Raw genomic sequence first — 57,671 nt, forward strand, 5'->3', positions numbered from 1 at the left:
CTGAATGCCGTGTGGGATGCCTGGTTTGATGAGGGCACAGCGCCAAGCCGCGCGTGCGTAAAAGTGGAGCTGGCCGACCCGGACTGGCTGCTGGAAATGGCCTTTACCGTGGCCGCGGGCGAAGCCTATTTATAAGCGCTCATGGAGCGGCCTCTGCCGCTCCTACAAGCACAATTAGCTTTCTTTTACCTGATTACGCAACACAAATTTCTGAATTTTACCGGTGGACGTTTTCGGCAGTTCACCAAATACGATTTTCTTCGGCACTTTAAAGCGCGCCATATTGTTACGGCAGAATTCAATTACCTCGTCGGCGCTTACCTGCATACCGTCTTTAAGCTTAATAAACGCGGCGGGCACTTCTCCCCACTTTTCATCCGGCTGGGCCACCACTGCAGCTTCAATAATGGCCTGATGGCGATAAAGCACGTCTTCTACCTCGATACTCGAGATATTTTCCCCACCGGAGATAATGATATCTTTGGAGCGGTCCTTAATTTCGGCATAACCGTCGGGATGCCACACCGCCAGGTCGCCCGAGTGGAACCAGCCGCCCTCAAAGGAATCCTCGGTGGTTGAGGGATTCTTTAAATAGCCTTTCATTACCACGTTACCGCGCATAAAGATTTCGCCCACGGTTTTACCGTCCTGTGGCACCGGCTCAAGGGTAGTGGGGTTAGCCACCATAATGTCTTCCTGCATGGGCACCTTAACGCCCTGCCGGGCTTTCTTTCTGGCCTTTTCTTCAATGGGCAGTTCGTCCCACTCGTCGTGCCAGGCGCACACCACACACGGGCCGTAGGTCTCAGTTAAACCGTAGACATGGGTTACCGCAAAGCCCATTTCTTCCATGCCCTGAATAACCGCTGCCGGTGGTGCTGCGCCCGCCGTCATGACACTCACCTGATGCTCTATGCCCTGCTTTAACTCATCCGGCGCATTGTTGAGCATGTTCAGCACAATGGGCGCACCGCAGAAGTAGTTCACGCCGTCTTCTTTGATGGCATGGTAAATCGCATCAGGCCGAACGTGACGTAAGCACACACTCACGCCGGCATTGGCGGCAATGGTCCAGGGAAAGCACCAGCCATTACAGTGGAACATGGGCAATGTCCACAAATAACGGGGATGCGGCGCCATATTCCACGACACAATATTGCTTACGGCGTTAAGGTAAGCGCCGCGGTGGTGATACACCACGCCTTTTGGGTCGCCGGTAGTGCCCGACGTATAGTTAAGCGTAATGGCATCCCATTCATCCTCAGGCAATGACCACTCGTAACCTGACGCATCGCCGCCGGCAATAAACGCTTCGTAGTCCATTTCGCCAATCAGTTCGCCGCCTTCGTAATAGGGATCATCAATATCAATCACTAACGGCTTTTTGCTGAGCATCTTGATGGCTTTGCCAACCACTTCGGAAAATTCGCGGTCAACCACGACTACCTTAGCCTCACCATGCTGCAGAATGAACGCGATGGCTTCGGCATCAAGGCGAATATTAACGGCATTTAATACTGCGCCGGTCATCGGCACGCCAAAGTGGGCTTCAAATAGTTCTGGTAAGTTGGGCGAGATAAACGCCACGGTGTCGCCCTTGCCGATGCCCCGCTGGGTAAGCGCACTGGCCAGCTGCTGGGTGCGTTGGTAAGTTTCAGCCCAGGTGCGGCGGGTTTGCTGATGAATAACCGCCAGATGATTAGGGTACACCGCCGCGGTTCGTTTGATAAAAGACAACGGGCTTAAGGCCGCAAAGTTGGCCGGATTCTGGTCGAGTCCTAACGCGTAGGGGTTATGATGATGTGTAGGGTTCATGGGTATCCTTATCGCATTCAAACAAGCGTTTAATTTATTCCTCCATACTAGACTTTTGTTTAAGCTAAGCACAGTAGCCGATGGTCTTAGATAGCTCGATTTATCGAGACTTTTTATGTTTCAAGTATGAAACTTCATGATAACCCGTAACAAAAATAAAACATTTCGGTTATCTTTAGCGGCGGGTTATGGTATTTGTATGACAAATAAAAATATCTATGGATAGTTATGCGGTTTGTTCTCTTCGCGACGTTATTGTTTTGTTATGCGTGTACCCCGGTAACGGATAATGCCCACCCACCAGCCGCCCGGCTAATCCCTCTTGCTCAGGATGCTTTCTCGGGCAGTTCGGTGAATGTTCTCTCCGGTGTGAAGCAAACACTTTATACTCGCAACGGTATGCAATACGCCGCATTTTATAACGCAGACGCCAAACTGGTGGTGGCTAAACGAGCCGTAAACAGTGAAAAGTGGCAAGTGATGGCAACGCCCTTTAGTGGCAATGTGAACGACGCCCATAACCACATCAGCCTGGTGGTGGACGACGAGGATTACCTGCATATCGCCTGGGACCACCACAATACGCCGCTCAAATACGCCAGATCGGTTGCACCGGGCAGTCTTGAACTCGCCAAAGCCCGCATGTTAAGCCAGCCCGGCGCGGAGGCCGCGGCGCTGGAGCACAGCGTTACCTATCCGCAGTTTTACGCTCTCGCCAACGGCGACCTGTTGTTTGCCTATCGGGATGGTGGCTCCGGGCGCGGCAATCTGGTGCTTAACCGATACAATGGCAAGAGCAAACAATGGCAGCGCCTGCATAACTCATTGATCGACGGCGAAGGCCAGCGCAGCGCCTACTGGGATATGGCCGTGGATGCAAACGGCGTGTTGCATCTGGCCTGGATTTGGCGCGAAACACCGGACGTAGCCACTAATCATGATTTGTCCTACGCCCAATCCACCGACAATGGCGCCACCTGGCAACGTCTTGGCGGCAAGCCTTACACGCTGCCGATTACGCTGGCCAGCGGTGAGGTCGTTAAAGCCGTACCGCAGCAGCACAAACTGATGAACCCGCCGGCAGTGACCGCCGATGCCCAAAGCCGGCCATTTATCGCCAGTTACTGGGCGGATACGCCAGCGGATATTCCCCGCTATCACGTGGTATTTAGTGATAACGCGCAGGGTAAAGAAAGCCCGGTGTGGCGGGAAATGAAAGCCCCCAAATTGGCTGAAAATTTTGCTCTGAGCGGCCATGGCACCAAACGTCCGCCGATTTCCCGCGCGGTATTGCTGGTAGAGTCATTCCGCAACGCCCGCCAGGTGCATTTGATTTACCGTGATGACTATCAGCACGGCAATGTAATTGCCCTTACCAGCCCCCTGGAGCAGCCCGCTTGGCATACGCAGGTACTGTTAGAACAGGCGGTGGGCGCCTGGGAGCCCAGCCTGGATATTGCCGCCTGGCATAACCAGCAACAAGCCCATTTACTGTTACAGGCGGTCGCCCAGAATGATGGCAACGACCACCAAAGCCTGGCCACCGCCCCCAGCCATATTGGCGTACTGGTTTGGCAACCGTGATTAAAGGAATAATGATGAAACTACGAACTGCACTGGTCGCGAGCCTGTTATTGTTAACCAGCCTGCCGGGGTTGGCTAAACTGCCTGAACAGGAGGACATCGTGAGTATTATGCAACAGGTTGCCGACTGGCAAATCGCCCACTTTCACGATGATATGGAGCGCGAAAACGAATGGGAAAACCGCTTTAATGCCTGGACTTACGGCGCGCTGTATATCGGCATGGAAAAATGGGCGCAGATGGCACCGTCTGACAAGTACTATCAATTCTTACTGGAGGCGGCCGCCAACAACAAGTGGGATTTAGGGCCGGGCAAATACCACGCTGACGATCAAACCGTGGGGCAACTTTATCTGGAGCTCTACCGTAAATTTCAGCAGCCTCATATGCTGGCCAAAGTACTTGAGCGCACTGAGTGGATCATGAACAATCCCAGTCAGCAGCCCATGCGCTTAAACCACTATCAATACACCGAGCGCTGGACCTGGTGCGATGCCCTGTTTATGGCGCCGCCAGTGTGGGCGAAGCTTGCCAGCATCACCGGCAATGACCGCTTCAGAAACGAAATGTTTGCCGAGTACGTGGCCACCGTAAATCACCTGTACGATAAAGAAGAAAAGCTGTTTTATCGCGACGAACACTTTATTGATAAACGCGATAAAGGCCATAAGATTTTCTGGGCACGAGGCAACGGCTGGGTATTCGGTGGCCTTACGCTTATTTTGCAGGAATTGCCCGAAGGCCCGCAAAAGGCGTATTTCAGTAAGCTGTACCGCGACATGGCGGCTAACCTCATTACCTTACAAACCGAGAAGGGTCACTGGGCCATGAGCTTAAAAGCGGCCGAGCTTTACCCTACCCCGGAAACCTCAGGCACCGCGTTTTTCACTTATGGGCTGGCCTGGGGAATAAATAATGGTTACCTCGATAAAGCCACATACCTACCCGCCATTGAGCGTGGCTGGCAGAGCCTGACCAGCCATGTAACCGATGAAGGCTTGTTGGGTTACGTGCAGCCTGTCGGCGCTGGCCCGGGTGAAGCCTGGCCAGATAAAACCGAAGTCTATGGGGTTGGTGCATTTCTGGCCGCGGGCAGTGAGGTGTATAAGCTGGCTGCAAATTGATAAAAAGTGGCAGCCAATCTTGCAGAAACTGACAATATTGATGAGAAGAGTCCGATGGCAGAATATATGCTAGCCAGTTTTTTTAGTAAGCATTACTATCCAGAGTAATTTTACACTTCATTAACATGCAAATTGGATATCTCACAACTATGCGTATTTTGTTAGTTTTGCTTTCCCTCATCACTGCTGTACCTGCCATGGCAGACGAACTGGCCAAGCCGGAGCTGGAGTTTATTTTTAAGGCCTTTGTTACCCTGGATGAACCCCATGAGCTGGGCAACACTAAATACGGCAAGCGCCGGATCATCGGCATTAATGGCGGCACTTTTAAAGGGCCTGAAATGCAGGGAGTAGTGCTCGATGGAGGTGCTGACTGGCAAACGGTACGGGCAGATGGTACCGCCGATCTGGTGGCCAAATACAGTTTAAAAACTGACGATGGCCATGTTATTTATATCCAGAATTCAGGAATTCGCACCGCATCGCCACAAGTGCTGGCCAGGCTGGCAAAAGGTGAGCCAGTTCCCTCATCGGAGTATTACATGCGCACCGCTGCCACGCTGGAAGTTAACGAAAACAGTCCTTATGCGTGGTTAAATAAGAGCGTGATCATTTCTACCGGCCGGCGTAATGCCGACAGCGTGGAGCTGGATTTTTATCGGGTTAAATAAGTCGCGGGGCGATGTGTCGCCCCGTAATATTTACTCTATTGTTAGCTAGCTTTCGGCCGCCTCTTCGCCTTCAAGTTGCTGTTCTTTCAGCTCAAGTTCTTTAACTTCGGCTTTAATTTGCTCGCGTAGCATATCGTGCTGCTCTCTGGTGAGCGGGTAGATTTTGTTGATATAGCATCTGAACGGCAGCGAGTCGGGTGTATAGATAAAGTCGGTCCCTTCGCTGAGTGAGTTGCCAAACCGGCGGTGCAGCAAAATACCCGGCGCGAAGGCAATTTCATTACAGCGGGGCACCAGTTTCACCAGGTAATGACGCATAGGAGAACTGCGTAATATCAGGTACTCATCACTGAGTTCGGCGTAGCTGTCCAGCCTAAAGGCACTAATCGTATGGTCACGCTCAAGGGATTCATCTGCCACAAACTGCTCCACCAGCGTTACCATTTCGCTGTTGGTTAGACGCGGTGTTGCACACCCGGCTAGCATCAGTACCGCCATCACTAAAAGCCCATATCGCTTCATAATTTACCCTTATAAAACACGTTAACTTTACAGGTTCGACAATCTGCCCGCCGAATAATTCCTTGTTTATCAGTTGTTACTTCATAGCCTAGCACGCTTTGATTAACCAAACCTGAACGTATATGAGTATTACTTAGAAACCAACAGCTTATACTGCTATTATTGATTACATTGCGGACCAGCGCACCACACACAAGAGACCGGATAAAGAGACAGCCATTGGACACCAGAGAGTTTATTCAGATACGCCGGTTTATCCTTAAGCTGGGCAAAATGCTGCACAAGTACGGTACGCCGTCCTTTCGGCTCGAGGCCTATTTAACCGAAGTCGCTCACTATCTGGGGGTCTATGCCTCGTTTATTTCTACGCCTACGTCCTTATCGGTAGTTATCTGGAGTGATCGTCACGAGGAAGAGTACAGTCATAATGCGCGCCTCAACCCTGGCGAACTGGATTTAAACTCGTTGTCACTCACCGATGAGCTGGCTAACCTGCTGTTATCCGGTCAGGTGACGCTTGAAGAAGCTGACCAGCGGTTAACCGAAATTGATGCCATGCCAAGCCCCTACGGTAAACTCATAACCGGCTGTTCTTTTGGTTTGTCGACCGGTGCTTTCGGTATGCTGATGGGCGCCAGCTGGTCGGAAATTTTTTGGTCTGGCCTGTTCGGTTTTGTGGTGTATTTCTGGGTACTGTGGTCGGAACGCTCCAAGCGCGTAGCCCTGATGCTCGAACCGGTAATCGCCTATGTAGTGGCTTTTCTGGCCTGCGTGGCGAGCCGTTTTTTTGATCCGGGCATCAATATTCCCATCATCATTTTGTCATCGGTCATTATCTTTGTGCCGGGTCTGGCGCTGACAATGGGACTTGCCGAGCTCTCATCGCGTAATATGGTGTCGGGCACAGCGCGGATTATGGACGCCATGATGCAACTGTTTAAACTGTATTTTGGTGCATTTCTGGGTGTAGCGACCGGCTTTAGTTTATTTGGCGAAAATACCTATGCACCGGCTGAATCCCTGCCCTACTGGTCGACCTGGCTGGCCGTGGTATTGCTGGGGTTTGGCCTGGTGGCTATCTTTCGCACCCGGGCAAAACATATTCCCTGGGCTCTGTCCGCCGCGCTAATTGGCTATAGCGCTACAGCGCTAAGCTCGGATTTCCTACCGCAGAATGTCGGTAGCTTTGTGGGAGCATTTACACTGGGAATTTTTGCCAATGCCTTTACCCGCATTGCCAATCAGCCTGCCACTATTGTGGCCATGCACGGCCTGATTGTGCTGGTACCGGGCTCTAAAACCTATATCGGGCTGAATTCTTTTGTCTCAGGTCAGGATTTCGTGAATGCCGATCATATCGGCCAGGACGTGTTTCTCATTTTCATGTCACTGGTAGCCGGGCTCATTTTTGCCAACGTGGTGTTTCCCACCAAAAAAGCACTCTGAGTGCTAGCCGATAATACCCAGCTCAACAGCGCGCAGCACCGCGCGGGTGCGGTCGCGGGCATCAAGCTTGGCCAGTATGGTCGACACCTGATTTTTTACCGTACCCTCCGATTTAAATAACGCCCCGGCGATTTCTTTATTGCTGCACCCGGATGCCATTAAACGCAGAATTTCCTTTTCCTTGGCCGACAGCGGTTCAACCGGTGCAGGGCCGTCGGGCGTGGTATTTAAGCCCTGCAGACTGTTGATCAGGGTATTGGTGATGGCCGGCTGGATCAGCGACTCGCCGTTATGCACTGCCTCAATACCGTCGACCAGGGTTTCCAGCGACACGTCTTTTAGCAGGTAGCCTTTGGCACCGGCACTGAGCGCTCCCATCAAACTCTCGTGGTCATCAAAGGTGGTAAGCATGATAGTAGGCAGTAAGGTGCCGTCCTGCTTTAAATGATTGAGGAGTTCTATGCCGGTCATGCGTGGCATGCGAATATCCAGCAGCATCACATCCACCATGCCGGCGTTGGCTTGCAGCCACTCGCGGGCCTCAACACCATCGTTGGCCTGCCCCACCACTTCCACTTTATCGGATAGCGAGAGCAGGCTACACAGACCTTGCCGCAATAGCTGCTGATCGTCTACAACTAATACGCGAATCATTCTGGCTCCGGTATCATCAACAGGGTATGAAAGCCCCGTGGGCTGGCGTTGAACTCTGTGCTGCCATTGAGTTCGGCAACACGCTCTTTAATACCGGTTAAACCATTACCGGGCTGAAACTCACCGGCGGTGCCGTTGTCGGTAATTTCGGTAACCAATTGATTGGCCTTACGGCTTATCTCAATGCGTAGCTCACTGGCTTTACCGTGACGGATGCTGTTGGTTAAGCTTTCCTGCACACATCGCAGTATCGTGGTGGCCTGCAACAAACTTAGTTCACTTAAATCCCCCTCACAATCAATGGTCACCGATATTTTATCCTGCAAAGGGGCGATCAGTTCGTTCAGCGCCTGCTGCAAATCCAACGAGCCGAACTCGCGCATATCCGACACAGCTTCCCGCACATCAGACAGTAGCAGTCTGGCAATGCTTAAGCACTGGTCAATGGGCGGTCGCTGCTCGGGGGCAACAGTCCGTGAGGCTACCTGCAGATGTAACGATAGCGCGGTAAGGTGATGGCCAACCAGATCGTGAATGTCACGGGCGATACGGGTACGCTCATCCTTACGACTGGCCTGCTGCATCAGATCCTGCAGAGCCCTTAGCTCACGGTTTGCCTGCTCGGCCTGCTCCTGGGCTACCTCAGCCTGCTTACGGCTTTCCATCATCATTAGTGAGAATAAATTGAAGGTCCAGAACAGGATGGCGGTTAGCCACAGTCCATTGGTTTGCTCCCACATCAGGGCAAACACCAGCCAGGGCACTGCCGACCATAAAGGTGATAACCACAGCGTGCGCCGGTAAGGGATAAAGTATGGTAATTGCCCGGACCAGATAACCAGTAAAATGGCATTGAACTCAAACGGGCTGGTCACGAATGTTCCCAGTACCAACAGGTACTCAATAGCCAGCAGAATAACCCTGACTGAAGTATCGTGGCGGTAGGGTTCATCGCGAGTGACAAACAGGAATGTCAGCGCAAACAACACAAATATCGCCAGCGTAGCAAACAGGTTCACCGGCCCGAGGCGACTGGACCCACTCATCAGCCAGGCATTTGCTACTGCCACTACGGCAATGGTGATAATTGCCACCAGTAGTTCGGAGTCAATTTTAGGGAAGTATTTTTTCATGTCTGCCAGTATTGGCGAATCGCCGTACAATTGGAATAGGCCAAAAGTCATCTTTTCGATTGTGACTTTTGCCACTACGGCCAACCAGGCTGTAACGGTAGTCTGCTTAACACAAGGTTAAGGAGATTTCGTTATGCACTATGTTCAACAAGGCTTACTGTACTTACATATATTTACCGGGGGTTTAGGGCTCCTGTTATTCTGGATCCCCATTTTTGGTCGCAAGGGCGGCTTTAACCATCGCCGGTTTGGTGTGTTCTTTCGTCGCACTATGCTGACCTCGGTGATAAGCGGGGTCATACTGGCGCTGTTCTGGATTGTCGTGCCCACCATGGGTCATCCTGAGTTGCTGGATAATCCCAGGGCGATCCCTTATTTTCAGCGTTTTGGGGCCTTTTTAGTGCACCTGGGCCTGGTGATGTATACCTCGGTAATGGGAGGGCAATGGGCTCTTGAAGCTAAGACTAACCGCGACTCGCTGCGCACTCCGGCTAGTGTTGCACCGGCTGTTTTACTGGTTTTCACCAGCATTGGTTCTGGCTACATGGGGATTAGGTACGAGCAAGTATTAATGATGGTGTTTGCGCCGCTCGGCCTGATGATTGCCTGGGGTCAGTTACGTTTTATTTTTGCTAAAGAAGTCGAGCCAAAAGCCTGGCTGGTAGAACATCTTTCCGGTTACATAGGTACCGGCATTGGCGCTTACACTGCCTTCTTTGCCTTTGGCGGGCGCACCCTGTTCAGTGACATTGGTGCCTGGCAGTATGCTTTTTGGATTTTGCCCGGTGTTATTGGCAATATCGCCGTGGTTTTTCTGGCCCGTAAATACCGCGGAAACCGCAAACCTCAGGTAAAAGCCCCGCCACTGCCAGCGCAATCAGGTACCGCGCAGTAAAAAGACGCCTTGCGCAGACTCATCAGTGAGCACATTATCCTCGGAGCGGTCTTTCAGGCCAACGCCCGTCAGCTGTTTAGCCCGGGCGTTTTCCATTAAATACAGGCAGCGTGAGGCGGCTTTTTCCGGGGCCAGTCCCTCTGGCCGCACGTTTGAAATACAATTACGTTTTGCATCTTCACAGCCGCGCTTTGGCTGCCAGGTAAGGTAAATTCCCAGGCTGTCCGGTGAACTTAAGCCCGGCCGCTCACCTATCAGCACCACCACCATTTGCGCATTGAGCGCCTGGGCAATATCGTCACCGATGGCGACCCTGCCCTGTTCAACCACCGTAACTGGTCCCAGGGTCCATGCTGGCTGACTGGTTTCCAGCTGAGTCAGTAAAGCCGTTAAAAACGGTACGCTTTGCTGCATTACCGCAGTGGCCGAGAGCCCATCGGCAATCACAATAGCCAGATCGAATGATTCTTTTTCACGCAGCTTTTGCAAAGAGTAAGTACTTGCTTCATTAAGTTTCCTCCCCAGATCAGGACGCTGCAAATACACCAGGCGGTCCTCTGCCTCGCTTTTCACGCTTTGGAGTGTTAACGGTTGTTGATGGTAGCTCAGCGCTGCCAGTTGCTCACATAACAGTTCACCGTTTAACGGGCTGTGTACCGCATCAATGGCCTGGGCATGCGCAAGCTGAAATTTAAGTAATTCACTGGTGGGCAGGCTGGTACCGGCCCGGCCAAGCCCGATCCGTGCTGCGGTTAGCTCGCGTAACTGTTGCCAGGTATCGGGATGCAGGTGTTGCTCCTGGTTACTCATGGCTTACCTCCATTGTGCGGCAGCGCCGCGGCAAACCGGCCCGGTAGTTTTTCGGCTAATAGCTGATTGCCACTATCGGTGAAGATTTTCTGTTGCTTCAGCCAGGTATCAAATTCAGGCGCCGGGCGAGCGCCGAACAGCTGACGGATATACAGCGCGTCATGAAACGAGGTGGTCTGGTAGTTCAGCATGATATCGTCGGAGCCCGGGATACCCATAATAAACTGGCAATGGGCGCTGGCAAGTAAGGTGAGCAGGTTATCCATATCATTCTGGTCGGCCTGGGCATGGTTGGTGTAGCAGATATCACAGCCCATGGGTAAACCTAACAGCTTGCCACAAAAGTGGTCCTCTAGACCTGCCCGGATAATTTGTTTGCCATCAAACAGGTATTCCGGCCCGATAAAACCCACCACGGTATTGATAAGCAGCGGGTCGAGTACTCTGGCCAGGCCGTAAGCCCGGGCCTCGCAGGTTTGCTGGTCGACCCCGTGATGGCCATTGGCCGATAACGCGCTGCCCTGGCCGGTTTCAAAATACATTACATTGTCGCCCACCGTCCCTCGTTTAAGCGATAACGCAGCCTCGCGAGCTTCCTGCAGAATAGCCAGAGAAACGCCAAAACTACTGTTAGTCACTTCGGTGCCGCCAATCGACTGAAACACTAAATCGACCGGCGCGCCGCGCTCGATGGCTTCAATGGTGTTGGTCACATGGGTCAGCACGCAGGACTGGGTGGGAATGTCGTACTGATTGATCAGTTCGTCGAGCATGTTGAGCAGTTTTATGGTCTGCGCCACATTGTCGGTTGCCGGGTTAATGCCAATCACCGCATCACCACTGCCGTACATCAGGCCATCAAAGATTGATGCCGCAATACCGTTTAAGTCATCAGTGGGGTGATTGGGTTGTAAGCGGGTAGAAAAGTGGCCGGGCACGCCAATGGTGTTGCGAAATGCGGTGATCACCTCACATTTTCTGGCCACCAGGATCAGATCCTGATTGCGCATAATTTTGCTCACCGCGGCTACCATCTCCGGGGTCAGCCCCAGACACACATCCTGCAACACAGTGGCATCGGTGGACTCAAGCAATAACCAGTTGCGTAACTCACCCACGGTTAAACTGGCCACCGGAGCAAACGCTTCGGCGTCATGGGTATCAATGATCAGTCGCGTTACTTCATCTTGCTCGTAGGGAATAACGGTTTCATTTAAAAAGGTGCTCAGGGGAAGTTCGGCCAGGACCATTTGCGCTACCACGCGTTCCTCCGCAGTGGCCGCAGCCACACCGGCCAGTTGGTCGCCCGAGCGCAGTGGTGAGGCTTTTGCCATCACCTCGGCTAAATCCTTAAACCGATACGTGAGCTGGCCGAGTGTGTAGCGATATTCCGCCATAGCAACTCTCCCTGTAAGTGAGCTTCAATTCATCATGCCCGCGCGGCGATACATTTGCAATCGCTACCAGACGGCAGATTTTCACTTACCGGTAGCGCATCGTACGCATTTACTGTTTAATTAATACTCAACACAAGGAATCGACGATCAGGAAGTCACAATGAAATATCTAATATCTCTATTAATGCTGGCAGCTTGCCTAAATTTTAACTTAACTGGACAGGCACTCGCGGGCAAGCTTAACTGGACAGGCACTCGCAGACGAGCACCAGGCTAAAAATCTGGATTCTGCCTTATTGGGCTACTGGTACGGTGAAAGTATTCCCATCCCCATTGGCGGTAGAATGGTAAACAGCCGGTTTACCTACCTCTTTTTAGACAGCGGCCAGATGTATATGGGCCCGGAAGCAGCATTAGAAAAGGCGCTAGAGGGTCAGCAAGGCTCTGCCTCAGATAGCGAGGTAAGGACAGGCACCTGGACCGTTGAAGACGATGTCTTGCTGGTGAAATGGGATAATGGCGCCAACACCAAACGCCGTTACCGGATAAACGCTAACGCCTTGGAAATGCTTAACAAAAAAGGAAAAGTGGTTACCGCTTACCAGCGATAAGGGCTTTTTTGACATGGACAGGCACTCTTTAAATACTCAGGGTTATGTAGATTCAGCTCTATGAATCAGGCAATTGTTTCTGCGCTTTTTTATGACTCAGAGGGGGAAACTACAGTATTTGCTCTTTCAAATGCGTGGGAAGCCTGTTGAATGTCCGCCAGTCGCTTTTCGCTAAATATCTGGTGATACGGAATGAAATGGTGTTGCTGTAATAATAAAGTTTGGCTTAAAAGAGCATGAAAGCTCTAAGCGCAGTCTGCATATTTCCTGCGTCGCCTGATTAATTTGTCAATGCTTACCGATGATTTAAAAGCTGTCTCGATACCGGTTACCATCTCATTCCAATCACTCTGCGCGAGTCCAACCCGGGTAAGAATGGGTGAAGCTGAATCATCAATTTTGCCTTTCTTGTTGGGTTGTATATGACGACCTGACAGTTCCACCAATTCAATATAGTCCTGTAGCTGAAAAGGCAAACCGTCAGGTATTGTGTTACATGGGTTCCCCGCGAACGGCAGTAGTTGAGCGGGTTGTCGATTCGATTTGGCCGCATTGATGCGTTTTTGAATGCTGGTATGGTTTGATTCTTCTGGAGTATTAGCCAAACAGGCTCGTACTGGATTTAAGTCAACATAAGCCATGCACGCGGCTAACGATGCTTCATCCAGGAGCGCCTGCGACTTAAACCGCCCCTCCCAGAAATGTCCTGTACAATCATCTTCTTTATTGGCTCGTCGGGCGATGTATTCATTAAGCAACCGCATAAACCAGCTGATATCGTACAGTCGTTTACGGTAAATTTCAGCCAGGCTATGTACCGTTTCAATTTCCGCTTTAGACAATGTAGTCGATTCAGCTTCGTCAACATAGCGTTGAGACAACAACACGCCTTTATAAAGCCGATGCCACCGCCTGATGATATCTTTAACACTTAACGAATCGGCTTTTTGTTTATTGATGCGTAAGACCACATGGGTGTGGTTGCTCATTACTGCATAGGCGCACACATCAACACAGAACACCTCTGCCAAAAACAGTAGCCGGTCTTCTACCCATTCCCGGCGGTGCTCGTAGCTTCTTCCTGTCTGTTTATCTTCACCACATAAATACGCTCGTCGAACGCAGCGGGAAGCGCAATGGTAGTAAGGGGTATCTGACAGGTTGATAAGACTTTTACGAGGTCTGGGCACAATGCTTCACTAATCTAGAAAAGTAGTGTGTTCATTGTGCAGATATTAAGAAAGAATCCAACTGAACCTGAGTCTAGCGAGTGACTGTCTCAATATGAAAAGGGGAGGGCTTTACGTTATTGCAAAGCCCTGCTCCTTTCTAACACACTGCTGCGAATGCCTTTGCTGTCGCATCAAGATTACGGGTGTTCAGGCCCGCTACACACATGCGGCCACTGGCAATCAGATAAACGCCAAACTCATCTTTCAGGCGTCTAATTTGTTCCGGGCTGAAGCCGGTGTAACTAAACATCCCCACTTGCGCCGCCAGATAGCTGAAATCCACATCCGGGCGCAGCTCGCCAAGCTTGGCTACAAGTTGCTGACGCATGGTGTGCATACGCTCGCGCATAGCTTCCAATTCGGTTTTCCACTCATCGGTCAGTGCATCGCTCGCCAGAACGTGGTTAACCAGGCGCGCGCCGAACGATGGCGGCGTAGAGTAATTGGTCCGGACGGTAAACTTAAGCTGGCCCTGAATGGTGTCGGCGGTTTCCGGTGATTCACACACCACATACAACGCTCCAACACGCTCACTGTACAGTGAGAAGATCTTCGAGAATGACTGCGCTAACAGGAATGGCTGACCAGACTCCGCCATCAGTTTAATGGCCTGAGTATCTTCGTTTAAACCAAACCCAAAACCCTGATAAGCCATATCGAAAAAGGCCAGCAGGTTACGCTGTTTAATCACGTCCACAACCTGTTGCCATTGCTCGTTGGTTAAGTCGATCCCCGTTGGGTTATGGCAACACGGGTGCAGCAGTACAATGGCTTTTTCCGGCAGTTGATTTAAATCTTCCAGCATGCCGCTGAAATCGAGCATTTTGGTTTGCGGGTTGTAGTAGCGATAGGTATTTACCTTCACGCCCGCGCCTTTGAAGATAGAGTGATGATTTTCCCAGGTCGGGTCGCTCACCCATAGCTCTGAATCGGGAAAATAGCGTTTGAGTAAATCAGCGCCTACTTTCAGCGCGCCCGAACCGCCCAGACTCTGGGTTGATGCTAAGCGACTGTCCACCAGTGGTAGTGCATCACCAAAGGCCAGCGATTTTACTGCTACGCGGTAATCCGGTAAGCCGTCCATCGGCAGGTAAACTGGCGATGCCGGTGGGTTGTCTGCCGCCCAGACTTTGGCCTTATCAACACTGCTAAAGTTTGGCACTTTGCCGTCTTCATCAAAATAAAACCCGATGGTGAGATTCACTTTGTCCTCACGGGGATCTTTCATGAATTGTTCAACCAACGAGAAAATCGGGTCGCCGGCATAGGCATCGACATGTTCAAACATAGTATTTCCTTAGCGTGACTGTCTCTTGGGAGCAGTTTTTAATTAATCTATTGGCCAGTTTAAGCTAAATAACGGTCTTTACGGTGGTTAAATGCAATCAGAATATTCAGTACCACCGCGCCCAGTACAGAAGCAATCAGTGCCGGAATGCTCACTACAAAGAACGCCGCACACACCACCAGCACATCTACCCCCATTTGCAGGTACCCGGCACGGAAGCCGGTTTTATCCTGAATGTAGAGCGCTAAAATGGTTACGCCACCCAGGCTGGCACCATGGCGGAACAATACCACAAAGCCGGTGCCCATGAGCAGGTTGCCAAACAGGGTTGAGTAAAATAAATCCAGCTCACCAAACTGAATAAACGCCGGATGAATATGAGTAAACAACGACACCAATGACACGGTCGCAAAGGTCTTAAGCGTAAAAACCACACCCATTTTCTTTAGCGCCAGAATATAAAACGGAATATTCACTAAAAAGAAGGCTACGCCGAAGGTCATGGGCGACAGGTAATCAATCAAAAAAGCCATCCCTGCAGTACTGCCGGTAAGCGCGCCAACCTCACGCAATAAAATAGCCCCGAAAGAAACTAAAATGGTACCGGTGATCAGGGCCAGAACATCTTCTACCCAACTGTGCCGAATGGACTTCGGCTGACTGATTGCTGCTTCACTCATTATTTTACCCACGGGATGACAAAAAATTAAACCGTGAGAAATATAGCACAAAAAAATCATATCGTGCGTTAATTTTGCATTTATTGCGCAAACTGTGCAATCAGGAGTTATTTTTTCGGCATTACAACCAAACACCATCCTCTTTAAGACGTTCCAACACCACCGCAGTGCGGATATGCCCCACCGTTTTGTGTGCGGCCAGGTCGCTGATCAGCGCCGATAAGTCACTCAGCTCCGCCACCGCCACTTTAAGAATAAAATCGGCATTACCGGTAGTTTTATACATGTCCAGAATCGCCGGGGTGTGTTTAACCAGCTCATAGAAGGCGGTAACAGCCTCGGGCGAGGCTTCGGCCAGGGTGATTTCCAGTACCGATGATATATCCAGGTTTAGCGCTGCCGGTGAGATTCGGGCACTGTAGCCGATGATGTATTTTTGCTGCTCAAGTTGAATTCGGCGGCGGGAGATTTGCGAAGCAGACAGGCCCACCAGCTCGCCTAACTCCTGATTAGTCAGGCGGCCGTTCTGGCGCAGGAGTTTTAGGATCTGTTTATCGTAATCATCAATATCATGCATGATGTGTGCAAATTTCCGTGCAGTTTGAGTTTATCGTGCAAGCTTAGCGCGAATGCGCAATGAGATCATGCAATGATTCAATCGCCGGCAGTTGATGCTCCGGCTGATAGAATAACCGGTTAAGACGGCCGAGGAAATTTACCTTACGATTGGGATCCTGCGGTTTTACCCGCCGTTCACTGCTGGTTTGCAAAAACTCCTGCGGGCGCAAATTCAGTTCGCGAATCTCATCGGTGGTAATACCCTGGCCATAAACCGTGCTCAGAATACGCTCCGTTTTACTTTCCATAATCGGCATAATGTCATTAGCGTAAAGTTCGCTAATGGGTTCGCCAATGGCTTCCAGCGAATGATTTATTGCCGCCCATAACTCATCGTGAGTATAGTGCGCATCACCCGGCGCGTAGTAACCCATGACTTCCCACTCAAATTCGGCATTACTGGCCGCAATGGAGCTATCCACCGTTGGCGAAAAAGACAGGTCCGGCCGTGCGCCGATGTTGTAAGCGTCTACTGACAGGCCAATACAAATCACCAGGTCACCCATTACCTCGGGGTTGCGGTAGAGCGCTTCGAAGGCGGCCCGTTTTACCCCCATCCAGCCGTAAATCATCGGCTTTTGCTGAGCAAAATGGCGCACTTCATGGGGCAGATCTTCACCGTACTTTTCCACCAGCAGCGGCATGGGATCGGCTTCTAACTGGCTTTCCGGTACCCAGACTTCGTACTCCAGACGATTATCGGCTTTACCCCGGCTCTTAATACCGTAGGAAAGGTTGACCGGGCGGCAAATACTGCGGTCTTCATCCACCCGATGAAAATACTCCGAACGTAACCGTTTAATAAACGGGGCATCCAGACCGGCCAGTGCGGCAGTAGGATAACGGTAACCACAGTCACTATGCTCAACAATGGTAAGTCCTGGAACTCGCTCAGTTAAGGCATGTTTCAATCCTTTAAACAGATGGTAGTCAGGCAGAATGATGCTGCGCTCCGGTTCGATGGTAAATCGTTCGCCGGTTTCGCTAATAAATTTGGGAGTCTTACTGAATTCATAGTTGCCGAGGCCTGACTGCTCAATAGCAAGGTCTCGCAAACGGGCAATTTCCAAAAACAACGCTTCATGGTTGCGAATATGTTTTAACAGCGGTCGTTCCATCTACTCACATCTGGATTAATTAAAGCCTGTTAGCCAGTCTGCCAGAAATAGCACCAGAGGTTAAGCACTTAAGTAGCGGCCAGAATTGACGCTGCACACACCGCAGCACTGCCATTCAGTAAGCAGTTCAATACAGCCGCTGATAGCCACATCCTGACGGCAGGGTTGGGTTAGCATTTTGATTCGGGCTTTCGGTAACCGGCACATCAGCTCCAGTGTTCTGCCGGTATCCGCCGATTCGGTGATCACGCCCGAGGTGTAGCCATAAAGCAGTCGCATCAGCCTGGAGCGCAGGCGAGGTGTTACGCCGCTGTTCGATGTGCCCCAGTTGGTATTATGCATTAACCCGGCAACGTTGCCGCGTAAGCCCGACAGCAGGTTAGCCGTAGAGGCGGCCTGGATATACTGATCGTCCACCGCCAGAACAATTTCACCGGGATGGCATTGCATATAGCGCTTTAATTCAGGCACCGCCAGCCACACACTGCTGGCCCGCAGGGTTTTGATGGTTAAATGCGGGTGTGCCGGTAAATGGCAGGACGACTTATCTTTGTTGTTGAGCAGCAGTAATTCCACATGCACGCCACTCATCAACAGCCCTTCTATCAGCTGGCTGGTGAGTTCAGCGTCTTCGCAGCTATCACATTCTGAATACGCCGCAAAAACAGCAAGGCGCTCCAGTGAATGTTCTACAGAAAAATACATGCTGACCTCAATATGTCATAGTCGCCCCGTATGTTGGTATTAAAGCACAAAGCCCCACACAATTCATTAACATTTAAATAACATTCATGCTGCTTTCCCACAAACATCAGTTTCTTTTTGTGCATATTGCAAAAACCGGCGGTACCAGTGTGCGCGACGCGCTGTCACGCTATCGCTGGGACGCCCGTTACGGCATGCCGCAATTTATAGTAAATAAACTAAGTCAGCTCTGTGGGCATAAGCTGGGTTGCCGCTTTCCACGACACAGTAAAGTGATTGCCGCCAAAGAAATGTTACCGGCGGAATATTTTGCCGGGCTGTACAAATTTGCTTTTGTACGAAACCCATGGGATTTGCAGGTGAGTTCCTATCACCACATCAAACGTGAACGGCCGCACCTGGTAGCGGGCTTTGATGACTTTGACAGCTTTATGCGTTACAAGCTCGATCCTGAACGCCCCTATCAGTATCACATCGATACTTCCATGCAGTTACAGACCGATTATCTGACCGATCTGCAGGGCAATCTGTGTATGGATTTTATCGCCAAATACGAAAACCTGCAGGATGATTTCAATACCATTTGTGAGCAATTAAACCTGCCGACTGCAACGCTGCCACATAAGCGCGAGGCCACTGACCGACAGACTTATCACCGATACTATTCGGATGAGTTAGCCGAGTTAGTGGACAGTCACTTTCAAAAAGACATTAGCCTGCTTGGCTACCACTATTAACGTTTTCATCCATATAGCGTACGCCTTAAAACTTTTTTCAACTTCCAGCCAAGTCAGTGCAAGTTAGTGGACAGGCACTTATATCTGCAACCAGAGCAGCCTGAATGAGTGCCTGTCCACGCGGCGGCTAACGTTTTCGCTGATAAAGCGTAAGCCTCACGACTTTTTCAATCTCCAGCACTATGAGCAATGCAAAGCCGGTTAGCACTATCACCAGGTTGTCGATTAATGAGGGTGAATGCGTACCGAACACGGTTTGTAGTATCGGAATATAAGAAATGGCCAACTGAGCTACCACTACCACACCGACGGCCGACCACACCACTTTGGTGCCTTTTACCCCGGCTAAGGAGATTGAACGCAGGTTCATGGTACGGACAAAGAACAGGTAAAAAATCTCCAGGCCCACCAACATGTTCATCGCCAGTGTCCGGGCATACTCCACATCATGCCCGGCTTTAATGGCGTACTGATAAATGCCAAATACCGCCAGGAAAAACAGTGTGCCCACCAGCATAATCTGCCACACCAGCGCAGGCTGAATAAGTGCCTGTCCACGTGGTCGTGGTGGTTTTTTCATGGTCGCCGCGTCAGTGGGTTCAAAGGCTAACGCCATGCCCAGCGTAACCGCCGTGATCATATTGACCCACAAGATCTGCACCGGCGTAATGGGATATGGCAACCCCGCCAACAGTGCAACAATGATGGTTAGCGCCTCACCCGCGTTAGTAGGCAGCGTCCAGCTCACCACTTTTTTGATGTTGGCATACACGGTACGGCCCTGCTCTACCGCCGCCGCTATGGAGGCAAAATTATCGTCTGCCAGTACCACTTCGGCCGCTTCCTTAGCCGCTTCGCTGCCTTTAAGGCCCATGGCCACACCGGCGTCGGCGCGTTTAAGCGATGGTGCATCATTTACGCCGTCACCGGTCATCGAGACTGTCAACCCTAGTGACTGCAGCGCCATCACCAAACGTAACTTGTGCTCAGGCGTAGTGCGGGCAAACACATCGGTATGCTGCACCGCTTCTTTGAGTTGATCATCGCTGAGGGCATCGAGCTCCGTACCGGTTAGCACCTTGTCGGTATGCGTTAAGCCCAGCTGTTTACCAATTGCCTGAGCGGTCACCGCATGGTCGCCGGTAATCATCTTGACCTGAATTCTTGCATTCAGACAGGTTTGCACGGCGCTAATGGCTTCTTGTCTGGGAGGATCTATCAGCCCTACCAGCCCCAGCAGACAAAGCGAATCCTGCAAATCCGTGGCACTCAGAACGGTATGATCAGCAGGCACACTGCGAGAAGCCACAGCCAGTACACGTTGACCTTTTCGGGCCAGCGCCTCCGCTTTATCGAGCCACGCGGTTAAATCGATGGATTGTTCCTCGCCCTGTGCCGTTTGTTGTACCCGACATAACTTCAATACCACTTCCGGCGCGCCTTTCACCAGAATGATTCCGTGGCCGTTGTGGTCGTGATTGAGTGTGGCCATATACTGGGTGGTAGAGTCGAATGGCAGTACATCGGTGCGCCGCCAGCGCGCTTTAAAATCCTCGCCCTCATCAAAAGTGGCCTTACTGGCAAAGCTTACCAGCGCCGCCTCCATAGGATCGCCCTCGAAACTCCAGTTGTCATCACGATGGTGAATCTCAGCGTCGTTACACAGTGCGCATGCCCGGGCAACTTTCTGCAACAAGGGCTGCTCAGCGGTATGTATCGGTTTATCATTAAATAACACGTCGCCAATGGGCGCATAACCTTCGCCATCCACATCGTAGTCATTGGCGGCGGTTTGTACGCTGACCACCATCATTTCGTTGCGGGTAAACGTACCGGTTTTATCGGAGCAGATCACCGACACAGAACCAAGTGTTTCAATTGCCGGTAATACCCGTACGATGGCGCTGCGTTTGGCCATGGCCTGCACGCCAACGGCCAGGGTAATGGTAAGCACCGCGGGCAACCCTTCCGGAATGGCAGCGACAGACAAGCCCACCACTGCGAGGAAGAGCTCAGTAAACGGCTGATTGAGTACCAGAGTGCCAACCAGCAACAGGATAACCGCCACGGTCAGAATAAATCCGGTGATCCATTTAGCCAGCACGTCCATTTGCTCCACCAGCGGTGTAGTGAGCTTCTGAACCCCCGACAACATGCCGCCAATGCGGCCAATTTCGGTATGGGCGCCGGTGGCCACCACTATCCCTGTTGCCTGGCCGGCTGTTACATTGGTGCCACTAAACGCCATGCATTGCCGATCGCCCAGCGCTGCTCCCTCTTCCACCTTGCTTGTACCCTTTTCCACCGGTAGTGATTCACCGGTTAGCAGACTTTCCTGAATAGCCAGGCTGTGACTGCTAAGCAGCCGGATATCTGCCGGCACTTTATCACCGGCTTCCAGCAGAACCACATCACCGGGCACCAGCTCTTCACCCGCCACAGTGCGACGCTTGCCATTACGGATCACCGCCGCTTTTAAGGCCAGCATCTGGCGAATTGAATCCATGGCTTTTTCGGCCTTACCTTCCTGCACCACGCCAATCAGGGCGTTCACAATCACCACCGCGAAGATCACCGCCGTGTCTATCCAGTGCTGTAAAAATGCGGTCAGAATACCGGCCACCATCAGCACGATAACCAGCAGATTGGCAAATTGTTTAAGAAAGCGCGCCAGCGTGCTGGCCTGTGGCGCCTCAGGCAGTTTGTTTGGCCCACAACTTGAGAGTCGCTGGCTAACCTGTTCCTGGCTCAGGCCGTCGCGGGTGGTTTCGAGTTGGGTAATCGCTTCGTCGGCGGTTAGCGCGTGCCATTTGGATTGCTGTACATCGGTCATGATTACTCCCGTACATGTAAGACAAAGGCAGTACAAAGCAGGGGCGTAGTGTTATGTGCTCAGCACCTGCATGCCATCTATGAGTATAGATACCGTACAAAGATTACGCGCCGAAGACACTGATTTGCATCAAAGAGAGGACTACCGGGAATACTGACGTCTTGTCACAGCAGTCCCGGTGTAGGCGGGTTCAGATATGCAATGTCGCACCATGCTGAGAAAAAATCGAGCGCACTTTATCCAGTTCGTCCGGTGATGCCTGTTTGAGAAACGCACTCAGGGAGCGAAACAAATCCAGCGCCTGACTGCCAGGGCCGGTAAATTCGATCATCCTGACCCCCTCCGCACAAGACTGAAACGCATGAACCTGATCCGCCGGAATATAAACCATAGCCCCGGCGCCGCAGTGATAACCGTCTTCGTTCAGCATAAAATCCACTGCGCCGCTTATCACATAAAAGGTTTCCGACCAGGGATGACTGTGGGGTGGCGGGCCAAACCCGGCTCCGCTACTCTCCTGAACGGTGACAGATTGCTCATCACCTTTCTGAGTATCACTCATTACATTGATCAGGCCGCCGAGCAGCTCAATTGATTCAAGTGGTGCAGTCTCCTGCAAAACAATAGCCCTGTGCATAGCATTACCTCTTTTTACCCACTTACGGCTTAAGCCAAAAGCCTGCCGCAGACTGTCTTTACGGGCTCACCTAACAGCTAATGACATACCTGATATGCCAGATTTGAGCCCATAACGAAGGCGACGGTAAGCCACTGCAAAAGACCCCAGCAGTAATAAAACACTCACTGCCGGTGCATTCACCTGAGTTGCTACCGCCACCACTAATACCGGTAAAACTTCAATAAAGAACCCCGTATTATCAAACTGCACCAGTGGGCTGCTCATAATGGTTGCCACTTCGGTGCTGCTTAGATCCTTACCACCATTTAAAAACGCATCCATCAGGTTGTTACTGCCACTGTTGTGAGGCAGGCCCAGATTATGGCCGAGCTCATGGGCAAGTAACTCTGCGTTAAACAGGCTATCGGCATAGGCCGATTCAACCACAAAATCGTTGCCAGGCGTTTCACCGCAGCCAACGTAAAATATAAAGTTATTACCGCACCAGGTAATATTATCGAGAAACCAGAAATTCACCGTTGTGGCTGAACCGTAATGGGCTGAGGTCAGCGCACTCCATTTTGTGGCGGAGTCGAGGGTGAGCAAGCCCGGGTCAACGTGTTCAATGGCGCTGCCCAACCGGATATCAACCGGCGTATTGCCAAAGCTGGTCTGGGCATATATCGCATCCATACCGGCTTCATCAACGGTAATATAGGCAGCCTGCGCCATCCCGCTTAAAACAAAAAGAAAAACAATGCTGTACAGTCGTAGCAACGGTGCTGAAGAATTGGCGTTTCGCAACATGTCCGGGTCCTTTGATCATCAACAGGATTTTTATATTCCAGACAGCTCAACAATAAAGTTCAGGAATAGATATGCTTTGCACTTAACAGTGGCTAAGTATAGTGAAGAATTTTAAAAACGAGATGGCTGAGAGAAAATAACCGGCTGAAAACTTACCAACGGGTCTGCTTTCAGCTAGTCCTTCTGACGCTGGGCGGCCAGATACTTATACAGCGTAGATTCACCGATATTAAGCTGTTGGGCGACCTCTTTTTTCTTCATGCCTTTGGCAATCAGCTTATTGGCTTTGTTAATAATCGTTGCAGGCAGGGCTTTACGGCCTTTGTACTTACCCTTAGCCCGGGCTTTGGCTATACCAATGGCCTGCCGGTCGGTCAGCAGGTCTTTATCCATTTGTGCGGCACTGGCAATCAGCGCATAGATATTTGGCGCCGGGCCGCCTACCGACTCCAGATTATCCACAATCAGCATAATACCCTGTCGTTCAAGGTCAGCAGTAACCGCCGCTACCGCCCTAATGCTGCGCCCGAGCCTGGACACATCGTGAATAATCAGCCGATCACCCCGCTTTAAGCGCTTTAACAGTCGGTTGAGCTTGGGCTTTGCGCCGGGGTCTACATTGGGCTCGCGCACCACAATATCGTGAGGGTACTTGTTGATTAAGGACTGTGCCTGCTCGTCAACGTCCTATTTTTCGGTACTACTGCCAACGTATAAGTAGGTGGTCACGCGCTGATTCTGATTAGCCTGGTTATGCTCAAAATGATAGTAAAATCAGCATTGAATACAAGCGTTAAAACATCCGACCTGACATTTAGCGGGTTTTCACCCTGCCTTGACCGTTGCCAGGCTAAGGTTTGCATAACATACTAGAGCAACAGACTTAAAGGACGCCGGACTGTGGCAACATCAATTTCTGTTTTATTAATCGAAGACAACCTGGCCATTGCCCGGCAGATTGTTGATTTTCTGGAAGGCCACGGCTGGCTGGTCGATTTTGCTGCCACCGGCAAGCAGGGTGTTCAGCAGGCATTAAACGGTCAGTTCGACGTTATCATTCTGGATCTGAACCTGCCTGATATAGATGGCCTGGAGGTTTGTAAGCGCGTAAAGGCAGAGGCCACCAAAGTGGTGCCGGTGTTAATGCTCACCGCTCGTGATGCCTTTACCGACAAAGCCAAAGGTTTTGGTCAGGGCGCCGACGACTATCTCACTAAGCCTTTTGATTTACGCGAATTAGCACTGCGCTGCGAAGCCCTGGCACGACGTCCGCAACTGCACACCGACACTACCGTAACCCGGGGATCGCTGGCCATGGATACCCGGGCCATGACCGTCAACTGGCAAAGCACCGTTATTCCGGTAACCGGTATCGGCTTTAAGATCCTGCATAAACTGCTTTGTGACTACCCTTATCCGGTAAGTCGTTCAGACTTAATCAGTCATATCTGGGCCGACGATCCGCCAGAAAGTAACGCGCTGAAATCGCACATGTATACATTACGCAAAGCCCTGGAACAAGCCAGCGGCCGGGCCCTGTTGCATACCATCAGTAACGTGGGTTATCAGCTAAAGGGGCTGGATGATAATGAAGTTTAAAGGCATTCAGGCGCAGTTGTTTATCGCGTTTGGAACCCTGGTACTAATCATTGGCTTATTTTATACCCGCCTCAGTATGCTGTTTATGGAGGTGACCCAGGACATTGTTGCCTCCCATTTACTGAGCATGGAAATTACGCAACTGGAAAACAGCTGGGCTAACAATAGCAAACTGAGTGTGCTGGCTCCCTCTTCCGCGGCATATACCATCATTAATCACGACGGCGAGCTCCCCGGTGAGCTCACACCGAGCACCTATGGCGATAATGTTGCTACGGTTGCCGGGCAGGAGGCAGTTTACTTTCAGCCTTTTACACTGCCTGATATCCCGGCCCGGGGTGTGATGGTGCAGGCTAGTGAGCTCCTGCCTCTGGCTAACTTTGCCAGCATTTATCAGGTTTTCCTGTTTAGCGTATCGGCGGCGGCACTTATCCTGGCAATACTGAGCACCTGGTTTCTGGCCTCGCGACTGGCCAAGCCTATCCAGCGCCTGTCGGTTTCAATTAAACAGCAGTCGCCAGACTCGCCCTGCCAGATTAGCGGCGAACGTCGCCAGGACGAAATTGGCGAACTGGCAAATTCGTTCAAGAATACTTATTCTGAACTTCAGGAAGCCTGGCAACGGGAGCGGGATTTTACCCGTGATGTGAGCCACGAATTGCGTACCCCCATCACACTGCTGAAGAATACCCTGGCAATCAATGACAACCTCATAAGCGATCCGGCCGAGCGCCAGTTAATTGAGCAGGCTACCAATACCTTAGAGCAAACCGTAGAAGTCTTGCTGGCACTGGCGCGTAAGGAAAACCTGCAGTTCAGCGAGGTTAAATTACTGCCCGTTCTTGAAAAGCAGTTACTGGCGCTGTACCAGATTTATCCCGACCAGGCATTTAATGCCGACATAGAACTGCCCGCCAATTTCACCCTGCCAGGCAACACCTACTTAATCACTTTGTTGTGTCAGAATCTGATTAACAACGGCTTTTATCATGGCGGTGGAGGCGGCATGCGGATTTATGTGCAGTCAGCACATCTGGTGTTTGAAAACCCGCTGACCGAATCGTCTTCGCGGCCCTATTATCAGGGTCTGGGGCACGGCCAGTATCTGGTGCAGCGGATTGCGTCGGTAATGCACTGGCAAGTCAGTATTGAGCAATCCGCCACGCATTACCGCGTGTTACTAAGCTGGTAGTTCGGGCATTTTCTGCTTTAACAATAAGCGGCCCAGCCAGCAAAACCAGCCAATTTGCAGCAATCCGAAGACGCCGCCTGCAGCGGCTAATGGCGGATAAAGGGTTAACATACCAATCAGGCCCGTTATGGCTCCTGCAACACTTAAGGATCGTGGCACACTTCGCCGGCAGTACAGGCTGATATTAATCACCAGCATCCAGATACCGCCAATCCATTCTACGCCATCGCCAAGACCCGTCTGAATAGCCAGGATCGCCGGCCAGGTTTCATCGGATTCAGCAGGTGTCAGGTGGGTAAGGTATTCGATGGTGAGCACCGAAATAAAACCAATAGCAAAGACGTAAGCAGCCCAAACGTAGCCGATCAGCGCGCCTATCAGTTGCCATTGGCCGGTTTCCTCGCCAGCCGGACGATAAAGGCTGCGATTCAGCATTAGCAACGCTATGCCGAACACCACAAAAATAATAAAGTACCAGCTCTGGATCAGGCGCGGTTGGGAAAGTATGGCCTGCAGACGCTGTTCGCCATCAATATTAATGTCCGGCATGACAACCAGTATCATGGTAAACCCAATGATATAACACAGCGCACAGACTACTGCGGCAATACCGCCAAGCTGCAAGCGAGTTTTCATTTTGGCTCCGTCCGATGGCAATAGGCAAAGCATCAGCATACCACTTAACCCGCTTTGCCAGAACTCACCGGTTATGAGTTCAGGTGCCTAATTTGTAACAGATTATCTAAAGCGGACGTGGTGGCGATTAAGCTCACTGATTTTACTGCAACCCATCAGGCGCATATCGCGTTCTATTTCTGCCACCATCAGCTGCATGGCGCGCTCGACGCCCGGTTGACCAGCGGCAGCCAGCGCATACAAGTAGTAACGGCCCAGACCCACCGCTTTTGCTCCCAGCGCCAGCGCTTTGAGTACATGAGTACCGCGCTGAACACCACTATCAAAAATCACATCAATTTTGTCGCCCACCGCATCAACAATTTCGGCCAGATGGTCGAAGGAACTGCGTGAGCCGTCCAGTTGCCGGCCACCGTGGTTAGAGATAACAATACCGGTACAGCCAATGTCTACGGCACGGCGCGCATCATCAGCACTCATGATCCCTTTTAAGCAAAACTGGCCGTCCCAGAATTTAACCATCTCTTCCACATCTTTCCAGTTCATGGAAGGGTCGAGCATATTGGTAAAGTAATCGCCGATAGAGCTGCTGCCACCACCCATATCAATGTGCGCTTCGAGCTGCGGTAGGGAGAATTTCTCGTGGGTGATGTAGTTAATCCCCCAGGCAGGTTTGCTGGCAAACTGCCATAATCCGGCCAGGTTGAGCTTAAACGGAATGGAAAAGCCAGTTCTGAGATCGCGCTCCCGGTTACCACCGGTAATGGAGTCTACCGTTAGCATCATTACTTCGATGTTAGATTCTTTAGCCCGTTCCATCATGGCCCGGTTCAGGCCTCTGTCTTTGTGAAAATAGAACTGATAAACCTGTGGGGTATCGTATTGGCGGGCAATCTCTTCCATACTTACCGTGCCCAGCGACGACACACCAAACATGGTGCCGAACTTCTCGGCCGTGGCGGCAACAGCACGCTCTCCCTGATGGTGGAACAAACGTTGTAATGCGGTGGGCGATAAGTACACCGGCAGGTCGAGCTTCTGCCCCATCACTTCCACGCTCAGATCGATATCTTTTACCCCGGTTAATACACGAGGGATAAGGTCGCATTCTCTGAATGCATCGCTGTTGCGACGCAAGGTAGTTTCGTCGTCTGCGCCGCCATCAATGTAGTTGAAGATAGGACCGGGCAGTCGCTTTTGCGCCAGCTTTCTGAAATCGTGAAAATTAAAACATTGGTTCAATCGCATTAACGGCTCCCCTTTTATATAACGCGAATGGGCTGACTTTGGTCACAGTGGATACACTGCCAAGGATACCGGAAATTTTTATGTTTGCGGCAGTATGCGCCTAATGTCTCAGTGAAACCGTTGAATAGCCGAATAAAAGTAGCCTGACTGCCGAGCCGTTGGGTTAACAGGGCAGTCAGGCTGGCTTGGAAACACGGTTACACAATACCTGAGCCGGTGGCATTTGGATCCCGTGGGCGCAACTCAGCCATTTTGCTGCGATAACCACTGCTGCGGTATACCGCCAGCGGGTTAATAGCTGCGCCTTTGCGATAACGGGCCATAGCCAGTATGGGCGACACATCCAGGTTAAAGGCATTCTTTAATTCCAGCGACGCCATCAGCGCGTCGTTATCTTCCTGATAGCCGTAAAGTGCCTCGCGATTAACCAGTAAGGCTTTAACAAAGGAACGCTGCACTTCAATGGCGGAGTTAATCAGGCTTTCTGCCGGATCGGTTACGTTATGTGACTGGTCGAGCATATAGGCGGGATTGAATTCCTCCTCCTTGCGGTATTCTGCATCCACCAGCTCATTAAAAATAAGAAATTGCTGATAGGGATGTAACGAACCACTGTCGAGATCATCGTCACCGTATTTGCTGTCGTTAAAGTGAAAACCACCGAGCTTTTTAAACTGGATCAGCCGCGAAACAATCATCTCGATATTGGTGTTTGGCGCGTGATGGCCAAGATCAACCAGCGACTTACATTTTGGCCCTAACTGCATGGCCGCCAGAATGTTGGAGCCCCAGTCCTGGATGATGGTGGAATAAAATGCCGGTTCGAACATCTTATGCTCGATGTGCATTTCCCAGTCATCCGGCAGCCCTTTATAAATTTGCTCCATGCTGGCCAGGTAACGTTCAAATGCGCGCTGAAAATGCTGCTGCCCGGGATGATTAGAACCGTCGCCAACCCATACCGTGAGACTTTTCGCGCCTAACTGCTGACCATAGCCGATGCAGTCGAGGTTGTGCTGAATAGCCAGTTCACGGGCCTCTTTGCTGGTGTTACTCAGGCTGCCGTATTTGTAGGAGTGTTCCTGACCAGGCTGATCCTGAAAAGTATTGGAGTTCACGGAAACCCATTTTATCCCGTATTCATCGGCGGTTTGTTTGAGCTCACTGAAGTCATCCACTTTGTCCCAGGGGAAATGCGGCGACACGCTGTCGGTACAGCCCGAAAGTTCATTGATCACGGCACAATCCTCGAGTTTCTCAAAGATATTGCGTGGTTCGCCGGTGCCAGGGAAACGCGCAAAACGGGTACCGCCGGTACCGGTACCCCAGGACGGCACGGCAATCTGAAATTCTGCTGCGCTGCGGGTGATGGCTTCAATATCAATATTCTGCCGCCCCAGCTTGTCGCCCAACGCCGCGTAGTCAGCCTCAAGTTCGTTAAGTAGTGAATGATTCGCCTGGTTAATCAGTGCTTCATCGATGCGTCTTAACATAATCGGTTACTCCTATCGCAAGAAGGCTTCGTGCAGACCACCGTCCACACTGATCACCTGCCCGGTGGTTTTACTCAACTGCCCTGAAATCAGCAGGTACGCTGCTTCGGCCTGATCGTCCGGCGTTATGGGCTGCTTAGTGAGGGTGCGCTGAGCATAAAACTCAGCCAGTTTATTGCGCAATGCCTCGGTAGACTCATCGGCGCTGAACGCAATGTTGTATTTGGTTAAAGATGAAATCACCCGGTCACGAGGGAACATGTTACTGCCCTGCACCACCGTTGCCGGCGCCAGTGCATTCACATTAATAAGCGGCGAAAGCGTAACGGCCAGCTCCCGCACCAGATGGTTGGCCGCAGCCTTACTGGTATCGTAAGCCAGCGAGCCTTTCTTGGAGACCGCACCGTTAACACTGGTGGTGAGTACCATAGCGCCTTTAAGCCCCTGACTTTGCCAGATTTTCTGCGCTTCAGAAGCCACCACGTAACCGCCTTTTACATTCACACCAAAGCTTAAATCAAAGATTTGGTCGTTCTTGGCCATGTCTGCGCCTTCCGCTACAAACACACCTGCGGTAACAATCACTTTATCAATGCCGCCGTAAGCCAGCAGCACCTGCGAGAACAAGCACTCAACGGTTTCGCGCTTGGTGATATCTACCTGTAAGGCGATTGCCGGTCCACAGGCTGAGATCCCCGAGCCTGCAACACCAATACCCTGACCGTAAATATCCGTAAGCTCCGCGGCAGTTTTCTCAGCATTGGTGTAATTCAGATCCGCACACACCACATGGGCGCCTTCCCTGGCAACGCGGTGGGCCGTCGCTTTTCCGATTCCATCGCCGGCGCCAATCACGACTACCACATCGCGCGCCAGCGATTTTTCTGCCGGCATACGTTGCAGTTTGGCCTCTTCCAGCGCCCAGTATTCAATATCAAAAGCTTCCTGTGCAGGCAGCGCAGTGTATTCAGAGATGGCTTCAGCGCCTCGCATTACCTCAATGGCACAGTTGTAAAACTCGGCCGTCACCCGCGACTCACTCTTGTTTTTACCCCAGGCAATCATGCCGATGCCAGGAATAAGAATTACCGTGGGGCTGGGGTCACGCATAGCCGGAGAATCTTCGTGTTTGCAGCTTTCGTAATAAGCAATGTAGTCTTCGCGATATTGCTGCAAGCCCGCTTTAAACTTGTCGACCAGCTGTTCGAAATCATCATTTTGCGGATCAAAATCCACCAGCAATGGTTTAATTTTGGTACGCAGGAAATGATCCGGACAAGAGGTACCCAATGCAGCCAGTCTTGGCGCATCCACGCTGTTTACAAAACGTAAGGTAGCGTCGTCGGTTTGCACAGTGGCGATAAATTTTACCTCGGTGGAAATCATGCCTCTGGCAACCGGCAGGAATTCGGTTAGCAGGCGGGTGCGGCTGCTTTCATCCAGTGGCGCGTATTTTTGCCCGCCAAAAGTCATCTCGCCCTTGTCGTGCTCTTCAATGTAACGGGCAGCCGTTTCAATCACCCAGAGCGAGGTTTCGTAACAACTCTTACTCTCACCGGCCCAGTTGGTGTGACCATGTTGTCCCAACAGAATGCCCACGATATCCGGGTTTTCCTCGTAGGTTTCTTCACAGAGTCTGGCCGCTTCCCAGCCCGGGCGCATCCATGGCACATAGGCCAGCTTGCCGCCCCAGATGGTTTCAGTGAGGGCTTTTTGATCTTTACAGGACGCCACCGAAATCACCGCATTGGGATGCAGGTGATCGACATGCTTCTCATCAATCATGGAGTGCAGCGGCGTATCTATGGATGAGGCACGCGGGTTCAGGCAAAAGTTACAGTGCTTAAACATGCCCACCATGCGGTCTTCGCCGGCAGATTTGTAGCCTTTATCAGGATAGGCCTGATATACCTCATCCAGTGCCTGCAGCTTGCCTTCGTACAGTGAAGAGAAGTTCTCCCGGGTGGATGTGCGCAAATCACCGCCGGAGCCTTTTACCCACAATACTTCTACCTGCTCGCCGGTGAGCGGGTCGGTTTCCATCAGCTTAGCCGAGGTATTACCACCCCCGGTGTTAGTGATGCGCTGATCTTCTCCCAGCTTGTTTGAGCGGTAAACCAGGTTATCGACGGGGCTTAGCTCATCGGCAATGTGATCTTCCCATAAATACTTTACGTGTTGATACTCATCCGGCTGATACGGCATAACAGTGTCCTGTGAAATCAATAAATCGAATTTGGCTTTATATTGCATGTAACCATCAATATAAAAATCAATATACATCCATACCAATCTATGTCAATCAAATTCAATCATGAAGCAACAAATTAGTTACATTAATTTTAAGTATAACCCTTGTCGGTGATCACAAGAGGATATCGCAGGCACAAAAAAAGCCGGCAATGCCGGCTTTCTATAAATGATATTGAGTAGATTTAGGAGTTACCCGCAGGCTTGCACCACCACAACATTCACCCCGTGTTGACGGATTTTATCGAGCGCCTGCGGATCGGCATTACTGTCGGTAATGATGGTATCCACCGCATCCAGTCCGCAGAAGATAAGGTTACCTTTTATGCCTATTTTGCTGCTATCCACCAGCACAATCAGTTTATCAGCCCGTTTTCTTAGCTTTTGCTCGGCCAGAATTAATAACGGATCGGTTTCCATTACGCCAAACTCACTAACGCCGGGAGAGCCCATAAACATCTTACTGCCACGATAGTTTTGCGTGGTGTCGTTTTCAAAGGAACTGAGAATAATGCTCTGCTTACGGTACACCTCGCCGCCCGGCAAGGTCACCTGATTCTGGCTGTTTTCGAGTAATTCATGGGCCAGAACAAAAGAATTGGTGAGGATATTCATCCGCCTTTCAGCCAGAAACTCTGACATCATAAAGGTTGAGGAGCCACCGTTAATAATAATGGCTTCGCCGTCTTCACACAGTTCGGTAGCCGCTTTGGCAATCATGCGCTTAGTGTCGGTGTTACGCTCTCTGTCGACTAAAAAGGCATTACCGGAAATCTTGATATTGGAAACAGCGCGATCGTCGAGCACCTGTGCCCCACCACGAATTTTCTTAATTTTTCTGGCATCAGCCAGTTTATTTAAGTCGCGGCGAATAGTGGCTTCAGAGGAATCCAGCTGGCTACACAAGTCTCTCACGCTAACAAAGGTACTTTCATCCAGAATGTCCAGAATCAGCTGATGACGCTGCTTTTCAAGCATTATACTGCCCTTATATTCGTTGTTGTTCAGGGAGTTAATATAGTCACCTATTTGTTCACGATCAATCATAAAAGCTAAAATATGATTGATTGTGATGATTCGTTACGATTACTACTGAGCTGCCCGGGTCGCAATAGCGTGGTACCAGTCCGCTTTATACTGCGCCAGTTGGCTAAAGGTCGCAGGCGTGCAAGGCACCAAATCGGTGACCTGTTGCTGCCTGTGGTTAAAGTTCATTAAAGCGGCTGCGCCCATCACTGTGCCGGTATTATCCGAGGAGAGCATAACCTTTTGATGAGGCCGAAGTTGAGCTACCAGCTCACAGAGCACCGGGTTTTTCAGAAACGCCCCTTCAATGTACACCGGCCCGCTGGCGTTGAGGTCGTTAAGGCGCTGATCGATCATCAAGGCACAGTACAGGGTTGCGATAGCCTGCGGTGATGGAGGTTTGTCCGGGCAAAGTAAAGCCGGTTGGGCATGACCAAAAGGCCCGTTGCCGTGACTAAAATCCGGAGTCACCATCCAGCGCTCATCGATAGCCTGTTGAATAGCTGCGGCTTCTGCCCCCATACCGATATCGCCACCGAGGAGCTGACAGATGGTTTCGTATTCACGCCCGCCCATGAAGCGGGCGCAACTAACCGGGCGGCCAAAGACATCCACATTGGCCAGCGTATCCCGCGCCGCTTTCAGGTTATCCACCGGCCGGTTGGTTTGCATGATGATGGTCCAGGTGCCGGAGGAAATGACGTTCAGGGTCTGGTTACTGTTATTATCAGTTGGCAGATAACGCAGCAGACTCGCATTGCTGTCGTGAATCCCGGCATAGAGTTTACAGGTAGTAGATAACCCGGTTTGCTGAGCCACCTGCTCACTCACGTAGCCCAACTCATCCCAGGCATTTCGTAACGGCGGGAAATACTCTCGCCACTGGCATTTATCAACCAGCGAAGAATAGTCCTGCCCCTGCGGCTGCCACAGGTCTGTATGGCAACCTAAAGAAGTCACTTCACTGGCTGGCTCGCCGCCCAGTCGCCACGCCCAGTACTGCGGGTACATCAGAATATGGGTTGCACTGGCAAATTCATCAGCAAACTTATGCTGTAGCCAGAACAGTTGCCGCCCAAGATTAAGCCCTGCGGGTAATTGCGGCGACAAGGTTTCAGAAAAATCCGGGCGAACACCGGCATAGTCGCCGTTACACTCTTCCACACCGTCAAACTCGTAATCAACGACTGGCAGCACCAGCGCTGTATTGCGGTCTTGTGCGTTATGGTTTACCAACGCCGCCGTGGCGCCGTGAGTAGTAACAACCAGCGCAGAAATTTCGCCGGTACGCGGATAAGTGTTCAACGTGGAACATAACCACTGCCAGATGCCATCTGTATCGGCTTGTGGGTAAAGCCCATCCTGCGGTGCATTTTTACTGGTAAAGCAAGCCTGCTGCTGACCATCCTCAAGCACCAGCAACTTAATATGAGTTTTACCAATATCCACTACGGCGTTCAGCATTAAAGGCTCCCAACGGACAAAGCCGATACAACGACACAAGCAAAGGCAGCCTGTAAGACCGCCTCCTGTTAACAATACTGAAACAAATTACACAAAAAATCACTTTCAATCAATATCAATCACAAAGAAAGAGAGATTTAACATTTAGGAAGGGTAGCAAGCAGATAAAAATAGCAGCCGCCAATTGCTGTTAGCCGGCTGCCATTAAGAAGAGGAAAGGGCGGGCACACCATTGGGTCCTGACGGTGTGCCCGTGGCTAATTATCAGCCAATGCCAAGCTCTTTCAGTTTTTTGTCCAGGCCCGGATAAACCCGGCGCGCGTTGCCGGAATACACCTGTTTACGTTGCTCGTCTGTTAAGTCCAGCGCGTCGATGTAGCGTTTGGTATCGTCGAAGTAGTAGCCGGTTTCCGGATCGATGCCACGTACCGCACCAATCATCTCAGAGCCAAACAGAATGTTATCCAGATCGATGACTTCAAATAACAAATCGATGCCCGGCTGATGATAAACGCAGGTATCGAAGAACACGTTCTTCATCATGTGCTCTCGTAATGGCGGCTGTTTAAGCATATCGGCCAGACCGCGATAGCGCCCCCAGTGGTAAGGCACTGCTCCGCCGCCGTGTGGAATGATAAAGCGCAACTCGGGAAAGTCTTTAAACAAATTCCCCTGCAGCAGTTGCATAAAGGCTGTGGTGTCGGCGTTCATGTAATGGGCGCCGGTGGCATGGAAGTTTTCGTTACACGAGCCAGAGACATGGATCATGGCCGGCACATCCAGCTCTACCATCTTCTCATAGAAGGGGTACCAGCTTTTATCGGTCAGAGGTTTGGATGTCCAGTGACCGCCTGAAGGGTCCGGGTTAAGGTTACAGCCTACAAAGCCCAGTTCTGTTACGCACCGCTCCAGTTCTGCGACGGAGTTTTTAATCGGCACGCCGGGCGACTGGGGTAACTGACACACGCCAATAAAATGCTGAGGGTACAGATCGACAACCCGTTTAATCAGGTCGTTACAGGCGCTGGTCCATTGTTTTGAGACGGCCTCGTCACCAACATGATGAGCCATGGCTGACGCCCTGGGTGAGAAAATGGTCATATCTGAACCGCGTTCAATTAATAAACGCAGCTGGTTTTTTTCAATACTTTCCTGGATCTGCTCATCGCTGATATGAGGAACCTCAGGCAGTGCCTTGCCACCCTGATACGCTTTTAGCTGTGCTTCGCGGAACAGCTGAAGCGGTTCCGGTGCAGTGGTGTAATGTCCGTGGCAATCAATAATCATAACTAGTGCCTTTTCCTGTACGAATAAAATTAATCCTGAGCGAATGCTGTATCGGGGATCATTACCTCTCCCCGCATCAGCAAGCGTGCGGTGCGCAGTAATGCCGCGCGACGTATAGTAAGTGTGTCTGCCGACTCCTCACCTTCCACCTCCATGGCCACGGTAAACTGGCCGGTGGGATGTTCAATATTCAGAGCGGAATAGTCGTGGTCATCACCAAGGTAGCGATTACCCACCGCGCCCTTAATAACGCAGGCAGTGGCCACACTGACCGAGCCTAAAACACCAATCGCATCATGTACGCGGTGAGGGATAAACGAGCGGGTATTGAGTAAGCCATGATTTACCGGCGCCGAAACCAGGGTCATTTTTGGCACGGTTTTACTGCTCACATCACCCAAGTTCATTTTTTCACCGGCCTGTAAACGGATAGTTTCCACCTTGTCTTTTAGCCGGGCATTGGCTTCCAGCTGTTCCGGAGATTCATCGCCCTGAATATCGAAGTCCTGTGCTTCCATCATTACTACCGGCATACCGTTATCAATACAGGTTACGGTGACGCCTTCAAAGGTATCGGTAACGTTGCCCGTTGGCAGTAAAGCCCCACAGCTGGAGCCAGCGATATCAAGAAAGTCTATTAGCACAGGCGCTGCGCCACCGGGCACACCGTCGATTTCAGCATCGCCCTCATACACGGGCTTACCATTTTTTACCTGTACCTGCGCAACCGCCAAGGCACCGGTATTAACCATGTGAATGCGCACATCAGTTACGCCTTCATTAGCCGCAACTAGTCCTTCGTCGATGGCGAAGGGCCCAACACCGGCCAGAATATTGCCGCAGTTCTGGGCATCGCTGACCACAGCCTTGTCGACCACCACTTGTAAAAATAAGTAATCCACATCGGCATCGTCGCGCTGTGAGGGGCTGACAATTGCCACCTTACTGGTAAGCGGATGCGCACCGCCAACGCCGTCAATCTGACGGCTATCCGGCGACCCCATGGCCGCCAGCAAAACCTGATCGCGAATGGCGCTGTCGGCGGGTAAATCCTTAGCCTGAAAGTACAGACCTTTGGACGTACCGCCACGCATTAAACTGCAGGGAATGGCTTTCACGCTTTATTACCGCTGTTATGTTCTTCGTAGGTCACATAACGCAGGCCTTTTTCGGCCAGGCGTTCGCGCATATTGTAGATATCGAGCCCGAGTTCACCGTTGGCCAGGCGCACTCGCTTAGACTCTTCGTTGGCTACTCTTTTAAGCACTTTTTCGTGAACTTCGTCAGCTTCCTCGCGGGCAACCACCACTACACCATCTTCATCGGCAACCACCATATCACCGGGGTTTACCAGTGCACCGGCGCACACCACCGGCACATTCACACTGGCAATAGTTTCTTTCACCGTGCCCTGCGAATAAATGGCTTTCGACCATACCGGAAACTCCATTTCTTCCAGTGTGGCGGTATCTCTTACGCCACCAGCAATCACCAGCCCCTGCACACCGCGGGCTTTCAAAGAGGTGGCCAGCAGATCGCCAAAGAAGCCATCAATGCAAGGACTGGTTGGCACAACCACCAGCACATCCCCTGCCTGACACTGTTCCACCGCAACATGAATCATCCAGTTATCGCCCGGCGCTACCTGACAGGTCACCGCAGGCCCGGCAATTTTCGCCGGCTTATAGATAGGCGTCATGTATTCCGCCATCAGCCCCTTGCGCCCCTGTGCTTCGTGCACTGTGGCCGCCTCAGCCCCTGCGTAATTTTCAATAGTTTGTTTTGATGGGCGTGGACACCCGGTAACACATACCGCCATAACAGCCTCGGTGAAGTAATTTCTGATGGCATCAGTATGCGCCTGGCAGCGGTGAAATTCCGTTTAGAAAGATGTAAAAGTCCATTAGGATTTTCTATAATGATAAAAAACACCAAAGAGAAATGCTGTGCAATTTAATATCCGACACCTGTTCTGCGCGCTGGAAATTCGCAAGCATGCTAATCTCTCCGAGGCGGCAAGGCATGTTCACTTAACCCAGTCGGCGCTTACTCAGAGCATTCGAAAACTGGAAAAGTCTATTGGCGTACCGCTGTTTAAACGGGCCACCACCGGCATGTTTGTTACACCAGAAGGAGAGGTATTTCTGCGCCGTTTTGAGCGCGGATTTGCTTATATTGAGCACTTTGCCAATACCCTGTTTAATGCCGACCGCACTGCCCGGCTGATCTTCCTTAGGGGCATTGGTGCGCGCCAGCTGGCAGCCCTTATCCAGGTGGTCGAACACCAAAGCTACACTGCGGCCTCACGGGTCATGGGGTTAACCCAACCCACCCTTCACCGCACCATAAAGGAGCTCGAAACGCTTTGCGGGCAGAGTTTATTTACCCGCTCTCCCACGGGCGTTGAGGCTACCTGGCGGGCACGTCAGTTAAGTCGTTTAGCCGGGCTGTACTTTGCGGAACTACAACAGGGGCTGGATGAATTGCAGGAGCTGGCAGGCTCCGGCCATGGTTCACTCAAACTGGGTAGTCTGCCATTAACCCGCACCAGTATTATTCCTAACGCGGTGCTAAAGCTCACCGAGGTGGCACCACAGGCGCACATCAGCATTGTAGACGGCCCCTATGAAGAGCAGCTACATGCCCTGTTGCACGGTCAGATAGATATATTAATTGGTGCACTGCGCTTCCCGCCGCTGAGTGATGAAATTACCCAGCATCATCTGTTCGACGACAACCTGTCGCTGGTGTTTCGCCATGGTCACCCGCTTGCTACTGAGCCTACGCTCAGCGCTACCCACTGGTCATCACTAAAATGGATAGTGCCTAAAACCGGGACGCCAGCCAGGGCCATATTTGAAGAATTGTTCGCCACCATGAAGTTACCCGTACCCGGTGACATTATTGAATGTAGTTCGCTGGTTGCCACCCGGGGAATGCTGATAAACAGCGACCGCGCGGCCTTGCTGCCAGCCCGGCAGGTGGAGGTAGACGTACAGGCCGGCCTGCTGGCGGTGAGTCCGCTCAAACTAGGCGACCCGGCCAGGCAGATCGGTTACACCCTGCGCAAGGGCTGGACACCCACCCGCCTGCAGGCCAGCTTCTTAACCATACTGGAACAAACCAAACCTTAAACCTACGCACTTCGCCTTTTGCGTGCACACATTCGCGTTAGCAAATATCTACTTGTGATGCCGCTTATACAGGTATCAATTTTATCAATGCCGAGCTCTATATAAACGATTTGTTAACCGCTAACACGAGGATTAAATTTACATTTAATTAACCAGACCATCACAGGAAACTCATCTAATGCAGCCTGACCAATCGTTATCGGCTTATATCTTCAGAGAGACCCTTATCGGCGGGGTGATAAACGCATTTTTCAGCCTGATATTCGTTTTTATCGTGTTTGCCGGGCAGGCAACAATCTCCATGGCAGGTAGCGACGGCCTGCTGATTGACAGCCTCCCTCAAGGTCTTGCAATTGGCTTATTAGGCAGTTTTTTCCATCGTTTCTCACTCGCAAACGATTATCCACAGGAGCATTACCAGCCTGTTCACATCAATCCAGATCCCGCCTGCCATTGCAGCCATTTTTAAGGGCTCTGCTATTTGCTGTGCTTGGTGCCGCGCTGACCGTAGTGCTTTTTTACTCGCTGTTTCTGGTAGGGAAAGTAACGCATTTAAGTTTTCTGCAGGCAGCTTTTATAAAAGTTATCTGGGGTGGTTTGCTCGGTGCTGCGGTAGCTAATACTGCGCTTCGTTTAGCACTGCGGATTATCATTATTTACATCCCTCGCTCACCTCCGGGACACCTTAAACTGCGGGCCATTGATAGCTGAAGAAACCGGATTGCATCCGGTTTTTTATTTTTTGCGACGCGATTAATAGGTATCCCGTTGTGAAAAAAAATAATAGCCGCTCAAATCCACCTCGTTACCATTCATTAACAGTTTGTTTACGCTTGCGTCCGGCAATGACGCCACTGCATGGCCCGGAAAGCCAGGGACAACGCAAGGAAGTCGTAAACAAGTGATTAAGGAAAATAACGGGGCACACATGAAATCTAAATTTCCGTACAAGAAAACAATACTTACGCAAAGTATATCGCTGCTGCTTGGCACCAGCGTAATGCTGCCGGCGATGGCACAGCAGGCATCGCCGGATGACGATCTGGTTGAGGTAATTGAGGTTACCGGCCTGAAGTCCAGTCTTACCGAGGCGGCATCCATTAAGCAAAACTCCGTAGGGGTAGTCGACGCGATTTCCGCTGAAGACATTGGTAAATTCCCGGATACTAACCTGGCAGAATCGCTGCAGCGCATTACCGGCGTATCCATCAGCCGTTCCAACGGTGAAGGTAATGAAGTCACGGTGCGCGGCTTTGGTGGTGAGAATAATATGATCACCCTGAATGGCCGTATGATGCCTGCCGCACAAACCTACGGTGGCGGCAGTGGCGCCGATGGTACCACCCGTGGCGGCGGTACCCGCGCGTTTAACTTTGGTAACCTGGCGTCAGACGGTGTTCGCGCCGTAGAGGTGTATAAAACCAGTAAGGCCAACATCGCTACCGGCGGGATTGGAGCTACCATCAACATCATTACCGCACGACCGCTGGATAATCCGGGCTTTAGCGCCACCGTTGGCGCCAAAGCGGTGCACGACACCACTAACCGCGCCGGCGACGACATTACGCCAGAGCTTTCCGGCCTGATGAACTGGACTAACGAAGACGCCACTTTCGGCGTGAATGTGGCAGCAGTAGTGCAACAGCGTGATTCTGGTTACGCCGGTGCTACGGTAAACGACTGGAACATTGGTACCTGGGGCGATCCTAACGACCCGGATACGCTGTTTAACAATGCCGACATGTCGATCTATCAGAACACGCCGGAGGCTGGGCAACTGTACGCGCGTCCAAACGATTTACGTTACGCCTTTTCCGATACTCAACGGGATCGGACAAACGCCCAAATCACCATGCAATACGCGCCCACCGACAACATTACAGCCACGCTGGACTATGTATTTGCCGAGAACGAAATCACCGAACATCGCGGCGAAATCACTAACTGGGTCCAGAACGGCTCTAACGTCACCAGCGTTATCTTTGATGATGGCCCGGTGGCCACGCCTATCTACATAGCCGAAAACTATAACGGCACCGTGGATGAAGGTTACGAGCAACAGTATCGTGAACAAACCAACACCCTGAACTCGCTTGGCTTTAATGTGGTGTACCATGTAAGCGACGCACTATCGCTGAACTTCGACGTGCATAACTCCAAAATGGAAAGCTTACCCAGCGGTCCCAGCGACAACCTGGCAACCGGCGAAATTGCCGTGGGCATAGGCGCACCATCTGTGGCCTCCCGCGAGTGGTGGTACGACAGCGAACTGCCCAGCTACCGCAACGTGTACGACGACTCCTTACGGGGCAATAACAACGGTACAGTTGATGCCGGCGATGTGGGCTCATCCATTCTGCGCTTCCGTCACGCTTCTCAGGTTACCGAAATCACCCAGTTTAAGTTTGACGGTACTTACTACATGGATAACGGCAAGTTCCAGTTTGGTGCCGAAGGCCGTGCAATGGAAATGAATGCCCGTCAAACAGCCGGTGACAACATGACATTAGGTAACTGGGGTATTGCCAACCCGGGCGAGTTCTCTGATGGCCTGCTGGAACAAATCAACGTGGGCGGCCTGTTTGATGACTACGACATCGGCGAAAGCCAGGGCATCGGTTTTATTGCCGATCCGGTAGCGCTGGCGCGGGAAGGCATTGCCCTGTACCCGTCAGATGCTAACTTCTTTGGTGTCAGCAGCGTGTTTTCCAATAATGATACGGTGAAGGAAGACACCATGGCGGCCTACTTCCAGGTGCACATTGAAGCTGAATGGAACGATATGCCCATTAACGTGCTGGCCGGTATGCGCTACGAAACTACCGATGTGGAGTCCACCTCTCTGGTTACGCCACCAAGCTACCTGATCTGGGAAAACAACAACGACTTCTCGTTGTATACCGATCCGTCAACCTCAGCACAGCCGCTGTCTGTTGACGCGGATTACGACAACCTGCTGCCCAGCCTTGATTTTGACATCATGCTGACCGACGACGTTAAAGCCCGTTTCTCCTACAGTAAAACCATTGCCCGTGCTGGCTACGGCTCACTGCGGGTTTCGCCCAGTGGCTTTGGTTTAACCGGCTCAACTATCAATGGTGCCAGAGCAACGGCCTCGTCTTCCAACCCGGGGCTGTTACCGCTGGAGTCGGATAACTTCGACCTGTCGTTTGAGTATTACTACGACGACAGCAGTTACGCGTCTTTTGGTTTCTTTGAAAAACGCGTTGCCAACTTTATTGGTACCGGCCAGCAGGACAGAACCTTCTTTGGTATTCAGGATCAGACCGCAGGCCCGCGTGCTATCGCCGCTGCCCAGGCCCTTCGTGACCGCGGCTTTGCGGTAGACGATACTTCGTTGTTTGCGATGATGGTATTACTTGAGCAGCCTGAAGCGTTCCCTAACGGTGCCGATGACTACACCGGCTCAGCGGAGCAAATTCTGCAGTTAGGTGAAACTCCGGGATGGGATCTAATCCCGCAGCAAGGCGATCCGGAGCTGGTATTCCGTACTTCTTATCCGCAAAACAACAAGGAAGCCAAACTGTACGGTGCCGAACTTGCGGTACAGCACTTCTTTGGTGAAACCGGCTTTGGTGTGCAGGCTAACTACACCATCGTGCGTGGTGACATAGGTTTCGATAATACCGGCAACCCGAATGTCTCGCAGTTTGCCCTGACCGGCCTGAGTGACACAGCCAACCTCGTATTACTCTACGAGAATTACGGCTGGACGGCACGTTTCGCCCTCAACTGGCGTGATGAATTCCTCAACCGGGCTAACTACAAAGGGTCTAACAACCCGGCCTATATTGAGGACTATTATCAGCTGGATGCTAACGTCAGTTACGCCGTTAACGACAACCTTACGGTATTTGTGGAAGGCATCAACATTACCGGCGAAAACAGCCGCGAACATGGCCGAACTGCTAACCAGCTGTGGTATCTCGAAGATCTCGGTGCGCGCTACCAGTTAGGCGCCCGGTACACCTTCTGATCACCGCTTTAAGTAACACAAGGCCACTTCGGTGGCCTTCTTACGTTTAAAAAAGGTAAGCAATGAACAATAACAATTACACCCTGCTCGATAACGTGACGCACAAGGATCTGCGTGTCATCCCCCAATACAGCGCCGACTTCGGCGACAATGTTGCATCTGTTCCGGTGTTCGCTACCGAACTGGCCAACGTCATCAAACACTATCCGGTACTGTTCTATCCCACCGATAAAACCACCAGCGATTTTACCATGGTGGCGTTACTCGGGCTGGAAGCCGGCGAAAACCTGTTTCTCAACGAAACACTGCCAGAAAGCTACCAGGCCCTGCGTCAACAGTCTGGCTGGGCGGCAGACTATGTGCCGGCCACAGTCGCCCGCGGCCCTTTTGCCATTGGTCTGCATGAAAATGGTAATCAGGTGATGGTCCATGTGGATGCCAGCCATCCCAAACTTTCTACCGAGCAGGGCAAACCGCTGTTTTTACCCAAGGGCGGTAACTCCGACTACTTAAACCGCATCAGTTCAATACTGGCGGTGATCCATAACGGCGTACAGGTCACCAGTGACATGGTGAGTATGTGGCACTCTATGGGGTTACTGGAGCCTATGACTGTAGACATTGAGCTGGTTGATGGCTCCAAACTCACTCTCGGTGGCCATTTTGCTGTCAGCGAGGAGAAAGTCGCAGCCCTTTCAGCCACCGATTTACACACCCTGCATCAGCACAATTACCTGCAAGGGCTGTATCTGGCGATGACATCACTGAATAACCTCCAGACCCTTATAGACCTGAAAAACATCCGCATACATCAGGAGCTGCGGGCCTATGCCTGATAGTCTGTCGACCATTAGCACCACGGTGAAGGAATTGGCTGCGGCGAGTGCGCCTGCTGCAGAGACGCTGGCTGAGGCTGCCCAACCGGTTGTCTTACGCGGTATCGCTGAAGACTGGGCGCTTACCCGCCAGTCAGCATCAGGCCCCGCCGGTGCTGCCGCCTATCTGAAACCTTTTTATAATGGCCGGCCATCGATGATTTACCGGGCGCCTGCCAGCATTAATGGCCGCTATTTCTATACCGAAGATGCCAGCTCGCTGAATTACCAGAGTGTCACCGGCCGGGTCGATGCCTTTTTAGATGAGCTCGCCGTTGACGCGCAGGATGAGTCGCTTTATATGGCGTCGGCACCACTGGATAAGTTTTTTCCGGGCCTTAAGGATGCCGTGCGTTTTAGCCAGCCTGCGCAGCTAAACCCCAATGCACAATACGATCCTTTGGTGAGTATCTGGGTAGGTAACCGGTCGCTGGCGTCCTGCCATTTCGACAATATGGAAAACATTGCCTGCTGTGTGGCCGGGCGGCGCAGAATTATCGTCTTTCCGCCAGAGCAAATAGCCAATCTGTATCCCGGCCCGGTAGAGCGCACGCCAGGCGGCCAGGTTATCAGCATGGTGGACTTTCATCAGCCGGACTTTGCTCGTTACCCGCGTTTTGCTGAAGCCCTTAAACATGCGCAGATCGCCGAGCTGGCGCCGGGTGACGGGATTTTCATTCCCAGTATGTGGTGGCATCAGGTAGAAGGCCTGAGCGATTTTAACGTACTGGTGAATTACTGGTGGTCGCAGGCACCATCGCTGGCTGGCTCTGGCATGCCGGCACTGTTTCATGCCATGCTGGCCATTCGCGACAGGCCCGAGCGTGAGAAAGCGGCTTTTAAGGCCTTATTCGATTATTACGTGTTCGGCGATAGCAATTTGCCCCATGCGCATTTACCCGAGTCAGGTAAAGGCGTACTGGGCAGCATAGACGAAGTCACGGCCCGGCGTTTACGCGCTATCATTATCAATCAGTTAAATAAGTAACCCGCTCATGACAATACCACCCAAACAAATAGTAATAGCCGGCGGCGGCACCGCAGGATGGATAGCCGCCGCAGCGCTGGCCCGCAAAATGGGGCCACTGGTTAATATCAGACTGGTGGAATCCAGCACCATTGGCACCATTGGTGTGGGAGAAGCGACCATCCCACCCTTACGTACGTTTCATAAATTGCTGCAAATCGACGAGCAGGCGTTTATGCGCGCCACCGCCGCCACTTTTAAGCTCGGCATCCGGTTTGAAAACTGGGGGCGCATTGGTGAGCAGTACATTCACTCTTTTGGTATGACCGGCCAGCAAAGCTGGCTGGCCGAGTTTGTGCACTTTTATCTGAGCGCCAAAGCCCGCGGGCTGGAAGGCGACTACGGTGACTATTGCTTTGAGCTCGAAGCCGCTCGTCAGCACAAGTTTGCCACCTCAACGCAGAGTAATATTCAGTATGCCTATCATCTGGACGCCGGCAATTACGTAGCGTTTTTAAAGCGCTTTTGCAGCAACCTCGGCGTTACCCATTGCGATGGGGTTATCAGCCAGGTTCTACAACACGACAATGGCGATATTAAAGCGCTCAGACTGGCCAGTGGCGAGCTGATTGAAGGTGACTTTTTTATCGATTGCACCGGCTTTAAAGGACTGCTGATTGAGGAAACCCTGCACACCGGTTACGAAGACTGGTCGCACTGGTTACTCTGTGACAGCGCCTGTGCCGTACAAACCACCAGCACGGAGCCAGTCGCGCCCTTTACCCGCTCTGCCGCGCATCATGCCGGTTGGCAGTGGGAAATTCCGCTGCAGCACCGCACCGGCAATGGCAACGTTTACAGTAGCGCGTTTATGGATGACAACGAAGCCAGCGAACAGCTTATGCAAAACGTTAAGGGCGAAGCGATTACCACACCCAGAACCCTGCGTTTTAAAACCGGCCGACGTAACAAAGCCTGGCATCGCAACTGCCTGGCTCTGGGCCTGGCCAGTGGCTTTGTGGAGCCGCTGGAGTCCACCAGTATTCATCTGGTGATTATGGGGATCACCCGGTTTATGCAGTTGTTTCCTCACGGCGGCAATTATCAGGCGCTGACAGACGAATACAACCAGCAAACCCAACTGGAGCTGGAACGCATTCGCGACTTTATTATTCTGCATTATCACGTCACCCAGCGCGACGACAGCCCGTTTTGGGAGCACTGTAAAAACATGACTGTCCCAGACTCTCTGCAAACGCGCATTGCCTTATTTAAAGAGCAGGCGCATGCCTTCCAGAAGCAGAACGAACTGTTCCGGGTAGACTCCTGGGCGCAGGTAATGCTGGGCCAGGGCGTAACGCCGGATTATCACCATCCGGCTGCCGCCATGCTGTCGGATGCACAACTTAATCAGTCTATGCAGCAGCAACGCCAGCGAGTGCTTCAGGCCGTCGCTCAGTTGCCCGCTCATGAAGACTTTATACGCCGCTACTGCGCCACACCACAAAAGGCCGAGGCCCTTTTGTGAGTGATACCGTATAAAGCACACATTTACCGAAGTACCAAAAGGAGATTCAATGTCAGTTAAATCCATCCCATCACGTGTGCTTGGCGCATCCGGGCTTGCAGTCAGTGAAGTCGGCTTGGGCTGCTGGCAGCTGGGTGGCGACTTCGGCCCCATTGACGAGCCCACGGCAAAAGCCATACTCGAACAAGCCGTTGCCGACGGCATTACGTTTTTCGATACCGCCGATGTCTATGGCGCCGGGCAGAGTGAGAGCTACGTGGGCGAAGTACTGGCAGCGATTGCACCTAGTGCGGTAATCGCCACCAAATATGGCCGCGGCGAAGGCACCTACCCGGATGGCTATTCCCTGCAGGACCTGCGCGACTCAGTAAAGCGTGCCCAGGACCGATTACAGCGGGACAGCCTGGACTTACTGCAACTGCACTGTATCCCGGAGCAGGTACTCAGCGAAGGCGCTATTTTTGACTGGCTCCGTGAAGTACAGCAGGAAGGCCATATTCAGCATTTCGGCGCCAGTGTGGAAACCCTGCGCGAAGCGCATATTTGTTTGCAGCATGCCGACCTGACCTCACTGCAAATCATTTTTAACCTGATGCGCCAGCGCCCGGTCACCGAGTTGCTGGATCAGGCCGCAGCCCAACAGGTGGGCATTATCGTACGCCTGCCGCTGGCCAGTGGCATGTTAACCGGTAAGTTTGATCAGCACACCCGGTTTGCCGACAGCGATCACCGCAACTTTAATAAAGACGGCGATGCCTTCAGCGTGGGCGAAACCTTCAGCGGTATTGAGTTCAATAAAGGTCTGGCACTGGTTAAGCAGTTGGAAGACTTTAAACCGGCGTCACTCAACATGGCGCAATTTGCCATGCGCTGGATCCTCGATCATCCGGCCGTGTCGGCCATTATTCCCGGCGCCAGCTCTGCCAGACAGGTATCGCAAAATGCCGCCATCGCGGGATTACCGCCGCTCGATGAAGAATTGCATAACGCCCTGTTTGCGTTCTATGTAAAAGACATAGAGCCACTCATTCGCTGCGAGGTTTAACTCCCTTTTTGCAGTCAGTGGCATGCTCTCCCATTGCTGTCACTGACTCGCTTTTTCTACCCCTCTCAAGTGATGAAATCACAATAGCGATAACCGATACCGTAATTTTAATTGCCCGCCAGATTGATAACCTTTTGTTTACAATTAAAAACGGAGAGACTGCGTGCTAAAACCACTTCTTGCTGTCGCCATTGCCGGCGCCTTTGCCACTGCGTCAACAATCACCCTGGCGGCTACCCCTAAGCTTAATGATAAGCAGTATTTCAGCCAGCCGAGTCTGGATGTGGTTGTGTTCAGCAACTGGTACAACGGTTTATTTGGTGATTCCAAAATTAGTGGTGTTGAGCTGATTCATTTTGGCGAGCGCACCGCAACCAATGGTGATGTGCGACTCAGTGCCACGCCTGAACAGTGGGATCCCATTCCCACCTTTGTGGAGCGCAAAGTCGATCAGGCATCGGGTACCATCAGCGCCACTCTCGCGTATCCGGAGTATGACTTTACCTACACCATTACCGCCAGGCCCATCAACAACGGCGTTGAAATTACCCTGTCGTCGCCCAACCCGCTACCGCCTGCTCTGGAAGGTAAAGCCGGCTTCAATATGGAATTCTTGCCGGCCATCTATATGGAAACCAGCTTTCTGGCCGACGGCAAACCCGGCAGCTTCCCGCTCTACCCCACTGGCGTAAAAGAAATCATCGGCGAGCATGAGCCACAACCTCTGGTCACCGGTCAACACCTGGTTCTCGCTCCGGAGAGCCCGCAGAAACGGGTATCAATTAAGTCAGAATCACTGCCTCTGGCGCTTTATGACGGGCGTGCCAAGGCCCAGAATGGCTGGTATGTGGTGCGAGGTCTGCTACCTGCCGGCAAGAGCGGTACGCTGGCTAAATGGCAGCTAACGGCCAGTACTGATGACAACTGGTTACGTGCGCCGGTTATTGGCCATTCACAGGTAGGTTATCTGCCGCAACAAACCAAGCGCGCTGTCATCGAGCTGGATGCCAGAGCCACACTTTCCGGCGATGCCGAGTTATTACGGGTTAATCCCGACGGCACCACGACCACCGTTAAAAAGCGCCAGCCTGAAAAGCACGACAACTACACCCGATATCAGTATGCGGTGTTTGATTTCAGCGATGTCACCACCAGCGGTGTGTACCAGTTGCGCTATGGCGAAACCACCACCGCGCCATTTTCGATTGATGCCTCGGTGCTGGATAACGCCTGGCACCCTACCCTCGACCACTATTTCCCGGTACAGATGGATCACATGCTGATCAACGAAGCCTACCGGGTGTGGCATGGCGCCTCTCACCTGGATGATGCTTTGCAGGCTCCGGTAAATCACACCCACTTTGATTTATATGCTCAGGGCCCCACTACCGACACACCCTACGAACCGGGCGAGCATATTCCCGGGCTTAACGTAGGCGGCTGGTATGATGCCGGTGATTACGATATCCGCACGCAGACGCAGTATCACACCATTACCTCACTGGTACAGACCTGGGAAGAATTTGGCCTGACCCGTGATACCACGCTGGTTGATTACGAACGCAAATATGTGGATATTCATGTGCCGGACGGCAAGCCCGATCTGTTACAGCAAATAGAGCACGGCAGTCTGGCATTGCTGGCGCAGTATAAAGCGGTCGGTCACGCTATTCCTGGCATTATCGTGCCCGATTTAAGCCAGTATACTCACCTCGGTGACGGCCTCACCATGACCGACAATCTGATCTACGATCCGGCCATGAGTGATACCGAATCGGATGGCACACGCAGCGGTGTATTTGACGACCGCTGGGCGTTTACCAGCAAATCCACCCCGCTTAACTACGGATCTATGGCAGCACTGGCCGCAGCGAGTCGCGCCATGGCCGACTACAATCCGGCTCTGGCTGGGGAGTGCCGAGACACCGCTATTGCCGCGTGGCAGGAGGAAGCAAGCCATGCACCGGATATGTTTAAGGTGGGCAATACCACCGGCGGTGGTCTGGAAGAGGAAAAACTCAAAGCTGCAGTAGAGCTGCTGATTACCACCGGCGACAAAAAATACCAGCGCGCAGTAAAAGACTTACTGCCCTATATCGAAGGGGAATTCAATCGTGCGGCGGTGATTGCTATTCGCGCTCTACCGCACATGGACAAGGCTTATGCACAGCGCATTCGCCGGGCGGCACAGAAATATAAACCAGCGCTTGAAGCCGCCACCAGCAAAAACCCGTTCGGTGTCACCATTACCGAATACGGCTGGGCGGGCAATGGTACTGTTTTGCAGATGGCAATTACCCAGTACTACCTGCACACTGCCTTTCCTGATTTATTCGATGCTGAGTTAATTTACCGCTCTCTCGACTACCTGTACGGCACCCACCCGGACTCCGACATTTCCTTTGTTTCTAATGTCGGTACGGTTTCGAAAAAAGTGGCGTATGGTATGAACCGGGCTGACTACTCGTTTATCAGTGGTGCCATCGTGCCGGGGGTATTAATTCTGAAGCCGGACTTGCCGGAAAATAAAGAAAACTGGCCATTCCTGTGGGGCGAAAATGAGTATGTGATCAACGTGGGCGGGCTTTATCTGTTTACCGTTAATGCAGCCCTTGCGCTGGCGGAGCGCTAGCCTTGAAAGAGAGTCAGTTCACCCGGGGTGGGTGAACTGATTTGTGATTACTCGTCGGCAAAATCCTCGGTATCGATGTCGGCCTGAACGCCGGCCGGATAACGAGCTCCTTTTACCGTCTGGCGATTGATCAGCTCATCGGCCTTCACCAGCAATTCCGGTGGCAGTTGCAGGCCGCTGGCCTGTAAATCTTCTATAAGATGTGCTTCGCTGCTGGTACCCGGCAGTGCGTGAATGTGCTCTCCCTGCGCCAATACCCAGGCCATGGCTAACTGTGCCGGGGTAATGTCTGCAGAGGCCGCCAGTGATGCAAAGTCGGCGTACAACTGCTGATTAGCAGTCCAGTTATCGCCCTGGAAGCGGGGCATACCTTTACGGATATCACCTTCGCCCATGCTGGCCGGATCGACGCCACCAGCAAGATAACCACGAGCCAGCGGACTGAATGCCACAAAGTCTACACCTAAGTCTTTACAGGCATCGAGCACCGCGATTTCGGCATTGCGGGTCCACAGGGAATACTCGGTTTGCAGCGCCGCAATGGGATATTCGCCATGAGCTTTTCGCAGCGTTTCAGCCGAGACTTCCGATAATCCCACAGCGCCTATTTTGCCGGCTTTAACCATATCACCCAAGGTACCCACGCTTTCCTCTACCGGCACATCCGGATCAATACGGTGCAGATAATACAGGTCGATATGGTCTGTTTGCAGGCTGGTTAACGCGGTATCCAGAGTGGCTTTTAAGGTGGCCGGATGGCCATCAATAGTGCGCTTGCCGTTAACGCCGGTCATGCCGCATTTACTGGCCAGAAAGATATCCTTGCGAAACGGTTTAATCGCTTCGCCAACCATCTTTTCGTTACTGCCAAAACCATACAGTGCTGCCGTATCAAAATGCGTGACACCCGCATCAAAGGCTTTGGTCAGCAGGCTGGTCGCCGTGGCCTGATCGACCTTTTTGGCATAGGCATGGTTGAGGTTCATACACCCCAGGCCAATTTCTGATACCAGGCGGCCAGCCAGTTTGCGTTGTAACATAGCGCTAATCCCTTCGGTTTACTGAGTACTGAGATAAATTACTGAGCGTTTAGCTGCTGCTCAAGCTCATACAGTACACGATAACAGTCAAAGACCTTGGCAACACTGCTATTCGGCTCGCGCCCTTCGTTGATGGCCGCGACAAACTCACGGTCCTGCAGCTCAATACCATTCATCGATACATCTACCTGCGACACATCTATAGCATTTTCCCGGCCGTCAACCAGGTCATCATAACGGGCAATGTAGGTGCCGTTGTCACAGATATAACGGAAGAACGTACCCAGCGGGCCGTCGTTATTAAATGATAGAGACAGCGTACACACCGCGCCATTTTCAGCCAGCAGTTGAATAGACATATCCATGGCGATACCCAGCTCCGGGTGAACTGGCCCCTGGATAGCATTCGCCTTAACGACTTTGCTGCCTGCCTGATAGGCAAACAAATCTACCGTGTGAGCGGCATGGTGCCACAGCAGGTGATCGGTCCATGAACGCGGCTCGCCTTTGGCATTAATATTCTTGCGGCGGAAGAAGTACGTCTGCACATCCATTTGCTGAATGTTGAGCTCACCGGCGGTAATTTTGTTATGCACATACTGGTGCGACGGGTTAAAGCGACGGGTATGACCCACCATGCACACCTTACCGGTTTCTTCCTGTACTTTGAGCACTTCCTGGGCATCTTCCCAACTGTCAGCCAGCGGAATTTCAACCTGCACATGCTTGCCCGCTTTCATACAGGCAATCGCCTGGGCGGCGTGCATCTGCGTTGGGGTGCACAGGATCACGGCATCGGCGTCACTCTCCAGCGCCTCTTCCAGCGAGGTATAAACATTGGGGATGGCATATTCGTCTGCCACCGCCTGGGTTTTCGCTGCGTCACGACCTACCAGGCCTACTACCTCAGCGCTATCAATATTTTTCAGACCATCTAAATGCTTGATGCCAAACGCACCCGGTCCTACGACAACAATCTTCATAAAAACTCCCGTTTCGTTACTACCGGCGTTGAAATCTGCCGGCACGGTGTCTAATCCGCCCAGTACAGGCGCATAGGGTTATCAATCAGTAATTTTTTCTGCAGTGCCTCAGTTGGCGCAATTTTGGGGATCATGTCCACCAGATGGCCATCGTCAGGCATGTGCGACTTCATATTGGGATGCGGCCAGTCGGTACCCCACAAAACACGGTCCGGGAAACGTTCCACCACGGTTCTGGCAAACGGCACCACATCTTCGTAGCTGCCAGTCGGGCCAACCTTTGAGATGCGCTCCGGGCAGCTGACCTTGCTCCAGAAGTTTTCGTTCTCTGCCAGCAGCTTTAAAAACAGCGCAAACTCAGGGCCATCCAAGGGCTTACTCACATCCGGTCGACCCATATGATCCACCACCACGGTGGTTGGCAGCGCAGTAAAGAAATCGTATAGCTCGGGCAGCTCCTGAGCTTCGAAGTAGATCACAATATGCCAGCCCAACGGCTTAATTTTGTCGGCAATCACCTTCAGCGCATCAAACGGTAATGCATCCACCAGACGCTTAACAAAGTTAAAGCGAACCCCGCGTACGCCCGCTTCATGCAAACTTTGCAGCGCTTCATCGGTAATAGACTCGGTAACCGTAGCCACCCCGCGAGCCAGGCCATTGGAGTGATTCAATGCATCCACCAGCGCCCGGTTATCAGCACCATGGCAGGTGGCCTGAACAATCACGTTACGGCTGAAACCAAGGTAATCACGCAATGCCCACAACTGATCTTTAGACGCATCGCAAGGGGTGTACTTACGCTGTGGCGCAAAGGGAAACTGGTCACCGGGGCCAAACACATGACAGTGCGCATCCACCGCGCCTTCCGGTACCTTAAAGTCTGGTACCGATGGTGACTGATGCCAGTGCAACCAGTCAGCATCTACAACAAATTGGCTCATGACCCGCTCCTGAGTATTGGTTGCCCGCTTATGCCTGTTGGGTAACAACCTGTTGATTCGCCGGACTTTCAGCGCTTTGCAAAAACAACCATAACGAAAAAGTACAATCAAAAGATGAAAATATACAATGTCGTTGGCGATACTAAAGCGCAGGCCCGTACAGTATTTACGCTATAGTATGCGCCACCTGTTATGCGCTTGCAGTTTAGAAAACTGCTAAACGCCATTAGTTTTTCCTATATCGAAATATTAAAACCGCACTAAATAAAACCAGAAAAAACCTATAAAACCCATTTATTACATAACGTTAAATAATCAACCCGAGTATAAATAAGCATTATTTAGTAATTAATCTTGTCATCATTTACGTTTCTGCTGGCGAAACTCACCGGCGGTAGTGCCTTCCATTTGTTTGAAGAAACGACAGAAATAACCGGTGTCTTTAAACCCCAGGGTAAGCGCTATCTCATCCAGGGTTTGCTGGGTGTAAACTAAGCGCCGCCGGGCTTCACTGATCAGTCGCTGATGCACCAGCCGTTTAGGCGTTTGCGAAAGCTGCTGACGACAGATACGGCTTAGAGTTGATACCGACACAAACAATTTTTCAGCATACTCATCAATGGTCATATGATCCTGATAGTGCTTGTCGATAAGTTCCCGAAAGCCCAGCAGAATACGGTTTTCCCTACCAGAAGGGCCGCTTTGAACCGAGTCGAGCTGGCGTTGCCGGGCAATAGTGATAAACAGCAGCTTTAACAACAACCGGATAGTGGTAGACGCGCCGGGATCGCTGATGTGCATTTCATCGGCCAGCATCATCAGATAGCTGAAATAGCGCTCTGCCTGGCGGGCACTGCGAAACTCAATGGTTTGCGGTAACCACACCAACTGGTTAAACGCACTGACATCCTCGCCCATTTCCATATTGGCAATCACATCGGCATTAATGGATAACACAAAGCCTTTGGTGTTGGGCGCAAAGTGAAAACCATGCACTACCCCGGGCGGTAAGGTAACCACCCAGTTGCCAGACAGGTTATGCACCTCGTCATCGAGCTGCACCTGCCACTGACTGTCGAAGGCACAGATGATCTGAGCCAGATTAGCGTGCCGGTGCGGTTTAATTTCCCAGCCTAAGTCGGCACTGCGCGACTGAATATCCTCCAGATGCACAAAGTCCGGCTGCATGCGCATAAAGGATTCACCGTAGAGGTCGTAAAACGGGATCTGCTTTTGCGTTGTTGTCAAAACGGTTCTCCTGGCGGGCTTATAACAGCCACGGGCAGTGACAAAAAATTAACATATGATTAAAAAGTACAACACTTTAAAGGATAAGTGAATAACAATTGTGGCCGCTGTCTTCCATTATTCAATCATCAGAATTGATTTGTTCACCGGGAGTCATTGCTATGAAGACAAAAACGCAGGTCGCTATTATCGGCTCTGGACCATCAGGATTATTACTGGGGCAACTGCTGAATAAAGCGGGTATCGACAACATTATTGTCGAGCGGGTTAGCCCGGATTACATACTCGGCCGTATTCGCGCCGGTATTCTTGAGCAGGGCTTTGTCGACCTGGTTAGGGAAGCCGGCGTCAATCAGCGCATGGATGAAGAAGGCCATGTGCACGATGGCTTTGACATCGCTTATTACGGCAAACGTTACCGCATTGATCTTAACAAGCTTACCGAAGGCAGCACGGTAATGTGCTACGGCCAGACCGAAATCACCCGCGACTTAATGGCGGCTCGTGACGCAGTCGGCCTCACCAGCTTTTATGAAAGCAAGGATGTCCAGCTGCACAATGTGGATAGCGACTCGCCGCAGGTCACGCTGGTTAAAGACGGTGAAACCATCACCATCAATTGTGACTACATCGCCGGCTGTGATGGCTTTCATGGAATTTCACGGCAGACCATTCCCGCAGAAAAGCGCACTGAGCATGAGCGGGTTTATCACTTCGGCTGGCTGGGTTTACTGGCCGATGTACCGCCGGTGAGTGATGAACTGATCTATTGTAAAACCGAGCGCGGCTTTGCACTGGCGAGCATGCGCTCCTCCACCCGCTCCCGTTATTATTTGCAGGTACCGCTCACCGATAAAGTGGAAAACTGGTCAGATGAAGCATTTTGGGATGAACTCAAAAAGCGCCTGCCTGAAGACAGCGCCAATAACCTGATTACCGGGCCCAGTATCGAAAAGTCGATTGCGCCACTGCGTAGCTTTGTGTGTGAGCCTATGCAATGGGGCAACCTGTTTCTGGTTGGCGATGCCGCGCATATCGTGCCGCCCACCGGCGCGAAAGGTCTTAACCTGGCTGCATCAGACGTTTCAACCCTGTATAAGTTGCTGCAAAAGCGCTACGCCTATGGCGATTTAACCGCTCCGCAACGCTATTCTGAAATTGCGCTACGCCGGGTATGGCACGGCGAGCGTTTTTCCTGGTGGATGAGCAACATGTTGCACGACTTTGATCAGGACAATGTAAATGGTATGGATAAAGCCACTTTCGACCGCTTTATGCAGTCTGAACTGGACTTTTACCTGACTCACGAAGAGGGTCAGAAAGTGATTGCCCGCCAGTATGTGGGCATGCCTTACGAAGAAGTAAACTGATAACGCTGTTCCTGCATAACGTAGCGTCTGCGCTTTAACCAGACGCTACAATTTTCCAAGGCTGAATTCGCTCTTGCCGCTGTTGATAACCAAATGCTCCTCACCATTTTTGTTAACCTGTCGGGCAATATCCACCCACTGATAAAACACATTACGATGGACTAAGGCCTTGAGCCCACGGTGCAGCGTAACGTAAGGGCGGGGCTGGTCGGGATTGCTGTTATCTACTTCCAACGGGTGGCTCTCAGATAACACAGCCGCATGACCTAAGTTTGAAATCACCTCAATAGCCGGGCCTTCTTCGGTGTTGTGCGTTTGCCACTGAGTGATCACGAATGGCGCATCTTCAACCTGAATACGCACTTTTTCGGCCGGCGTTTTAAGGAAATACTCGTCGCCCTCCTTAAGCAGTACACTGGCAAATAACTTCACCAACCGTTCCCGCCCAATGGGACTACCCATGTACCACCAGCTGCCATCGGCCTTAATAACCATATCGATGTCACCACAAAAAGGCGGATGCCATTTATCGAAGGGCGGTGCCGCGTCGAGATTTTCTATCTGTTTGGTAAGCGTTTGCAGATCCATGCCGTTATCACCTGGATTTGTTAGTTAATCATTGAAGAGAGACTCGCCATAAGGCAGAGATCGCCACGTCAGATTAGAGTGTATCACTCTACATTGTTATCAATAAAAAAAACCAACCTATATCTAAACGCTCCCGGCAATCAGAAAGCCCAAATAACCGAGTCGCCAACGCACTATATTTGGTTTTAGGGATTAGCTGCCAGTCTCCTTGCTTTTAAGAAAGAACAAGATTGCAGCATCAGGTGGATTTAACTGACAGACTACCCTTTACCAATCGCTACAGAGCTATGCACAGAATTGCCCACCGGTTTATAGTGCTGAATCAGCATTAATGCAGTAAAAGCCATAAGCGTTGCAACCATATCTTTCCAGTCGAAATACATTTCTGGAATGAAAGCCTGATGAATCTCCCACAACAACGCCCCGCAGGTAATACTTATAATGCAGTTGCTCATTCTGTTAGTCACAGAATGGGCAAAAGTAACGTAACCAGACACCAGAATCACTATATATAAATAGCTCATCACCGAACCCAGCAGAATATCCAGCCCGCCATGAATACCGGTGTAGTCTTCACGATTTAATTGCCAGCGACAATAGCGCCGACAGGGTGAACATGATTAAATAAATTGCTCTGTTATCCATTACAATCTCCTAACCAGAAATTAGTAGTGTTAACCATAAATGATAGGCGGCGCCTGGAAAGCTGTACTCAGGGTTAGAAAATACAAAATCAGTAGTAGAAAGTGCAAAGATTGGTTTTCCTACAGGGTTATACTGTGGCCGCCTCAGATACGCACTGACCGTGTTTATGCACCACATACCCTAACACCCCACCGAAAATATCCATTAAAGCGTGCAGAGCAATTACCACCCACAGCGACTCGGTAAGCACATAGATAATGCCTAACACCAAACCAATAACGCCGGTTCGCAGCACATTGGCCCAGCCCTGATAGAGATGACACAAACCAAATAAAAAGCTACCCAGCACCAGACTCACCCACACGCCCAGGGGCTCAGCAAACACCGCCAGGAAGAAGCCCCGGAATAACAGCTCCTCGCAAATACCGGCCGACATCGACACCCCACACGTAAACCAATACAGCTCACGCTTATTCGCTGGCATCAGCCAGCTGTGGGGTTGCATGGCATCAAATAACTGTTGATATTGCGGAGTACCGGGCTGAATACTGCGGATATGCCAGAACACATAAGCCAGCCCCATCATTACTAGTGCTGGGCCAGCCCAGTTGGCCCAGCTGTTTTGCCAGGTAAGCCCCAAACTCTGTGCCGACACAATGTTGAACGGCAGCATGAGTAAAACACTGGTTGGCAGCCACAAAAAACCAATAGTTTCTTTGTACATGGCGAGTTTGGTTTTACGCCCTGCGATAACCGCCAGTTTATTCTTATCCGCTTCCCACAAGCTGTACAACACCATGCCTGCCATCATTGCCAATACCAGCCACTCGCCTGAATGTAATGTCATTTTATTTACCCTCTCTGCACTAAGATTTGACTGATTCCAGCTTAAAGAGTGGCAATTGATAAATAAATATATTAAAAACTGTAGTTATTTATACTTTTAGTTTACACAATGATTAATCCTAAAGATCTCGCCATATTTTGTAAGGTTGCTGAGACGGGCAATATGTCTCGCGTGGCCGAGTCAGAAGCCAAAACTGTAATGGCCATCAGCAAGCAAATTGCCAGGCTGGAAGCGCAGCTTGGCCAGGCATTGTTTATTCGCTCCCGACGACAGCTGCTATTAACCGAGTTTGGCAAAGCGTTTAAACACAAAAGTGAGGCTTTACTGGAACAAC

Annotated in this window: 52 protein-coding genes (1 of these 52 only partly in view); 20 read left to right on the forward strand and 32 right to left on the reverse strand. The window is 51.5% G+C overall.

Annotated elements, in window-relative coordinates; translation table 11 throughout:
- Nucleotides 1–9 precede the first annotated feature (9 nt).
- Nucleotides 10–135: a RidA family protein gene (locus D9T21_RS23220; protein WP_338134015.1), complete on the forward strand. Its 126-nt coding sequence runs from the start codon at nucleotides 10–12 to the stop codon at nucleotides 133–135.
- Between the two features lie 39 nt (nucleotides 136–174).
- On the opposite strand, the gene D9T21_RS10305 is transcribed toward D9T21_RS23220, so the two are convergent.
- Complete coding sequence (locus D9T21_RS10305; protein ID WP_123323185.1) at nucleotides 175–1,815, reverse strand: acyl-CoA synthetase; 1,641 nt, start codon at nucleotides 1,813–1,815, stop codon at nucleotides 175–177.
- Nucleotides 1,816–2,043: 228 nt separating this feature from the next.
- Here D9T21_RS10305 and D9T21_RS10310 point away from each other — a divergent pair, with 228 nt between their 5' ends.
- The 3 genes from D9T21_RS10310 (at nucleotide 2,044) to D9T21_RS10320 (ending at nucleotide 5,194) form a co-directional block, all read left to right on the forward strand.
- A complete protein-coding gene (locus tag D9T21_RS10310; protein WP_123324857.1) occupies nucleotides 2,044–3,399 on the forward strand; it encodes a BNR repeat-containing protein in 1,356 nt (451 codons plus the stop codon).
- 14 nt (nucleotides 3,400–3,413) lie between these two features.
- A complete protein-coding gene (locus D9T21_RS10315) occupies nucleotides 3,414–4,523 on the forward strand; it encodes a glycoside hydrolase family 88/105 protein (RefSeq protein WP_241155681.1) in 1,110 nt (369 codons plus the stop codon).
- 149 nt (nucleotides 4,524–4,672) lie between these two features.
- Nucleotides 4,673–5,194, forward strand: a complete 522-nt coding sequence (locus D9T21_RS10320) for a DUF3237 domain-containing protein (protein ID WP_123324859.1) — start codon at nucleotides 4,673–4,675, stop codon at nucleotides 5,192–5,194.
- Nucleotides 5,195–5,239: 45 nt separating this feature from the next.
- On the opposite strand, the gene D9T21_RS10325 is transcribed toward D9T21_RS10320, so the two are convergent.
- Nucleotides 5,240–5,716, reverse strand: a complete 477-nt coding sequence (locus D9T21_RS10325) for a DUF6491 family protein (RefSeq protein ID WP_123324860.1) — start codon at nucleotides 5,714–5,716, stop codon at nucleotides 5,240–5,242.
- 219 nt (nucleotides 5,717–5,935) lie between these two features.
- Here D9T21_RS10325 and D9T21_RS10330 point away from each other — a divergent pair, with 219 nt between their 5' ends.
- Entirely contained in the window at nucleotides 5,936–7,162 is a 1,227-nt protein-coding gene (locus D9T21_RS10330) for a threonine/serine exporter family protein (RefSeq protein ID WP_123324861.1), read from the forward strand.
- A 3-nt stretch (nucleotides 7,163–7,165) separates the two neighbouring features.
- Here the strand turns inward: D9T21_RS10330 and D9T21_RS10335 are convergent, their stop codons facing one another.
- Both D9T21_RS10335 and D9T21_RS10340 read right to left on the reverse strand, forming a co-directional pair.
- Entirely contained in the window at nucleotides 7,166–7,816 is a 651-nt protein-coding gene (locus tag D9T21_RS10335) for a response regulator (protein WP_123324862.1), read from the reverse strand.
- Entirely contained in the window at nucleotides 7,813–9,024 is a 1,212-nt protein-coding gene (locus D9T21_RS10340) for a sensor histidine kinase (RefSeq protein ID WP_164464643.1), read from the reverse strand. Before D9T21_RS10340 ends, D9T21_RS10335 begins: the two co-directional genes overlap by 4 nt.
- Nucleotides 9,025–9,082: 58 nt before the next feature.
- On the opposite strand from D9T21_RS10340, the gene D9T21_RS10345 reads away from it, so the two are divergent.
- Nucleotides 9,083–9,844, forward strand: a complete 762-nt coding sequence (locus tag D9T21_RS10345; RefSeq protein WP_123324864.1) for a hypothetical protein — start codon at nucleotides 9,083–9,085, stop codon at nucleotides 9,842–9,844.
- Here the strand turns inward: D9T21_RS10345 and eutC are convergent.
- Together eutC and D9T21_RS10355 are read right to left on the reverse strand one after the other, a co-directional pair.
- Nucleotides 9,827–10,654, reverse strand: coding sequence for an ethanolamine ammonia-lyase subunit EutC (gene eutC, locus D9T21_RS10350; RefSeq protein WP_123324865.1), 828 nt, complete (start codon nucleotides 10,652–10,654; stop codon nucleotides 9,827–9,829). The genes D9T21_RS10345 and eutC overlap by 18 nt on opposite strands.
- Nucleotides 10,651–12,051 carry an ethanolamine ammonia-lyase subunit EutB gene (locus D9T21_RS10355; protein WP_123324866.1) on the reverse strand — a complete coding sequence of 467 codons (1,401 nt, stop codon included), beginning with the start codon at nucleotides 12,049–12,051 and terminating at the stop codon, nucleotides 10,651–10,653. Before D9T21_RS10355 ends, eutC begins: the two co-directional genes overlap by 4 nt.
- 296 nt (nucleotides 12,052–12,347) lie before the next feature.
- On the opposite strand from D9T21_RS10355, the gene D9T21_RS10360 reads away from it, so the two are divergent.
- Entirely contained in the window at nucleotides 12,348–12,662 is a 315-nt protein-coding gene (locus tag D9T21_RS10360; RefSeq protein ID WP_123324867.1) for a copper resistance protein NlpE N-terminal domain-containing protein, read from the forward strand.
- Between the two features lie 245 nt (nucleotides 12,663–12,907).
- Here the strand turns inward: D9T21_RS10360 and D9T21_RS10365 are convergent, their stop codons facing one another.
- From D9T21_RS10365 to D9T21_RS10390, 6 genes are all read right to left on the reverse strand, one after another.
- Nucleotides 12,908–13,852, reverse strand: a complete 945-nt coding sequence (locus D9T21_RS10365; RefSeq protein ID WP_123324868.1) for a transposase — start codon at nucleotides 13,850–13,852, stop codon at nucleotides 12,908–12,910.
- 139 nt (nucleotides 13,853–13,991) lie between these two features.
- Complete coding sequence (locus D9T21_RS10370) at nucleotides 13,992–15,182, reverse strand: amino acid aminotransferase (protein ID WP_123324869.1); 1,191 nt, start codon at nucleotides 15,180–15,182, stop codon at nucleotides 13,992–13,994.
- A 59-nt stretch (nucleotides 15,183–15,241) separates the two neighbouring features.
- Nucleotides 15,242–15,862, reverse strand: a complete 621-nt coding sequence (locus D9T21_RS10375; protein ID WP_123324870.1) for a YitT family protein — start codon at nucleotides 15,860–15,862, stop codon at nucleotides 15,242–15,244.
- Nucleotides 15,863–15,983: 121 nt separating this feature from the next.
- On the reverse strand, nucleotides 15,984–16,439 hold the full coding sequence (locus tag D9T21_RS10380) for an Lrp/AsnC family transcriptional regulator (protein WP_123324871.1): 456 nt from the start codon (nucleotides 16,437–16,439) through the stop codon (nucleotides 15,984–15,986).
- Nucleotides 16,440–16,482: 43 nt separating this feature from the next.
- A complete protein-coding gene (locus tag D9T21_RS10385; RefSeq protein ID WP_123324872.1) occupies nucleotides 16,483–17,598 on the reverse strand; it encodes a hypothetical protein in 1,116 nt (371 codons plus the stop codon).
- A 60-nt stretch (nucleotides 17,599–17,658) separates the two neighbouring features.
- Nucleotides 17,659–18,303 (reverse strand): hypothetical protein, encoded by a 645-nt coding sequence (locus D9T21_RS10390; RefSeq protein ID WP_123324873.1) that lies wholly within the window; start codon nucleotides 18,301–18,303, stop codon nucleotides 17,659–17,661.
- Nucleotides 18,304–18,389: 86 nt separating this feature from the next.
- Between D9T21_RS10390 and D9T21_RS10395 the strand changes: the two genes are divergently transcribed.
- Nucleotides 18,390–19,040, forward strand: coding sequence for a sulfotransferase family 2 domain-containing protein (locus D9T21_RS10395; RefSeq protein ID WP_123324874.1), 651 nt, complete (start codon nucleotides 18,390–18,392; stop codon nucleotides 19,038–19,040).
- 127 nt (nucleotides 19,041–19,167) lie between these two features.
- On the opposite strand, the gene D9T21_RS10400 is transcribed toward D9T21_RS10395, so the two are convergent.
- The 4 genes from D9T21_RS10400 to D9T21_RS10415 form a co-directional block, all read right to left on the reverse strand.
- Nucleotides 19,168–21,873, reverse strand: a complete 2,706-nt coding sequence (locus D9T21_RS10400; RefSeq protein WP_123324875.1) for a cation-translocating P-type ATPase — start codon at nucleotides 21,871–21,873, stop codon at nucleotides 19,168–19,170.
- 190 nt (nucleotides 21,874–22,063) lie between these two features.
- A complete protein-coding gene (locus tag D9T21_RS10405; RefSeq protein WP_123324876.1) occupies nucleotides 22,064–22,510 on the reverse strand; it encodes a cupin domain-containing protein in 447 nt (148 codons plus the stop codon).
- A 66-nt stretch (nucleotides 22,511–22,576) separates the two neighbouring features.
- The gene (locus tag D9T21_RS10410) at nucleotides 22,577–23,299 is read right to left on the reverse strand and encodes a zinc metalloprotease (protein ID WP_123324877.1); all 723 of its coding nucleotides are present in this window, start codon (nucleotides 23,297–23,299) and stop codon (nucleotides 22,577–22,579) included.
- Between the two features lie 174 nt (nucleotides 23,300–23,473).
- Nucleotides 23,474–23,932, reverse strand: coding sequence for a recombinase family protein (locus D9T21_RS10415; RefSeq protein ID WP_164464644.1), 459 nt, complete (start codon nucleotides 23,930–23,932; stop codon nucleotides 23,474–23,476).
- Between the two features lie 267 nt (nucleotides 23,933–24,199).
- Between D9T21_RS10415 and D9T21_RS10420 the strand changes: the two genes are divergently transcribed.
- Together D9T21_RS10420 and D9T21_RS10425 are read left to right on the forward strand one after the other, a co-directional pair.
- On the forward strand, nucleotides 24,200–24,898 hold the full coding sequence (locus tag D9T21_RS10420; RefSeq protein WP_123324879.1) for a response regulator transcription factor: 699 nt from the start codon (nucleotides 24,200–24,202) through the stop codon (nucleotides 24,896–24,898).
- Entirely contained in the window at nucleotides 24,888–26,090 is a 1,203-nt protein-coding gene (locus D9T21_RS10425; protein ID WP_164464645.1) for a histidine kinase dimerization/phospho-acceptor domain-containing protein, read from the forward strand. The genes D9T21_RS10420 and D9T21_RS10425 overlap by 11 nt, the downstream gene beginning before the upstream one ends.
- Here D9T21_RS10425 and D9T21_RS10430 read toward each other — a convergent pair.
- The 9 genes from D9T21_RS10430 to D9T21_RS10470 all read right to left on the reverse strand — a co-directional run bounded on the left by D9T21_RS10430 (nucleotide 26,079) and on the right by D9T21_RS10470 (nucleotide 37,313).
- Entirely contained in the window at nucleotides 26,079–26,726 is a 648-nt protein-coding gene (locus D9T21_RS10430; RefSeq protein ID WP_164464646.1) for a DUF4386 family protein, read from the reverse strand. The two genes, D9T21_RS10425 and D9T21_RS10430, sit on opposite strands and share 12 nt — an antisense overlap.
- Before the next feature lie 102 nt (nucleotides 26,727–26,828).
- On the reverse strand, nucleotides 26,829–27,974 hold the full coding sequence (locus D9T21_RS10435; protein WP_105933300.1) for an alpha-hydroxy acid oxidase: 1,146 nt from the start codon (nucleotides 27,972–27,974) through the stop codon (nucleotides 26,829–26,831).
- A 197-nt stretch (nucleotides 27,975–28,171) separates the two neighbouring features.
- Entirely contained in the window at nucleotides 28,172–29,467 is a 1,296-nt protein-coding gene (gene rhaI, locus D9T21_RS10440) for an L-rhamnose catabolism isomerase (protein WP_123324882.1), read from the reverse strand.
- 12 nt (nucleotides 29,468–29,479) lie between these two features.
- Nucleotides 29,480–31,672, reverse strand: a complete 2,193-nt coding sequence (locus D9T21_RS10445; RefSeq protein WP_123324951.1) for a bifunctional rhamnulose-1-phosphate aldolase/short-chain dehydrogenase — start codon at nucleotides 31,670–31,672, stop codon at nucleotides 29,480–29,482.
- A gap of 237 nt (nucleotides 31,673–31,909) precedes the next feature.
- The gene (locus D9T21_RS10450; protein WP_123324952.1) at nucleotides 31,910–32,695 is read right to left on the reverse strand and encodes a DeoR/GlpR family DNA-binding transcription regulator; all 786 of its coding nucleotides are present in this window, start codon (nucleotides 32,693–32,695) and stop codon (nucleotides 31,910–31,912) included.
- 111 nt (nucleotides 32,696–32,806) lie between these two features.
- Nucleotides 32,807–34,207 (reverse strand): FGGY-family carbohydrate kinase, encoded by a 1,401-nt coding sequence (locus D9T21_RS10455; protein ID WP_241155683.1) that lies wholly within the window; start codon nucleotides 34,205–34,207, stop codon nucleotides 32,807–32,809.
- Nucleotides 34,208–34,471: 264 nt separating this feature from the next.
- A complete protein-coding gene (locus tag D9T21_RS10460; protein WP_123324883.1) occupies nucleotides 34,472–35,494 on the reverse strand; it encodes an amidohydrolase family protein in 1,023 nt (340 codons plus the stop codon).
- A 29-nt stretch (nucleotides 35,495–35,523) separates the two neighbouring features.
- Complete coding sequence (locus D9T21_RS10465) at nucleotides 35,524–36,612, reverse strand: 4-oxalomesaconate tautomerase (RefSeq protein ID WP_241155684.1); 1,089 nt, start codon at nucleotides 36,610–36,612, stop codon at nucleotides 35,524–35,526.
- Nucleotides 36,609–37,313 (reverse strand): 4-carboxy-4-hydroxy-2-oxoadipate aldolase/oxaloacetate decarboxylase, encoded by a 705-nt coding sequence (locus D9T21_RS10470; protein ID WP_123324884.1) that lies wholly within the window; start codon nucleotides 37,311–37,313, stop codon nucleotides 36,609–36,611. Before D9T21_RS10470 ends, D9T21_RS10465 begins: the two co-directional genes overlap by 4 nt.
- 127 nt (nucleotides 37,314–37,440) lie before the next feature.
- Here D9T21_RS10470 and D9T21_RS10475 point away from each other — a divergent pair, with 127 nt between their 5' ends.
- From D9T21_RS10475 to D9T21_RS10515, 8 genes are all read left to right on the forward strand, one after another.
- Nucleotides 37,441–38,628 (forward strand): LysR family transcriptional regulator, encoded by a 1,188-nt coding sequence (locus D9T21_RS10475; protein WP_123324885.1) that lies wholly within the window; start codon nucleotides 37,441–37,443, stop codon nucleotides 38,626–38,628.
- Nucleotides 38,629–38,806: 178 nt separating this feature from the next.
- A complete protein-coding gene (locus D9T21_RS10480) occupies nucleotides 38,807–39,097 on the forward strand; it encodes a hypothetical protein (RefSeq protein ID WP_123324886.1) in 291 nt (96 codons plus the stop codon).
- A 459-nt stretch (nucleotides 39,098–39,556) separates the two neighbouring features.
- Nucleotides 39,557–42,625 carry a TonB-dependent receptor gene (locus tag D9T21_RS10490; protein ID WP_123324888.1) on the forward strand — a complete coding sequence of 1,023 codons (3,069 nt, stop codon included), beginning with the start codon at nucleotides 39,557–39,559 and terminating at the stop codon, nucleotides 42,623–42,625.
- 62 nt (nucleotides 42,626–42,687) lie between these two features.
- Nucleotides 42,688–43,461 carry a SapC family protein gene (locus D9T21_RS10495; RefSeq protein WP_123324889.1) on the forward strand — a complete coding sequence of 258 codons (774 nt, stop codon included), beginning with the start codon at nucleotides 42,688–42,690 and terminating at the stop codon, nucleotides 43,459–43,461.
- Nucleotides 43,454–44,488, forward strand: coding sequence for a cupin-like domain-containing protein (locus D9T21_RS10500; RefSeq protein WP_123324890.1), 1,035 nt, complete (start codon nucleotides 43,454–43,456; stop codon nucleotides 44,486–44,488). The genes D9T21_RS10495 and D9T21_RS10500 overlap by 8 nt, the downstream gene beginning before the upstream one ends.
- A 7-nt stretch (nucleotides 44,489–44,495) precedes the next feature.
- The gene (locus D9T21_RS10505) at nucleotides 44,496–45,995 is read left to right on the forward strand and encodes a tryptophan halogenase family protein (RefSeq protein WP_123324891.1); all 1,500 of its coding nucleotides are present in this window, start codon (nucleotides 44,496–44,498) and stop codon (nucleotides 45,993–45,995) included.
- 49 nt (nucleotides 45,996–46,044) lie between these two features.
- Nucleotides 46,045–47,040: an aldo/keto reductase gene (locus tag D9T21_RS10510; RefSeq protein ID WP_241155685.1), complete on the forward strand. Its 996-nt coding sequence runs from the start codon at nucleotides 46,045–46,047 to the stop codon at nucleotides 47,038–47,040.
- Nucleotides 47,041–47,203: 163 nt separating this feature from the next.
- The gene (locus D9T21_RS10515; protein WP_123324892.1) at nucleotides 47,204–49,672 is read left to right on the forward strand and encodes a glycoside hydrolase family 9 protein; all 2,469 of its coding nucleotides are present in this window, start codon (nucleotides 47,204–47,206) and stop codon (nucleotides 49,670–49,672) included.
- 47 nt (nucleotides 49,673–49,719) lie between these two features.
- On the opposite strand, the gene D9T21_RS10520 is transcribed toward D9T21_RS10515, so the two are convergent.
- The 4 genes from D9T21_RS10520 to D9T21_RS10535 form a co-directional block, all read right to left on the reverse strand.
- Nucleotides 49,720–50,712: an aldo/keto reductase gene (locus D9T21_RS10520; protein ID WP_123324893.1), complete on the reverse strand. Its 993-nt coding sequence runs from the start codon at nucleotides 50,710–50,712 to the stop codon at nucleotides 49,720–49,722.
- A gap of 38 nt (nucleotides 50,713–50,750) precedes the next feature.
- The gene (locus D9T21_RS10525) at nucleotides 50,751–51,695 is read right to left on the reverse strand and encodes a Gfo/Idh/MocA family oxidoreductase (protein ID WP_123324894.1); all 945 of its coding nucleotides are present in this window, start codon (nucleotides 51,693–51,695) and stop codon (nucleotides 50,751–50,753) included.
- 50 nt (nucleotides 51,696–51,745) lie between these two features.
- Entirely contained in the window at nucleotides 51,746–52,639 is an 894-nt protein-coding gene (locus D9T21_RS10530) for an amidohydrolase family protein (RefSeq protein WP_123324895.1), read from the reverse strand.
- Between the two features lie 360 nt (nucleotides 52,640–52,999).
- On the reverse strand, nucleotides 53,000–53,887 hold the full coding sequence (locus tag D9T21_RS10535; RefSeq protein WP_123324896.1) for a helix-turn-helix domain-containing protein: 888 nt from the start codon (nucleotides 53,885–53,887) through the stop codon (nucleotides 53,000–53,002).
- Nucleotides 53,888–54,048: 161 nt separating this feature from the next.
- Here D9T21_RS10535 and pobA point away from each other — a divergent pair, with 161 nt between their 5' ends.
- Complete coding sequence (pobA, locus tag D9T21_RS10540; protein WP_123324897.1) at nucleotides 54,049–55,257, forward strand: 4-hydroxybenzoate 3-monooxygenase; 1,209 nt, start codon at nucleotides 54,049–54,051, stop codon at nucleotides 55,255–55,257.
- Between the two features lie 45 nt (nucleotides 55,258–55,302).
- Here pobA and D9T21_RS10545 read toward each other — a convergent pair whose 3' ends face one another.
- The 3 genes from D9T21_RS10545 to D9T21_RS10555 all read right to left on the reverse strand — a co-directional run bounded on the left by D9T21_RS10545 (nucleotide 55,303) and on the right by D9T21_RS10555 (nucleotide 57,337).
- Nucleotides 55,303–55,845 carry a DUF1285 domain-containing protein gene (locus D9T21_RS10545; protein ID WP_123324898.1) on the reverse strand — a complete coding sequence of 181 codons (543 nt, stop codon included), beginning with the start codon at nucleotides 55,843–55,845 and terminating at the stop codon, nucleotides 55,303–55,305.
- Nucleotides 55,846–56,105: 260 nt separating this feature from the next.
- Complete coding sequence (locus D9T21_RS10550; protein ID WP_123324899.1) at nucleotides 56,106–56,369, reverse strand: hypothetical protein; 264 nt, start codon at nucleotides 56,367–56,369, stop codon at nucleotides 56,106–56,108.
- Nucleotides 56,370–56,617: 248 nt separating this feature from the next.
- The gene (locus tag D9T21_RS10555) at nucleotides 56,618–57,337 is read right to left on the reverse strand and encodes a CPBP family intramembrane glutamic endopeptidase (RefSeq protein ID WP_123324900.1); all 720 of its coding nucleotides are present in this window, start codon (nucleotides 57,335–57,337) and stop codon (nucleotides 56,618–56,620) included.
- A 108-nt stretch (nucleotides 57,338–57,445) separates the two neighbouring features.
- On the opposite strand from D9T21_RS10555, the gene D9T21_RS10560 reads away from it, so the two are divergent.
- On the forward strand, nucleotides 57,446–57,671 hold the 5' end (the start) of the coding sequence (locus tag D9T21_RS10560) for a LysR family transcriptional regulator (RefSeq protein WP_206427260.1). The gene runs 683 nt beyond the window's last position; the window shows 226 of its 909 coding nt (coding positions 1–226); its start codon is at nucleotides 57,446–57,448; the stop codon falls past the right edge of the window.

The organism is Marisediminitalea oceani, assembly GCF_003731635.1.
Taxonomy (GTDB): Bacteria; Pseudomonadota; Gammaproteobacteria; order Enterobacterales; family Alteromonadaceae; genus Alteromonas; species Alteromonas oceani.

Coding starts and splice junctions, on each gene's coding strand:
- D9T21_RS10310 (WP_123324857.1), top strand. CDS start 2,044: ATGCGGTTTGTTCTCTTCGCGACGTTATTGTTTTGTTATGCGTGTACC.
- D9T21_RS10315 (WP_241155681.1), top strand. CDS start 3,414: ATGAAACTACGAACTGCACTGGTCGCGAGCCTGTTATTGTTAACCAGC.
- D9T21_RS10355 (WP_123324866.1), bottom strand. CDS start 12,051: ATGGCGGAATATCGCTACACACTCGGCCAGCTCACGTATCGGTTTAAG.
- D9T21_RS10405 (WP_123324876.1), bottom strand. CDS start 22,510: ATGCACAGGGCTATTGTTTTGCAGGAGACTGCACCACTTGAATCAATT.
- D9T21_RS10370 (WP_123324869.1), bottom strand. CDS start 15,182: ATGTTTGAACATGTCGATGCCTATGCCGGCGACCCGATTTTCTCGTTG.
- D9T21_RS10410 (WP_123324877.1), bottom strand. CDS start 23,299: ATGTTGCGAAACGCCAATTCTTCAGCACCGTTGCTACGACTGTACAGC.
- D9T21_RS10500 (WP_123324890.1), top strand. CDS start 43,454: ATGCCTGATAGTCTGTCGACCATTAGCACCACGGTGAAGGAATTGGCT.
- D9T21_RS10480 (WP_123324886.1), top strand. CDS start 38,807: ATGCAGCCTGACCAATCGTTATCGGCTTATATCTTCAGAGAGACCCTT.
- D9T21_RS10455 (WP_241155683.1), bottom strand. CDS start 34,207: ATGCTGAACGCCGTAGTGGATATTGGTAAAACTCATATTAAGTTGCTG.
- D9T21_RS10555 (WP_123324900.1), bottom strand. CDS start 57,337: ATGACATTACATTCAGGCGAGTGGCTGGTATTGGCAATGATGGCAGGC.
- D9T21_RS10520 (WP_123324893.1), bottom strand. CDS start 50,712: ATGTTACAACGCAAACTGGCTGGCCGCCTGGTATCAGAAATTGGCCTG.
- D9T21_RS10425 (WP_164464645.1), top strand. CDS start 24,888: ATGAAGTTTAAAGGCATTCAGGCGCAGTTGTTTATCGCGTTTGGAACC.
- rhaI (WP_123324882.1), bottom strand. CDS start 29,467: ATGTTAAGACGCATCGATGAAGCACTGATTAACCAGGCGAATCATTCA.
- D9T21_RS10335 (WP_123324862.1), bottom strand. CDS start 7,816: ATGATTCGCGTATTAGTTGTAGACGATCAGCAGCTATTGCGGCAAGGT.
- D9T21_RS10390 (WP_123324873.1), bottom strand. CDS start 18,303: ATGTATTTTTCTGTAGAACATTCACTGGAGCGCCTTGCTGTTTTTGCG.
- pobA (WP_123324897.1), top strand. CDS start 54,049: ATGAAGACAAAAACGCAGGTCGCTATTATCGGCTCTGGACCATCAGGA.
- D9T21_RS10460 (WP_123324883.1), bottom strand. CDS start 35,494: ATGATTATTGATTGCCACGGACATTACACCACTGCACCGGAACCGCTT.
- D9T21_RS10375 (WP_123324870.1), bottom strand. CDS start 15,862: ATGAGTGAAGCAGCAATCAGTCAGCCGAAGTCCATTCGGCACAGTTGG.
- D9T21_RS10385 (WP_123324872.1), bottom strand. CDS start 17,598: ATGGAACGACCGCTGTTAAAACATATTCGCAACCATGAAGCGTTGTTT.
- D9T21_RS10380 (WP_123324871.1), bottom strand. CDS start 16,439: ATGCATGATATTGATGATTACGATAAACAGATCCTAAAACTCCTGCGC.
- D9T21_RS10550 (WP_123324899.1), bottom strand. CDS start 56,369: ATGAGCTATTTATATATAGTGATTCTGGTGTCTGGTTACGTTACTTTT.
- D9T21_RS10305 (WP_123323185.1), bottom strand. CDS start 1,815: ATGAACCCTACACATCATCATAACCCCTACGCGTTAGGACTCGACCAG.
- D9T21_RS10545 (WP_123324898.1), bottom strand. CDS start 55,845: ATGGATCTGCAAACGCTTACCAAACAGATAGAAAATCTCGACGCGGCA.
- D9T21_RS10510 (WP_241155685.1), top strand. CDS start 46,045: ATGTCAGTTAAATCCATCCCATCACGTGTGCTTGGCGCATCCGGGCTT.
- D9T21_RS10400 (WP_123324875.1), bottom strand. CDS start 21,873: ATGACCGATGTACAGCAATCCAAATGGCACGCGCTAACCGCCGACGAA.
- D9T21_RS10395 (WP_123324874.1), top strand. CDS start 18,390: ATGCTGCTTTCCCACAAACATCAGTTTCTTTTTGTGCATATTGCAAAA.
- D9T21_RS10490 (WP_123324888.1), top strand. CDS start 39,557: ATGAAATCTAAATTTCCGTACAAGAAAACAATACTTACGCAAAGTATA.
- D9T21_RS10445 (WP_123324951.1), bottom strand. CDS start 31,672: ATGCCGTATCAGCCGGATGAGTATCAACACGTAAAGTATTTATGGGAA.
- D9T21_RS10345 (WP_123324864.1), top strand. CDS start 9,083: ATGCACTATGTTCAACAAGGCTTACTGTACTTACATATATTTACCGGG.
- D9T21_RS10435 (WP_105933300.1), bottom strand. CDS start 27,974: ATGCGATTGAACCAATGTTTTAATTTTCACGATTTCAGAAAGCTGGCG.
- D9T21_RS10525 (WP_123324894.1), bottom strand. CDS start 51,695: ATGAAGATTGTTGTCGTAGGACCGGGTGCGTTTGGCATCAAGCATTTA.
- D9T21_RS10470 (WP_123324884.1), bottom strand. CDS start 37,313: ATGGCGGTATGTGTTACCGGGTGTCCACGCCCATCAAAACAAACTATT.
- D9T21_RS10430 (WP_164464646.1), bottom strand. CDS start 26,726: ATGAAAACTCGCTTGCAGCTTGGCGGTATTGCCGCAGTAGTCTGTGCG.
- D9T21_RS10450 (WP_123324952.1), bottom strand. CDS start 32,695: ATGCTTGAAAAGCAGCGTCATCAGCTGATTCTGGACATTCTGGATGAA.
- D9T21_RS10530 (WP_123324895.1), bottom strand. CDS start 52,639: ATGAGCCAATTTGTTGTAGATGCTGACTGGTTGCACTGGCATCAGTCA.
- eutC (WP_123324865.1), bottom strand. CDS start 10,654: ATGAGTAACCAGGAGCAACACCTGCATCCCGATACCTGGCAACAGTTA.
- D9T21_RS10505 (WP_123324891.1), top strand. CDS start 44,496: ATGACAATACCACCCAAACAAATAGTAATAGCCGGCGGCGGCACCGCA.
- D9T21_RS10325 (WP_123324860.1), bottom strand. CDS start 5,716: ATGAAGCGATATGGGCTTTTAGTGATGGCGGTACTGATGCTAGCCGGG.
- D9T21_RS10320 (WP_123324859.1), top strand. CDS start 4,673: ATGCGTATTTTGTTAGTTTTGCTTTCCCTCATCACTGCTGTACCTGCC.
- D9T21_RS10495 (WP_123324889.1), top strand. CDS start 42,688: ATGAACAATAACAATTACACCCTGCTCGATAACGTGACGCACAAGGAT.